54 protein-coding genes and 1 other RNA gene (2 of these 55 only partly in view) are annotated in these 57,671 nt (G+C 49.6%); 25 read left to right on the top strand and 30 right to left on the bottom strand.

All coding sequences use genetic code 11. The annotated features are described in order from the left end of the window. The 3 genes from ACJJIV_RS04820 to ACJJIV_RS04830 all read left to right on the top strand — a co-directional run. Positions 1-153, top strand: partial view of a cupin domain-containing protein gene (locus ACJJIV_RS04820; protein ID WP_444890943.1) — the 3' portion only. Its footprint begins 303 nt before the window's first position; 153 of the gene's 456 nt are visible here — the last part of the coding sequence; its start codon lies off the left edge, out of view; it ends in the stop codon at positions 151-153. Between the two features lie 78 nt (positions 154-231). Continuing rightward, positions 232-525 (top strand): nuclear transport factor 2 family protein, encoded by a 294-nt coding sequence (locus tag ACJJIV_RS04825; RefSeq protein ID WP_444891695.1) that lies wholly within the window; start codon positions 232-234, stop codon positions 523-525. Further along, entirely contained in the window at positions 509-700 is a 192-nt protein-coding gene (locus ACJJIV_RS04830; protein ID WP_444890944.1) for a hypothetical protein, read from the top strand. Before ACJJIV_RS04825 ends, ACJJIV_RS04830 begins: the two co-directional genes overlap by 17 nt. 393 nt (positions 701-1,093) lie before the next feature. Here the strand turns inward: ACJJIV_RS04830 and ACJJIV_RS04835 are convergent, their stop codons facing one another. Together ACJJIV_RS04835 and ACJJIV_RS04840 are read right to left on the bottom strand one after the other, a co-directional pair. Next, positions 1,094-1,738, bottom strand: a complete 645-nt coding sequence (locus tag ACJJIV_RS04835; protein ID WP_252085059.1) for a hypothetical protein — start codon at positions 1,736-1,738, stop codon at positions 1,094-1,096. 244 nt (positions 1,739-1,982) lie between these two features. After that, positions 1,983-2,354 (bottom strand): nuclear transport factor 2 family protein, encoded by a 372-nt coding sequence (locus tag ACJJIV_RS04840; RefSeq protein WP_444890945.1) that lies wholly within the window; start codon positions 2,352-2,354, stop codon positions 1,983-1,985. A 114-nt stretch (positions 2,355-2,468) separates the two neighbouring features. On the opposite strand from ACJJIV_RS04840, the gene ACJJIV_RS04845 reads away from it, so the two are divergent. Next, a complete protein-coding gene (locus tag ACJJIV_RS04845) occupies positions 2,469-3,347 on the top strand; it encodes a LysR family transcriptional regulator (protein WP_444890946.1) in 879 nt (292 codons plus the stop codon). Between the two features lie 107 nt (positions 3,348-3,454). Here ACJJIV_RS04845 and ACJJIV_RS04850 read toward each other — a convergent pair whose 3' ends face one another. Then, positions 3,455-4,495: an AraC family transcriptional regulator gene (locus ACJJIV_RS04850; protein ID WP_444890947.1), complete on the bottom strand. Its 1,041-nt coding sequence runs from the start codon at positions 4,493-4,495 to the stop codon at positions 3,455-3,457. Positions 4,496-4,707: 212 nt separating this feature from the next. On the opposite strand from ACJJIV_RS04850, the gene ACJJIV_RS04855 reads away from it, so the two are divergent. Continuing rightward, positions 4,708-5,214 carry a nuclear transport factor 2 family protein gene (locus tag ACJJIV_RS04855; protein ID WP_444890948.1) on the top strand — a complete coding sequence of 169 codons (507 nt, stop codon included), beginning with the start codon at positions 4,708-4,710 and terminating at the stop codon, positions 5,212-5,214. 61 nt (positions 5,215-5,275) lie between these two features. Here ACJJIV_RS04855 and ACJJIV_RS04860 read toward each other — a convergent pair whose 3' ends face one another. From ACJJIV_RS04860 to ACJJIV_RS04870, 3 genes are all read right to left on the bottom strand, one after another. Further along, the gene (locus ACJJIV_RS04860; RefSeq protein WP_252085055.1) at positions 5,276-5,887 is read right to left on the bottom strand and encodes an NUDIX hydrolase; all 612 of its coding nucleotides are present in this window, start codon (positions 5,885-5,887) and stop codon (positions 5,276-5,278) included. A gap of 110 nt (positions 5,888-5,997) precedes the next feature. Then, the gene (locus ACJJIV_RS04865) at positions 5,998-9,162 is read right to left on the bottom strand and encodes an efflux RND transporter permease subunit (RefSeq protein ID WP_444890949.1); all 3,165 of its coding nucleotides are present in this window, start codon (positions 9,160-9,162) and stop codon (positions 5,998-6,000) included. 32 nt (positions 9,163-9,194) lie between these two features. Then, positions 9,195-10,505 carry an efflux RND transporter periplasmic adaptor subunit gene (locus ACJJIV_RS04870; protein WP_444890950.1) on the bottom strand — a complete coding sequence of 437 codons (1,311 nt, stop codon included), beginning with the start codon at positions 10,503-10,505 and terminating at the stop codon, positions 9,195-9,197. Positions 10,506-10,607: 102 nt separating this feature from the next. On the opposite strand from ACJJIV_RS04870, the gene ACJJIV_RS04875 reads away from it, so the two are divergent. Continuing rightward, positions 10,608-11,147 carry an NUDIX hydrolase gene (locus tag ACJJIV_RS04875; protein ID WP_444890951.1) on the top strand — a complete coding sequence of 180 codons (540 nt, stop codon included), beginning with the start codon at positions 10,608-10,610 and terminating at the stop codon, positions 11,145-11,147. A gap of 102 nt (positions 11,148-11,249) precedes the next feature. Continuing rightward, the gene (locus ACJJIV_RS04880; RefSeq protein ID WP_444890952.1) at positions 11,250-11,777 is read left to right on the top strand and encodes a hypothetical protein; all 528 of its coding nucleotides are present in this window, start codon (positions 11,250-11,252) and stop codon (positions 11,775-11,777) included. A gap of 43 nt (positions 11,778-11,820) precedes the next feature. Here the strand turns inward: ACJJIV_RS04880 and ACJJIV_RS04885 are convergent, their stop codons facing one another. From ACJJIV_RS04885 to nhaA, 5 genes are all read right to left on the bottom strand, one after another. Next, complete coding sequence (locus tag ACJJIV_RS04885) at positions 11,821-12,150, bottom strand: YqfO family protein (RefSeq protein WP_444890953.1); 330 nt, start codon at positions 12,148-12,150, stop codon at positions 11,821-11,823. Positions 12,151-12,229: 79 nt separating this feature from the next. Then, entirely contained in the window at positions 12,230-13,084 is an 855-nt protein-coding gene (gene trxA / locus ACJJIV_RS04890) for a thioredoxin (RefSeq protein ID WP_252085049.1), read from the bottom strand. 39 nt (positions 13,085-13,123) lie between these two features. Then, complete coding sequence (locus ACJJIV_RS04895) at positions 13,124-13,504, bottom strand: MmcQ/YjbR family DNA-binding protein (RefSeq protein ID WP_444885694.1); 381 nt, start codon at positions 13,502-13,504, stop codon at positions 13,124-13,126. 9 nt (positions 13,505-13,513) lie between these two features. After that, positions 13,514-14,884 (bottom strand): hypothetical protein, encoded by a 1,371-nt coding sequence (locus tag ACJJIV_RS04900; protein ID WP_444890954.1) that lies wholly within the window; start codon positions 14,882-14,884, stop codon positions 13,514-13,516. Between the two features lie 97 nt (positions 14,885-14,981). Then, complete coding sequence (gene nhaA, locus ACJJIV_RS04905; protein WP_444890955.1) at positions 14,982-16,475, bottom strand: Na+/H+ antiporter NhaA; 1,494 nt, start codon at positions 16,473-16,475, stop codon at positions 14,982-14,984. A 124-nt stretch (positions 16,476-16,599) separates the two neighbouring features. Between nhaA and ACJJIV_RS04910 the strand changes: the two genes are divergently transcribed. Then, positions 16,600-17,361, top strand: coding sequence for a TlyA family RNA methyltransferase (locus tag ACJJIV_RS04910; RefSeq protein ID WP_444890956.1), 762 nt, complete (start codon positions 16,600-16,602; stop codon positions 17,359-17,361). Between the two features lie 306 nt (positions 17,362-17,667). Further along, entirely contained in the window at positions 17,668-18,171 is a 504-nt protein-coding gene (locus tag ACJJIV_RS04915) for a thermonuclease family protein (protein WP_444890957.1), read from the top strand. Between the two features lie 161 nt (positions 18,172-18,332). On the opposite strand, the gene ACJJIV_RS04920 is transcribed toward ACJJIV_RS04915, so the two are convergent. Then, positions 18,333-19,724, bottom strand: a complete 1,392-nt coding sequence (locus ACJJIV_RS04920; RefSeq protein WP_444890958.1) for an amidohydrolase family protein — start codon at positions 19,722-19,724, stop codon at positions 18,333-18,335. Positions 19,725-20,703: 979 nt separating this feature from the next. On the opposite strand from ACJJIV_RS04920, the gene ACJJIV_RS04925 reads away from it, so the two are divergent. After that, entirely contained in the window at positions 20,704-21,768 is a 1,065-nt protein-coding gene (locus tag ACJJIV_RS04925) for a bile salt hydrolase (RefSeq protein ID WP_444890959.1), read from the top strand. 119 nt (positions 21,769-21,887) lie between these two features. On the opposite strand, the gene ACJJIV_RS04930 is transcribed toward ACJJIV_RS04925, so the two are convergent. The 3 genes from ACJJIV_RS04930 to ACJJIV_RS04940 all read right to left on the bottom strand — a co-directional run bounded on the left by ACJJIV_RS04930 (position 21,888) and on the right by ACJJIV_RS04940 (position 23,341). Further along, the gene (locus tag ACJJIV_RS04930; RefSeq protein ID WP_444890960.1) at positions 21,888-22,283 is read right to left on the bottom strand and encodes a GNAT family N-acetyltransferase; all 396 of its coding nucleotides are present in this window, start codon (positions 22,281-22,283) and stop codon (positions 21,888-21,890) included. Between the two features lie 49 nt (positions 22,284-22,332). Continuing rightward, on the bottom strand, positions 22,333-22,800 hold the full coding sequence (locus ACJJIV_RS04935; protein WP_444890961.1) for an OsmC family protein: 468 nt from the start codon (positions 22,798-22,800) through the stop codon (positions 22,333-22,335). Positions 22,801-22,996: 196 nt separating this feature from the next. Next, positions 22,997-23,341: a 4a-hydroxytetrahydrobiopterin dehydratase gene (locus ACJJIV_RS04940; RefSeq protein ID WP_252085039.1), complete on the bottom strand. Its 345-nt coding sequence runs from the start codon at positions 23,339-23,341 to the stop codon at positions 22,997-22,999. Between the two features lie 264 nt (positions 23,342-23,605). Here ACJJIV_RS04940 and ACJJIV_RS04945 point away from each other — a divergent pair, with 264 nt between their 5' ends. Beyond that, positions 23,606-25,429 carry a DUF885 domain-containing protein gene (locus ACJJIV_RS04945; RefSeq protein WP_444890962.1) on the top strand — a complete coding sequence of 608 codons (1,824 nt, stop codon included), beginning with the start codon at positions 23,606-23,608 and terminating at the stop codon, positions 25,427-25,429. Positions 25,430-25,449: 20 nt separating this feature from the next. Here the strand turns inward: ACJJIV_RS04945 and ACJJIV_RS04950 are convergent, their stop codons facing one another. Next, positions 25,450-26,136, bottom strand: coding sequence for a sterol desaturase family protein (locus ACJJIV_RS04950; RefSeq protein ID WP_444890963.1), 687 nt, complete (start codon positions 26,134-26,136; stop codon positions 25,450-25,452). 212 nt (positions 26,137-26,348) lie between these two features. Between ACJJIV_RS04950 and ACJJIV_RS04955 the strand changes: the two genes are divergently transcribed. Beyond that, positions 26,349-27,266, top strand: coding sequence for a LysR substrate-binding domain-containing protein (locus ACJJIV_RS04955; RefSeq protein WP_252085036.1), 918 nt, complete (start codon positions 26,349-26,351; stop codon positions 27,264-27,266). 185 nt (positions 27,267-27,451) lie between these two features. On the opposite strand, the gene ACJJIV_RS04960 is transcribed toward ACJJIV_RS04955, so the two are convergent. Next, positions 27,452-28,960, bottom strand: a complete 1,509-nt coding sequence (locus tag ACJJIV_RS04960; RefSeq protein WP_444890964.1) for a fumarate hydratase — start codon at positions 28,958-28,960, stop codon at positions 27,452-27,454. Between the two features lie 141 nt (positions 28,961-29,101). Further along, positions 29,102-29,857 carry a Clp protease/crotonase-like domain-containing protein gene (locus ACJJIV_RS04965; RefSeq protein WP_444890965.1) on the bottom strand — a complete coding sequence of 252 codons (756 nt, stop codon included), beginning with the start codon at positions 29,855-29,857 and terminating at the stop codon, positions 29,102-29,104. A 330-nt stretch (positions 29,858-30,187) separates the two neighbouring features. Here ACJJIV_RS04965 and sodB point away from each other — a divergent pair, with 330 nt between their 5' ends. Together sodB and ACJJIV_RS04975 are read left to right on the top strand one after the other, a co-directional pair. Beyond that, positions 30,188-30,769 (top strand): superoxide dismutase [Fe], encoded by a 582-nt coding sequence (gene sodB, locus ACJJIV_RS04970; protein WP_252085033.1) that lies wholly within the window; start codon positions 30,188-30,190, stop codon positions 30,767-30,769. Positions 30,770-31,003: 234 nt separating this feature from the next. Continuing rightward, a complete protein-coding gene (locus ACJJIV_RS04975) occupies positions 31,004-32,881 on the top strand; it encodes a DUF885 domain-containing protein (protein ID WP_444890966.1) in 1,878 nt (625 codons plus the stop codon). 85 nt (positions 32,882-32,966) lie between these two features. Here ACJJIV_RS04975 and ACJJIV_RS04980 read toward each other — a convergent pair whose 3' ends face one another. The 4 genes from ACJJIV_RS04980 to ACJJIV_RS04995 all read right to left on the bottom strand — a co-directional run bounded on the left by ACJJIV_RS04980 (position 32,967) and on the right by ACJJIV_RS04995 (position 37,946). Next, positions 32,967-34,784, bottom strand: a complete 1,818-nt coding sequence (locus ACJJIV_RS04980) for a DUF885 domain-containing protein (RefSeq protein ID WP_252085031.1) — start codon at positions 34,782-34,784, stop codon at positions 32,967-32,969. Positions 34,785-34,919: 135 nt separating this feature from the next. Next, positions 34,920-35,855, bottom strand: a complete 936-nt coding sequence (locus tag ACJJIV_RS04985) for a universal stress protein (protein WP_252085030.1) — start codon at positions 35,853-35,855, stop codon at positions 34,920-34,922. Between the two features lie 278 nt (positions 35,856-36,133). Next, positions 36,134-36,847 carry a DnaA regulatory inactivator Hda gene (gene hda, locus ACJJIV_RS04990; protein ID WP_252085029.1) on the bottom strand — a complete coding sequence of 238 codons (714 nt, stop codon included), beginning with the start codon at positions 36,845-36,847 and terminating at the stop codon, positions 36,134-36,136. Between the two features lies 1 nt (position 36,848). Then, positions 36,849-37,946 carry a DUF2066 domain-containing protein gene (locus ACJJIV_RS04995; RefSeq protein WP_444890967.1) on the bottom strand — a complete coding sequence of 366 codons (1,098 nt, stop codon included), beginning with the start codon at positions 37,944-37,946 and terminating at the stop codon, positions 36,849-36,851. Between the two features lie 276 nt (positions 37,947-38,222). Here ACJJIV_RS04995 and purM point away from each other — a divergent pair, with 276 nt between their 5' ends. From purM to ACJJIV_RS05025, 6 genes are all read left to right on the top strand, one after another. After that, the gene (gene purM, locus ACJJIV_RS05000; protein ID WP_444890968.1) at positions 38,223-39,284 is read left to right on the top strand and encodes a phosphoribosylformylglycinamidine cyclo-ligase; all 1,062 of its coding nucleotides are present in this window, start codon (positions 38,223-38,225) and stop codon (positions 39,282-39,284) included. Next, the gene (gene purN, locus ACJJIV_RS05005) at positions 39,284-39,937 is read left to right on the top strand and encodes a phosphoribosylglycinamide formyltransferase (RefSeq protein WP_444890969.1); all 654 of its coding nucleotides are present in this window, start codon (positions 39,284-39,286) and stop codon (positions 39,935-39,937) included. Before purM ends, purN begins: the two co-directional genes overlap by 1 nt. A gap of 93 nt (positions 39,938-40,030) precedes the next feature. Beyond that, a complete protein-coding gene (locus ACJJIV_RS05010; RefSeq protein ID WP_444890970.1) occupies positions 40,031-40,735 on the top strand; it encodes a DUF3108 domain-containing protein in 705 nt (234 codons plus the stop codon). Positions 40,736-40,982: 247 nt separating this feature from the next. Then, positions 40,983-42,359 (top strand): OmpP1/FadL family transporter, encoded by a 1,377-nt coding sequence (locus tag ACJJIV_RS05015; protein ID WP_444890971.1) that lies wholly within the window; start codon positions 40,983-40,985, stop codon positions 42,357-42,359. A 462-nt stretch (positions 42,360-42,821) separates the two neighbouring features. Further along, positions 42,822-43,595 (top strand): type IV pili methyl-accepting chemotaxis transducer N-terminal domain-containing protein, encoded by a 774-nt coding sequence (locus ACJJIV_RS05020; RefSeq protein ID WP_444890972.1) that lies wholly within the window; start codon positions 42,822-42,824, stop codon positions 43,593-43,595. Positions 43,596-43,597: 2 nt separating this feature from the next. Then, positions 43,598-44,917, top strand: a complete 1,320-nt coding sequence (locus ACJJIV_RS05025) for a YlbE family protein (protein WP_444890973.1) — start codon at positions 43,598-43,600, stop codon at positions 44,915-44,917. 67 nt (positions 44,918-44,984) lie between these two features. On the opposite strand, the gene ACJJIV_RS05030 is transcribed toward ACJJIV_RS05025, so the two are convergent. Beyond that, positions 44,985-46,847, bottom strand: coding sequence for a M2 family metallopeptidase (locus ACJJIV_RS05030; RefSeq protein ID WP_444888339.1), 1,863 nt, complete (start codon positions 46,845-46,847; stop codon positions 44,985-44,987). A gap of 254 nt (positions 46,848-47,101) precedes the next feature. Further along, an RNA gene (ffs, locus tag ACJJIV_RS05035) (signal recognition particle sRNA small type) lies at positions 47,102-47,199 on the bottom strand. 129 nt (positions 47,200-47,328) lie between these two features. Here ffs and ACJJIV_RS05040 point away from each other — a divergent pair. The 3 genes from ACJJIV_RS05040 to ACJJIV_RS05050 all read left to right on the top strand — a co-directional run bounded on the left by ACJJIV_RS05040 (position 47,329) and on the right by ACJJIV_RS05050 (position 50,571). Further along, positions 47,329-48,180, top strand: a complete 852-nt coding sequence (locus ACJJIV_RS05040) for a 6-carboxytetrahydropterin synthase (RefSeq protein WP_444890974.1) — start codon at positions 47,329-47,331, stop codon at positions 48,178-48,180. A 55-nt stretch (positions 48,181-48,235) separates the two neighbouring features. After that, positions 48,236-48,952, top strand: a complete 717-nt coding sequence (locus tag ACJJIV_RS05045; RefSeq protein ID WP_444890975.1) for a 16S rRNA (uracil(1498)-N(3))-methyltransferase — start codon at positions 48,236-48,238, stop codon at positions 48,950-48,952. Positions 48,953-49,209: 257 nt separating this feature from the next. After that, positions 49,210-50,571, top strand: coding sequence for a substrate-binding domain-containing protein (locus tag ACJJIV_RS05050; protein WP_444890976.1), 1,362 nt, complete (start codon positions 49,210-49,212; stop codon positions 50,569-50,571). Between the two features lie 354 nt (positions 50,572-50,925). Here ACJJIV_RS05050 and ald read toward each other — a convergent pair whose 3' ends face one another. After that, complete coding sequence (ald, locus tag ACJJIV_RS05055) at positions 50,926-52,071, bottom strand: alanine dehydrogenase (protein WP_444890977.1); 1,146 nt, start codon at positions 52,069-52,071, stop codon at positions 50,926-50,928. Between the two features lie 198 nt (positions 52,072-52,269). Here ald and ACJJIV_RS05060 point away from each other — a divergent pair, with 198 nt between their 5' ends. Continuing rightward, positions 52,270-52,755 carry an Lrp/AsnC ligand binding domain-containing protein gene (locus ACJJIV_RS05060; RefSeq protein WP_152452263.1) on the top strand — a complete coding sequence of 162 codons (486 nt, stop codon included), beginning with the start codon at positions 52,270-52,272 and terminating at the stop codon, positions 52,753-52,755. A gap of 75 nt (positions 52,756-52,830) precedes the next feature. On the opposite strand, the gene ACJJIV_RS05065 is transcribed toward ACJJIV_RS05060, so the two are convergent. From ACJJIV_RS05065 to putP, 3 genes are all read right to left on the bottom strand, one after another. Continuing rightward, positions 52,831-53,295, bottom strand: a complete 465-nt coding sequence (locus ACJJIV_RS05065) for an Mpo1 family 2-hydroxy fatty acid dioxygenase (RefSeq protein WP_444890978.1) — start codon at positions 53,293-53,295, stop codon at positions 52,831-52,833. A 104-nt stretch (positions 53,296-53,399) separates the two neighbouring features. After that, positions 53,400-53,912, bottom strand: coding sequence for an O-acetyl-ADP-ribose deacetylase (locus tag ACJJIV_RS05070; protein ID WP_444890979.1), 513 nt, complete (start codon positions 53,910-53,912; stop codon positions 53,400-53,402). Between the two features lie 145 nt (positions 53,913-54,057). Then, positions 54,058-55,524 carry a sodium/proline symporter PutP gene (gene putP / locus ACJJIV_RS05075; RefSeq protein WP_444890980.1) on the bottom strand — a complete coding sequence of 489 codons (1,467 nt, stop codon included), beginning with the start codon at positions 55,522-55,524 and terminating at the stop codon, positions 54,058-54,060. A 205-nt stretch (positions 55,525-55,729) separates the two neighbouring features. Here putP and ACJJIV_RS05080 point away from each other — a divergent pair, with 205 nt between their 5' ends. Beyond that, positions 55,730-56,335, top strand: coding sequence for a hypothetical protein (locus tag ACJJIV_RS05080; protein WP_444890981.1), 606 nt, complete (start codon positions 55,730-55,732; stop codon positions 56,333-56,335). Here ACJJIV_RS05080 and ttcA read toward each other — a convergent pair. Further along, a complete protein-coding gene (gene ttcA, locus ACJJIV_RS05085; RefSeq protein ID WP_252085012.1) occupies positions 56,220-57,137 on the bottom strand; it encodes a tRNA 2-thiocytidine(32) synthetase TtcA in 918 nt (305 codons plus the stop codon). The genes ACJJIV_RS05080 and ttcA overlap by 116 nt on opposite strands. 115 nt (positions 57,138-57,252) lie before the next feature. Next, positions 57,253-57,671: the 3' portion of an arylesterase gene (locus ACJJIV_RS05090; protein WP_444890982.1), read on the bottom strand. It continues 250 nt past the right edge of the window; only the last 419 of its 669 coding nucleotides appear in the window; its start codon lies beyond the right edge, outside the window; it ends in the stop codon at positions 57,253-57,255.

Genomic DNA, 57,671 nt, shown 5'->3' on the forward strand with positions numbered 1-57,671 from the left:
GGTGATGTGCACTTTGGTGGAGATTTACCGCTGAAGGGAGTGCCGTTAAATCAACAGGGTCACAAAGCGCTTAACCCATCCTCCAAAGAATCGACAAAGGTACTGATACTTTCTGTCAACACCCCTATTTCAACTCCTGAAAGCCAGTTCTGAGCCTAAATACCATAGCTATATAGAAAGAACATATAAATTATTATAGAGGATGAGAATATTATTTTTGAACAGCTGGCAATTTTCGATTTGCTGTCAAAGTTTATTCTCACTATAGATAATCAAGACGCCAAGGTCTGTGCCTCGCTATTTACCGAAAATGGTCGCTTTGAAAACGGTAGTTTGATGATTAAAGGGCGGCAAAAACTTTATGAATACCTGCTTGTCCACAGCCGTTTGGGTACCCGACATATCACGTCTTCATATCTTTATGTTATTTCTCTCGATAGGGCGACCGATAAGGGAAAATCAACCATAGTAGTTTTTTGCAGCAACTCGCGCGGGTTATCGCGTGGTAATGGCGGGCCAGTATGACGATGAACTTGTGAAGGTTAATGGTGAGCGGCTATTCCTGCGCCGAAGTGCCATCGCTTCTGGCTTACCTGAAGATCCAGAATTTTCATTACTCAATGCAGATCAGCAAACTGCACATATAATAAAATCCTTATTAGATGCATGGCAGCAACTGGGCGAACCCATCAGGCATTGATGGCACCAATTGTCGAAGCCCCTATGACAGTTACACGAGCACCAGCCATACTGCAAGAATATGGAAAATCAACAAGAAAAAAACGATTCAGCACCTGACCAAAACATAAATAAGATTTGCTGTATTCTATGTTTGCCCTGTGGAGAGATAATCACTTCAATCAGTATCTATCCAGGCTTAACGCAATTGGCTCTGATATTGTAATCTGCCTAAATTCAGGGAATGTAATAAATAAAGCCTCCCACTCCAGCCTCAGAGGGCTAATCATTGACTAGAAATAGGGCTTCAATTGCGCATCCGTCAGGACACTTAGTGCAGCGAGTAGAAACACATTGATGATCTGCCCCCACTCACTACGCTAAGCCGCAATGTCTCGATAACGAAATAATAGAATTAATATGCTTTAGCCCCAGCTCTGGCTATCCATGCCTTACATGCACCACAAGGAGGCCTTCTATCCGATTTCCCTTTGTGCTTATTGGGCTGACGAGCCGCAAAAATACTATTTTTGATAGATTGACTGTTTTCTCCTGATTTACGCCGCTGACTGAATGCCCTTCTCAGGCAGTCTACCTCAGCACAGGTTCGACCAAAGATATATCGGTCTACATCCAATTCTGCCGGAATAGTGTTCCAAATCGTATTCGGGATATATCCTCGACTGGTTCCATTCCCTGTTGATCCTTCAAACCACTGTTCTAATACACTATCGTACATAACTGCTACCATACTCGGTGTGTTCGAACCATTTCCGCCACGATCCCTGGCTAGTGTTCTAACTTTATTGACGGCCTGATTCCCCAAATTTTGGGCAGACCCAGCCTTAGGTACCGTCTGAATATATTTGACATATTTTTGGCAGTGCAACATTGGCCGGCGCTTAGGGGCTATCCCCTTATAGATAGGACCAAACTGACTGATAACATTATGGGCATGGTAATAGGCATGTTCCATCACCGGAGGAGGCAACGGAGAACCGTTTTCAACCACAAAAATACCACACTTATTACACTGAAACTTATGATGATATTCTGGCATCTTGTATATCCCTTACTTTAACCCAATTTAATTAAAATATTAATAACTGCTTTTTTAATTCTCAGAGAAATCTACACACCCTTTAATTGAAAAGGCACCTCTTAGTCGAGGGTGGATCTGTTTTTGTTACATTAAATATCTATAAAATAACTATTCATTAAAACTGGCCAAAAATTCTTGACCAGCGAGCGTTGGCAATACTGCTAGTTAGCAGCGAAAATCAGAAGTATTTATACTGTTACCTTCAGCTTGGTTCTATAGCTTCAAAGTCATCCTCGCGCAGGCGCATGGTTCCATCCTCTTGCAGGACCCATAGTTCCCGAGTGATAACTCCTTGCGCATTGTTCATCTTCCACTTACTGGTAAGAACTGTTGAGGAACCATCAACTACCTCAATCTCGGTATCCTGATAAGCCACATCAGAGAATCCCTGAGCCACTAGGTTTTGCCAGAAAGCTTTTATCTGCTCCCGACCATGAAATACACCAAACGGCCTGGCATTCATTTGAGCATTCTGTTCATACATTGAAGCGCAGCCCTCAGCATTCCCGTGATTAAAAAATGACTTCCAATGTTCGCTGGCCACAATAGTTTTCTCAATAAGTAGCTTGTTCATATCCGACTCCTCTTGATAAAGGCTTGGTCTTTAACTTCCATAAGCATATTGCCCTAACGCACCGCCTGTGATAAACACACATTCAATCAAATTAGTGTTTAGCGAAATTAAACTATGAAACCCAGTCTAGAGGACATGCAGATATTTTTAGCCGTAGTTGAGGCCCGCAGCTTTACTGCCGCAGCAGACAAGCTGGTACGTACCAAGTCGGCAATTAGCCAGGCAGTGACTAGATTGGAAGAAGATCTCGGTACAAGGTTGCTTTACCGGAGCACCCGCTCGCTTTCACTGACGGAGACAGGAACCCAATTCTACGCCCACTGTCGCGAGATCCGGGATATCTACAACAACGCCCTGGCCGATTTAAAAAGTAATAACAAGGAACTCTCGGGCATACTGACAATCACGGCTCCCCACGCGCTCTGCGAGCCGGTTATAGTTCCTGCAATTAGGCAGCTTAGCGAGCAGCATCCACAGCTGGGGGTTCGATTACTGGCGGATGATGCCCCAATGAATTTGATTGATTCCCAAGTAGACCTGGCAATTCGTGTAGGCAGCCTGGATATGCAATCCGCCAAAGTGTCAAAGCTGGGAATACTCCGGGAAAGCCTCTATGCGAGTAGAGGATATATAGAGCAACAGGGAGGAATACCTGACGATCTTACCGAATTACGCAACTGGCAACATATCATCAATGATTGGCAAGGCACCCCGGTGAACTATCAGCTGGGTAGTAAAAAAGAGATTCGAGTTATTCCCAAGATACGCTGCAACTCTCTACATAACATTTTACAAATGACAACAATGAGTTTAGGGGTTGCAAGACTACCAGACATTGTTGCAGAAAAATTAGTTAGAGAAGATTCTTTAAGGCATCTAGCCACAGTAGCTTCAACTCCCGTTCATTATATGCACCTTTTTTCTAAAAGGCCTCCGCCAAAGGTTCAACACTTCACCAAGATTTTGAGAACATTAATGTCATCTTATCACTAGCCTCCGAGTTATCTTCGACTGAGGGGCTATTGAACACAGGTAGGACCTTAGCCTTAGTATCCGATAAAATTCACTATAAATGAAAAGAAAAATCCCTAAAGATAGGGTCAATTTTCAAGTGCCAGAGTTCTTTCCCGCTCCACAAAAGAGCGCTTTACAAACTCAGAAGCGCTAAGACCCAGCTCCTCTTTGAATGCCCGGGAAAACTGGCTGGTGCCGTTAAATCCACAATTGAACGCCACCTGTAAAATACTCGCATTTTTCCCGACTGCCAATAACTGTGCGGATGCGGCCTCCACCCTGGCACGTCTCACCAAGTTAATATAAGAGGTATTATGAAAACGCAGCGCTCTATGTAAATAGGAGGTTGAGATATCCAATGACGCTGCCAGCTGTGGCGCGGACAAATCCGAGTCACAACAGTGTTTTTGAATCAGCCTGCAAGCCTGTTGAAAAATAGACTTTAAGCGACTCGGAGTTTCCGACTCCGCTTGCAAATTGCCACGACTCTCCTGGATACAGGCAATAATTAATTCGGCTATCGGATTAAAGAGAAAGCTGGAAGAAGCAAAGGTGCACCTTTGTTTGGCCTGGGGAAACAGCAAAAGATAATTACGTAATAAGAGACCGGGACCACTGCTACCATCTATGGTCAGAGGACAGTTATCCTTGGGACCTGAACGAAACCCCTCGAGCTTCTCACGGGGAATGCGACACAATAGCGAGCGACTTTCATGAACCAAATCATGAGTAATTGTCTGCGCCAGATCAACCAAGTAGAGTCCACCGGGATTCATCGGGGTAAAATAACTCCCACGCTGTATAGCACCACGGCCAGATAAAAGATATACCAATGTATAATTGGCATACCCATCACTCAAGTGATTACTTGCTCGATGAAAAGAATTCCCAGAGAAACAGGCTCGAGCAAATGAATCTCCCGTTTCAGGATTCGAAGATACTGCAAATTCCCCATAATACGCGCTGTTATGATGAGACTTGAGCAACAATTCACAGCGGTAAGGTAGACCAGCCTCCATCAGCTCCTTCCAGCGGCGCCAGCGTTCATTAACTACAAAATCATCTGTCCTGGCCACCCAGTCAAAAAACGGAGTCTTATCGCGATCCATCGAAACATCAGTCTGCATGACATGCTTATCCTTAAGCTGCCCATTTATGGTATTAAGCAAGAATAATAGATTTTTGAAAGCCTCTTTGTACCCAAAAGTTATTTCGGCGGCATCCTAATTTTTTCTACACCAGGGTACAGGCTGGAGAAGCTGCACCTGTAAGTGATCTCCAGAAACACGGCTTAGGAGCTATTTTCATAAATAGTGAAACGAAATAATCAGTGGATAAAATGATGAGTGAACTTCAGCTATTCAGAGACCGATTCGCAATTAGCGACCTACTTGCTCGCTACACTTTAACTATCGATAACTGTGATGCCCGAGGTTGGGCGTCACTTTTTACACTTGACGGTCGCTTCGAGCATGGCAATCGAGTAATCCGAGGAAGAGAAAAACTAGAGCGCTATGCAGTCATCCACAACAAACTGGGTAGCCGGCATATTACCTGTTCGCCATTACATCATATTTCAGAAGATGGGCAATCTGCCTCAGGCAAAGCAACTACAGTATTTATTTTAGTGACTCGCTCTGGTTATCGCGTTGCCGTAGCCGCAGAATACCATGATGAATTAGTCAAGGTAGACGGCAGCTGGCTATTTCAATGCCGCCGTGGCGTTATTGCTAAGCTACCGAATGATCCTGATTTTCCCATACTTACTGCTGATCCCAATACTCGTGACCAGTTAAGTCTTTTAGAGGATGCCTGGAAAGACTTGGGTGAACTGATATTAGATTAAAGCTACCAATATAACGAGTATCAAAAAATCCGAATCCGTGAAATATTCTTCTAGAGCAGGGCTAATTCAATGTACGTAATGGCACATCATCCCTGCGCCCAATAGAAGCGCCCAGTATTCTTACCAGGAACTCGGTTAATACTCCGGCAGTAAAGCCCCAGATTTCATAGTCGCCAAACTGGTAGGCGGGTAGATAAATAGCTTGATTATCGATAGTGATTCGGTCAGTGCGGATACGGGGATCGTCAAGAAAAAACGACAAAGGCACACGAAAAATCGCATCCAGCTCACCAGGGTTGGGCCTGAGATGGGTATCCGGTGAGATCACCCCCACCCAGGGAGTGACATGTACCTGCCAGCGAGTAGTGCGCGGCCACAGAGGGCCGAGCATCCGCACCTGATTCATAGGCAGGTCCACTTCCTCTTGAGCTTCGCGCAGGGCGGTATATTGCAGGGAGGGGTCGGTAGCATCCCAGCGTCCGCCCGGTAGGGAAACTTCTCCGGAATGGGTAGATAGTGTATCGGCGCGCTTAGTCAGCACTACATGGGGATCTGGCTCTTCGGTAAGAGCAATCAACACTGCGGCATGGCCATACAATTCTGGCCCTGTTGGTACGCCAGCCTCCAGCTCTTCTATTTGCTGGGAAATTTTCTTTTCGATAATCGATAACATATCCACTTATCCCGCCTCATACAACAAAGGCTCCCTAACGTTCATCATACCGATTCCCGGTGATAACACCGAGCTGTATACCGCAATCTCCATTTGCGGCTCCCAGCCAGTTACTGCCGCTCAGCCGAAGCTGCATCCAGCTGGGACTGGGGCGTATAGCCCCCTTTGAGCTTCTCACGAATCGCCTGCACCAACGCGTAGTACACAGGCACCAATAAAGTGGCAAACAGGCTGGCTGCGAGCATACCGCCAAACACGACCAATCCCAGGGAAATACGGCTTACGGCACCCGCGCCTGTGGCTACCAGCAACGGTATCACTCCGAGAATAAACGACATAGCCGTCATCAATACTGCCCGGAAACGCAGGCGGGTGGCTGAAATCGCAGACTCGGCAATAGACTTGCCTTTATCCCGTTCCACACAGGCGAACTCAACAATCAAAATCGCGCTCTTCGCCGCCATACCAATTAACAATACCAAACCGATCTGGGTATAGAGATTATTGATAGATCCGGCCATCCACACCACCAACATGGCACCGCAAATCGCAATAGGCACGCACAAGAGCACCGCAATAGGAATACTCCAGCTCTCATACTGGGCCACCAAAAACAGGTACACAAATATTATGGCCAAACTGAACAGGATGGGAGCCAGATTGCCCGAGGTAACCTCCTGTAAACTGATCCCGGTCCATTCATAGCCGTAGCCTTCCGGCAGCCTGGAGGCCAGCTCCTCCATGGCATCCATGGCCTGACCACTGGAGTAACCCGGCGCTGGAGCGCCATTAATCGTCACGCTGTTATAGAGGTTGTAGCGGGTGATAGTTTGTGGTGCCACAACCGGCTCAATAGTGGAGACCGAGGTAATCGGCACCAGACCACCACTGTTGGCGCGCACATAGAAGCCCGCCAGATTTTGTTCGTCATCGCGAAACTGCGCATCTGCCTGGGCGATCACTCGGAATACTTTGCCATATAAATTAAAGTCGTTTATGTAATATCCGCCAAGAAAAGTCTGCAGTGTCGAATAAACCTCTGGCAACGGCACACCAAGTACGTGCGCTTTTTCTTTATCGATCTTTAATTCCAACTGGGGGGTAGCCGCCTGGAAACTGGTGAAGGCCTGGGAAATTTCCGATCGCTGATTGGCCGCGCCCAGCAGATCAATCATTACTTGTGATAATTCCGTAATACTGCGCCCCTGTAAATCCTCCAACACAAATTCAAACCCTCCCACGGTACCGATACCCGGCAGGGGTGGTATGACAAAAGGCATAATCTGTGCGTTGGGTATCTGCGCCAGTTTTTTCTGTGCCCGCTGCATAATGGCGAACTGGTGATCCTCTTCACTGGTGCGGTCATCCCAGGGTTTTAACACCGCAAACATCATTGCGGTATTAGATGAGACACTGTTGGTAAGCAGGTTATAGCCGGGCACACCCACCACATGGGCCATACCAGGTTCTTCCAATAATATGTCTGTAACCTGATTCACCACCGGGCCCGTGCGCTCCAGGGAGGAACCATCCGGCAGTTGCACGTGTAGCATAAACGTGCCCTGGTCCTCGTCCGGGATAAAGCCAGTGGGGATACTACTAAATAACCAAAAGGCCAGCAGGAAAATACCGATAACGGAGATAATTCCGATTAGCGGAATCTTTACGCAGGCTTTTACCATACCCACATAAAAATTGGTGGAGCGATGTAGCCCTCGGTTGAAAAAACCAAATACCCCGGTCTCTTTCACTCCGGCAACTTCGCCTTCCTTACCCACTTTTAAAATACTGGCGCAAAGTGCCGGGCTCAGGGTAAGCGCATTAAGGGAGGAAATCGCGACCGACATAGAAATAGTAACCGCAAATTGCTGATACATTTTTCCGGTGATACCCGGCATCAACATGACCGGTACAAACACCGCAAACAACACCAGCGTAGTGGCAATGACCGGCCCAGTAACCTCACGCATAGACTGCAACGCAGCCTTTTTTGGCGTTAGGCCGTCACTCATCAGTCGCTGGGTGTTTTCCACCACAATAATCGCATCATCAACCACTATGCCAATCGCTAGAATCAGCGCAAACAAGGTGATGGTATTAATAGTCATACCAAACGCCAGCATCAATGCAAAAGTGCCCACCAGTGAAACAGGGATGGCAATAGCGGGGATCAGGGTGGAGCGCCAATCCTGTAAAAACAGGAAGACCACCGCGATCACCAAAATCAGGGCAATAAATAGTGTCTGCACCACCTCTTTGATAGAGGCCTGCACAAACAGAGTGGTGTCGTAGAGGATCTCTGCCTTTAGGCCATCTGGAAAACGCTGGGAAAGCTCTTTGACCTTGGCCTTGATGCCGTCAGCCACTTCAATGGCATTGGCTTCCGGCAACTGATAAACACCGATCACTGCCGAAGCCTGGTTATCCAATTGCCCATAGGAGGAATAGGACTCACTGCCTAATTCCACCCGCGCCACATCTTTCACTTTTACCATGGCGCCATCGGGTTTGGCGCGAATAGTAATTTCCTCAAATTCCTTGGGATTCACCAGGCGCCCCTGCACCAGGATGTTGTATTGAAATTGCTGGTCCTTGCGAATGGGCGGCGAGCCAATCTGCCCAGCCGCTACCTGCACATTTTGTGCCCGTACCGCGCTGATAACATCCTCGGTGGTAACGTCCAGGGACGCCATCCTATTCGGGTCCAGCCACAGGCGCATGGCGTAATTGCGCGAGCCAAAAATAACTACGCTGCTCACACCCAATACGCGCGCCAGCTCATCCTTCAAATAAATTTCTGCGTAATTGGCTAGGAAAAGTTCATCGAATTTCTGCTCAGGAGAAAATAAGTTCACGACCAATAGCAAAGTGGTGCTTTGCTTGGAAACCACCACACCATCGCGCTTTACATCCTCAGGCAATTGCGGCGTGGCCTGCTCCACACGGTTCTGTACATTGACCTGAGCGATATCATCGTCATAACCAGATTTAAACGTTACCGTGAGACTGTAAGAGCCATCGTTGCCACTGGTGGAGGACATATAATCCATGCCTTCCACGCCATTCACTTGGGATTCGATGGGCACGGCAACACTATCGCGCACAACTTCAGCACTGGCCCCGGCGTAATTGGCTGCGACGTTTATTGTGGCTGGAGTAATTTCTGGAAATTGCGCCACCGGCAATAATGGCAACGAGAGAATACCCGCAAGAGAGATCAGTATGGAGATGACAAAGGCGAAACGGGGCCGCCGTATGCAAAAGGCACTGATCATAAATTCGCTAAGCCCCCCCCATTTCAGGCGGGCTATTTATAATCATGCTCTTGTCCCTCGTATCGGTGGCGTTCGCCCTCCTCCACACCTTCAGGAAGTTCCATGTCATCGGGGAGCAGTGTCCCCTGCCCGAAGCCTATAGGCTGTTTGGTACTTTGCTTACCTACGGGAGAAGCGCCACCGCTTGCGGGCTCTGCCGGCTTTTCTGATGCGTCGTAGGGGTTCCGCGGCGTGTTTTGAGGGGTCACTGGCTTGCCCGCAACAACCCGCTGCAAGCCGTTAACGATGACCGACTCCCCAGCAACTAAACCATGATTAACCGCCCAGAGCTCCCCCTCCCGCTGCCCCAGAGTGACATAACGTTTTTCAGCAATATTTTTCTTACCCAGCACAAAGAGGTAACGCCCCTGCATGTCCTCCAGCACTGCAGATTGCGGCACCAGCGGTTTAAGTGCCTCACTGCCGGTATACAAACGGATTGAGACCCGAGCAAATTGTCCTTGCACCAGTAGGCTGCCCGGATTGGGAAAGAGTGCGCGTACCGCTACGGAGCCGGTGTTGGGGTCTATCTGGTTATCGATAAATACAATCCGACCCTGATAGGGGTAAAAATTACCATCCGGCAGCTCTATACGCACATCCAGCCTCGTTGGCGGCAACCCCTCCCGGCGGCGGCGCTCGGCATCCACCTGTACGGCATAGAGTTGGTTTTCAGGAACCTCAAACAACACATAGATTGGGTCCATCTTGACGATGGTAGTGAGTGGGTCCGAATCGGGCCCCACCAGGGACCCCTCAGTAAACTGGGTACGACCAATGCGGCCGGTAAGTGGCGCGTAAATCTTTGTGTAGGAGAGGTCTAGGCGAGCACTTTCCACTTTGGCCCGATCTGCATCGACCTGTGACTTGGCCTCCTCAAAAGTGCCCAGTAATTCATCCATCTGAACCTGGCTGATAGCACCTGTAGCGACCAACTTGCGACCACGTCGATAATTGCGTTCGGCGATCCGCAGAGTTGCCTCGGCGCGCTCCAAATTGGCGCTTTGGTTATCCAATTCAGCGATAAATGGGCGCGGATCTATTTCAAATAGCAGGCGCCCTTTCTTAACCGTTTCCCCCTCTCTAAAATCGCGGCTCTGGATATAACCTTGCACGCGCGGGCGCACCTTATACTCATCGGTGGCCTCCACCCGGCCGACAAATTCAAAGCGCGGAATCACTGGCTGTTCTCGCACCACCAGCACCTCTACAGGAGGCGGTGGCGGTGCCTTTTGCTTATCGTCTTTGCCGCCACAGGCTGTCAAGGCGATCAGCACAAGCCAAAAAAATAAAATACGCGCCATAGTAAAGCTGGCACCGCCCTATGAACTTCAACACCTTTAACAACTATAGGCGTCAAAAAGCTGGAAGCTGGCGCTGGAATCTTGCATGGGTATACTGACGCCATGAAATTTTGTAGCCAATGCGGCAGTAATGCCGTCACATTTTCCATCCCCCAAGGCGATGACCGCCCTCGCCACCTCTGTGGCAATTGCGGCACCATCCACTACATCAACCCGCGTGTGATTGTCGGTGTTTTACCCTACCTGGAAGACCGGGTCTTACTGTGTAAACGCGCCATTGAGCCACGCCTGGGACTCTGGACCCTGCCCGCCGGCTTTATGGAAAACGGTGAAACCAGTGAAGAAGGTGCTTTGCGCGAGTCCTGGGAAGAAGCACGTGCCAGCATTCGTGTGGACGAGCTTTATTCAATTTATGACATTCCGCATATCAATCAGGTTTACCTGATGTATCGCGGAGAGCTCACCGATACGAATTTTGGCCCCGGGCCGGAGTCACTAGAAGTGTCACTATTTCGCCAGGAAGAAATCCCCTGGGCTGAAATTGCCTTCCCGATCATGCATAAAACTCTCAAGCACTATTTCAACGACACAGAACAGGGGCAATACCAGCTGCACCGGGGCGTTATTTCGCGGAAGCTATAGTGGTAGCTGCAGCGCGAGCCAAGCTGAAGATAGTGCACTGGAAGAGGACTCTGGGTGGGAGAAGCACTCACCCACCTGGGTACATTTAAAAAGGATGTTCCAATGAAATACGCCTATATGCTTGCGGTACTGTTATTAGTAGGCGTGGGCTTACCCATGTTGATTCCCGGTACCGATGGCAAACCGATTATGTCTCCCCAAGACTGGCTTCCCGATCAGCAGACTCTGGACACAGTTCGCCAGCAAGGCCAACGCGCCATTCAAGCGGTGAGCGACAGTACTCAGAAATCTGCCGAGCAACTGGAAACCCTGGTGGAATCCAGTGGCCTTTTGCCAGAAGAGCAACATAAACAGACCAGGGAGGTATTTAGCTGGCGGGACAGTGAGGGCAATTGGCACTTCTCTGATTCGATACCCGAGGGCCTGGATACTCATGTACGTATACATCGGATAAAACCCATCAATACCCTGCCCGCCACACCCAGCAACGATGCTCAGCCACAAGGCCCCCAGGCACAGCTATTGCAGGAGAACCGTGAGGGCGATAGCCGGATTTCACAGATTTTGAAAGAGGTTCAAGCGCTAAAAGAAAACAGTCAGCAGCGCCAGCAGGCACTGGATAACCTTTAAAGCCCTCTCTCGCGAATGGCAGGATACTGTTTATATCCTGTCACTAGCGAATTTTGCCGCCACAACGCTCATCCAGGCGCCAAAGGTCAAAGGCCGGCTCCTCGTAAGGATGTGCCTGGTAGAGGGCTTCAAGTGCTGCATCCACAGACTCATCGGCACACGCCATCTCAACCCGATATTCCTCTACCTGCTCTATCTGCCCGGACTCACCAATAAACGGCTGACTGCCCGCTAGTGGCCGGAACTGACCGACACCCAATACCTGCCAGCAACAACTGTCGTAGTCGCCGATTCTGCCAGCTCCGGCGTTAAACAGAGCTTGTTTGACAACTTCCAGATGACTTGAGGGTATATAGATACAGAGCTTATGCATTCTGCTGATTCACTATTCAACGGTGTATAAAGTAAAGGGGCCTTCAAGGCCCCTTTACAGTGCAATACGATTGAAACGTCTAGAACATCAACGTCATCAGCTTACGCTGATATTGGGTGGCGATGGGGTCGCCGGCACCCAAGCTTTTCACCATATCGAGAAATGCCTGCTTGGCCGCGCCATCGGCAAAATTCATATCCTTGCGCAGGATATCCAACAACAGCTCCAGGGCTTCCTCGTGACGATTGGCCTGACTGTACTGTACCGCCAGCTTATAGGCGGAATCATAATCCTGCGGGTTCTGCTCCAGGGCCTTCTGCAGCGCCTGAATCTCGGGGGTATCCGCCGCCTGTTGTTTTAGCTCCAACTGGGCCATCAGGCGCTGGTATTCCGCATCCTGATCCGCCAGCAGAATTTTGCTGAGCACGGTTTCTGCTTCCGCAGCGCGGTTTTGATCAAGCAGCAACGCCGCCAGGTGTTTGGCAATATCCACCCGCTCGGAGGATTCAGCGTAAGCCTGGCGCAGCAACGGCAGGGCTTCATCCACCTTGCCCTCACCAATCAGCGCCTGGGCCTGCTGCAATTTGATGTCCCAGGGTTTGGGCAGATATTTGTCGAGCATTTCACGAATCTGGCTTTCCGGCTGCACCCCGGCAAAGCCATCTACCGGCTGCCCCTCTTTGAGCAGCATAACTGTAGGTAAGCTGCGTACCCCCAGCTGGCCGGCGATCATCTGCTCGGTGTCGGCATTCACTTTTGCCAGGAGGAACTGGCCCGCATATTCATTCGCGAGCTTTTCCAAAACCGGCATCAGCTGTTTGCACGGCTCGCACCAATCGGCCCAGAAATCCACCAGAACCGGGCGATTCATGGATTCTTCAATGAGTACCTGCTGGGCGTTTTCTGCCGTTACATCGACAATAAAATCGTTCACAAACTCTCCTGAGTAATGTCTTGCTAATCTGCTGAGGTTCTAGCGGTAGAGGGTATCCGTGCCATAAGCCAGCTCAAGGGATTGCCGCTCAATTTTACGCAGCCCCTTAACCACAAGGCCATAGGAGCGATCCGCCATCCGCTCAATTTCATAATCCGGCACTGTGCCATCGAGCAATACAGTATTCCAGTGCTTCTTGTTCATATGGTAACCCGGCAGCACGCCAGGGAAGATATCCCGCAGGGCCTGAGCCTCGTCGGGATCACACTTTAAATTGGTCGCATCTACCTCGCGGTAGCGGCTGAGAGTCGCGAACATACGCCCCTTAATCTTGTACACCGCAACATCGGGACCAAAGGGGAAGTCCTCAATCGCCTCTGGTCGCGCAAGTAAATAACTCCGCAGTTCCGCCTTGTGCATTGTTAGCGCCTACCAGTCTAGCGAAGAGGGTAAGCGTGGCGACGACAACAGCTTGGCGAAACGCTGCCAGCGCTCTTGTGCACTGTTTGTATCTCGCTCCACATAATCAGCTACCAGTTTTTTGCCCCAGTTGTAATTAATGACATAGGCACCGTAGGCATCGACAAAATCCTTGCGCTGCTTTGCCTTGGCCGGGCTCATCAGAGTGTATTTCTCAAACAGTACCGCAACTTGCTCTGGGGCAATTTCACCATCGATATACTGCCGAGCAATTTCATTGCCGGCAAAACTGAGCTTATCCACCAGTCCCATCACCCGCTCATACTTTTGTGCACTTTGTGGATCCAACCCGGCGAGGGGATAAAGTACCTCCATCTCGAAGCAGTTTTTTTCCTCCCCAGGAAAGGCCAGGTCGATACCGTAATTGGCACTGCCCTCGGCAATCAGAGATTGGGGACTGAACAGCGGATACACGCTATATTCCACCCAGCCACGGTCTTCCACCAACGTCTGTTCCAACAACGCGTTATAGGTATGATGGCCCGGGTAGCCTTCATGGCAGCCAAGGTCGATCGCGCGATCAATGGTAATCGGCAAGCCACTGTTCACCTGTATCAGGCTATGCGCCCCTCCCTGATACCAGTTGTAACCGCTCCAGGGTTTGTCACTGACATATTCAAGGGCAAAATTTTCATCCTGTGGCAGCGGGATATACTGCTTGGTGCGCTTGCGACACTCCGCAATGGCTGCATCAAAAACCTCTTGGAGCTTGTCCACTGGGATTTCATACTGCTGCCGAAACGCCTGCACTCGCGCACTTAGGGGCTCATTGCCGGGCAACAGCTCATCCAACTCCTGCAAGAGTGGATCGAAACCAGTGAAATTTTGCCTGGGGGGCTCGGTGTCATAAAGCTCGCGCGCTTCTTTGGCAAAGTTGCGCTCGCTTTCGCCAGCAAGGCTGCGGGCGTGAGCCACCAGCGCAGCCAGTTGAGTTCGCAGGTAGTGTAGACGCAGGCCGTCAAGGGAACCATCCACCACGCCATCCCCGGGTAGCTGAGCGATGAGGGCGTTACCGCGTTTGGCAATATCCGCCGGGCTGGCCTGGCTCTGCTCCGCCTGCTCTCGCCACTGCGCCGGGCCATAATAGGCATCGACATAACTCTTGTCGTGATTACCCAATTCCAACACCAGGGCAACATAGTCCCTGGCCACTGTATCCATGGACATATCCCCTTTCCCTTCTATTGCAGTTTTTTGCCCTTTAACCTCTACTGCTTCTCGTAACTTATCCTCTGATCGCGCTTTACCCTCGCAGGCGGCAAGAAATAGAGGTGCAGCCAGAATTGGCAACAGACACACCGCCTTTACTACTTGTTTCATTATTATTTCTCTTGAAATTTATTTCACATCTGGAAGTTTACTCAGCCGGGAAAACCCCAAAACGGCCTGCTATGGCAGGACCAGGCCGGGAAGCCCCTCAACGTTGACGACCGGGATTTTCCTGAGCGGAACTATCTTGCTTCTCTAAGCCTTCTTGCTGAGCTTCACTGCCCCCCGCAGGCTCAGGTTCCCGGCCATCGGTCTGTACATCAAACTCTTCAGTAACTGGCGCAGTGCGCAGTACCAGGAAACCGGCGATACCGGCAATTACAGAAGCCAGTAAGATACCTGCCTTGGCCTGATTCAACAGGTTATTCTGGTAACTGAACGCCAGTTCGGCAATAAAGATCGACATAGTAAAGCCGATACCGCCGAGTAATGCCACGCCAATGATATGCTGAAAATTAGCCAACTTAGGTAAGCTGCCCAAGCCTAATTTCCAACCGATCCAAGTAGCCCCCACAATCCCAATCAGCTTTCCGAATACCAGCCCAGCGATTACCCCCAGGGTTACCGGGTTGAAAACTGCACTTGAGCTAGTAAAGCTATCGAAGGGAATGCCTGCATTAGCGAGCGCAAAGATGGGAATCACCAGAAAGCCAACCGGAGTGTGCAGGCGGGTTTCCATACGCTGCAGAGGAGACTGCGCCAGGTTAACGCCACTGCCTAGGGCCATAACCCGTGCGCGTAAGGCATCATTGGCAATGATTTTATCACCGGGACGGAAACAGCGATCGAAGCTGCGGATAATATCTTTAACAAAGGAACTAAACGCCACTGGATCGTACTTGGGCTTCGCCGGCAGCGCCATTGCAGTTATGACCCCCGCAATGGTGGCGTGAACTCCGGCCAGATAAAATTCATACCACAGCAGAATGCCCACAAATACATAGGGGGGGGAGTTACGCACGCCAGCCGCCTTCAGCAACCACATGATCACAACCAGGCAACCCGCAGCGATCAGCGCGGTCATATTTACCTGCTCTGTATACCAGATAGCGATCACCAGAATGGCGCCCAAGTCATCAACAATAGCCAGAGCCACTAAGAAAGTCACAACCGCGCGAGGCACACGATTACCCAATAAGGCAATACAGCCCACGGCAAAAGCAATGTCCGTGGCCATGGGGATGCCCCAACCGCGCTCCGCCTCACCGCCAGCATTGAATGCTGCATAAATCAATGCCGGCACCACCATACCACCGATTGCCGCCATCACAGGTAGTACCGCATGGCGTAAATCGGACAGCTCCCCTACCATAAATTCCCGCTTGAGCTCCAAGCCCACTAAAAAAAAGAAGATCGTCATTAGACCTTCATTAATCCAGTGGTGTAGCGATAAAGAAAACTCCCAATTTCCCACAGTGAAACTGATGGGCATATGCAAAAGGGTTATGTAGACATCTTCCAGGGGGGAGTTTGCGATAATGAGCGCCGCCAGCGCAGAAAGCATCAGTAAAATACCACTGCTGCTCTGCCGGTGGATAAACTCTTCAAAAGGTGTCACCAGGCGCCCAAAAGCCTGTTCTAAAGGCGCCTCAAAAACCTTTCCTTTGCGGATCTTGAACTTATTCAGAACGCTTTTTGCCATCGACATCCCCCTCTTTAGTAAAGAGTAGCCCGACTAGAAACGGAGCCGCACTTCTACCTATGGGAGCCAGAGGTTAGCATGGCCACACTATTCTTAACCATTTGACAGGACCCAGTAGCAAAACATGACCCGCTTGGACCAACTGCTAGTACAGAGAAAACTCGCCAATTCCCGCACCCACGCCAAAAAACTGGTCGCAGCCGGCAGGGTCACGCTATCCGAGGGCGGCCCCATGGAGCTGGCGCGCAAAGCTGGGCAATCCGTCAGTGAGAACTGCGCCTTAGAAGTCACTGCACTACCCGAAGATCAATATGTTTCCCGCGCCGGCCTAAAACTTGCCGCGATACTCGATCACACAGGATTAAACCCTATGGGCTGGCACGCCCTGGATGTAGGCTGCTCTACTGGAGGCTTTAGTGACTGCCTGTTACAGAGAGGCGCCACTTCCGTAGTAGGGGTAGATGTAGGACGAGATCAGCTAGCACAAAAATTAATAGATGATCCACGTATGCACCTCTTCGAAGGAATTAATGCCCGTTATTTAGAGGCATCACAACTTTCTCCTTACGCAGATACTGGCTTTGATGCCATCGTGATGGATGTATCCTTTATTTCCCAAACGTTGATACTGCCGCAGCTGCCTTCTTTACTAAAACCCGAAGGCCAGCTGTTGACTCTGGTAAAGCCACAATTCGAGGTGGGACCTGAGGGCATTGGTAAAGGGGGGGTGGTGCGTGATGCAAATCTCTTTCCACAAGTACGCCAGAAAATTGCATATTTATGTGATGAACTAGGACTTGAGATTAAAGAATATATTAACAGCCCAATTAAAGGTGGCGATGGCAACCGGGAATTCTTACTCTGGGCTGCACATAAAGAAGCATGAGCTAAGAGAACAAAAAAAGTTTAATATTACACTACTGAATCCACTTGAACGCTCTATCCTGACATAATTTTAATTTACGCTAGGGTCATCATATTTCGAGGGCCCTATCGATTACGTTTCAAAATAAAAATTTCCAGACAGATCTTAGATACCTACCGCTTAGAATTAAGAAACATCCTCATTTTCGCCTATCAAAACACTCTCACCCTTTAACAAAAACTATTTATTACTATCACAATCTATAAATAAACACGTAATAAATACCCCCTATCCTGCGCACATAAAACAACGACGCAGATAATCCCAATGAAAAGATTAATTTTGCTGTGTACGCTCTCCACTTCATTACAAGCGGCTCCACTGACTAACTATAGGATAATAGACGGTGACACAGTTCACGGATATGTTTCTGGTGAATATGTTGAAATACGCCTTCAGTGCATTGATGCACCAGAAACCTATCCCAGCACGCAAATATATGGCCCAGAGGCTACTCAAACCCTGAATCATTTATTGTCATTTGGCACTGTGGATTTCCAATCGACAGGAAGGGATCAATACGGCAGAGAAACTGGTTATCTATTTGCAAATGGATACAACATCAATCAAGAAATGGTTGCAAGAGGAGCCGCTTGGAATTACGCCTACTATTGCAGAGATAAATTCAAGATTGAGCAAGACTTTGCATACTACTCCAATCTAGGATTATGGGGCGAAATGGAAGCAAAAGACCCCTACTGCTTTCGCAAGAACCTAGATCACGATTTTTGCTATTACAATCCGGAAAACAACTTCTTTTTAGATGATTAAAAACTAAATTTTCTGAACATGAATTTTACCCACTAAGCAAACAGTTCCCATAAAGCTCAAAATAAAAATATCATTAGAGCTACCAAACTGGCCTATAACTTACACTATACGGGAGTATATGGGACTGTTTTCTGATATTTTAAGAGGAGATTCCTTCGGTTTTACCTTTGGGAGGTTGGGTAAGATTCTATTGCCTGTCCACCCTTTTTATAGAGCACTCCTCCTTTCATAACCAATGAGATATTAGATAGAAGGTTAATATGCCTCAGCACATCCCCTCTTACTGCGATGATATCGGCAAATTTTCCTTTAGATACAGTCCCTGATTGGTCCGAAACCCCCATCATTACTGCGGGCCAGTAGGTAGCTGCTCGAATTGCATCCATAGCGGAAAAATTCATCTCTTCAACCAAAACGGCCAATTCGTTCCAAGTGCTTTGGCAATGAAATTTAGTTGGGATACCACTATCTGTCCCCACAAGAAACACCACACCAGTATCTTTAAGCTGGGAGATTTTCTTTTTCAAAGTTGGTTTACGTAAGGGAGTTAACTGCATGTACTGCAATTGCCCAGGGTTTCTCAATGACTGTTTAATATCGTCAATAGTGTCTGGTTTTAGTCCTTTGTGCCAGCATGTATCATCCAGCCTTTCCGGGTTATCCACAGTGTTACTATAGTTCCAGAGACCTTCTACGGTTGGAGTCCAGAAAAGCGGGCCTCCAGCAACGCGGCCCTTAGCAGTGCGCTCTTTTAATAACTGGATGATATCTTCAGGGTACTCAGGTGCTGTTGTCAGCCCTGTATGTTCAAAGTTATCGACACCTATGGCCAGCCCTCTGCGGATCTCATCTGGGCGGTGCGAATGAGCTACAACTTTTAAAGCATGCTTATGGGCCTCATCCACGACCGTTTGAGCAACTTCTATAGTCATCTTGTCATGGTCAATCAGCTTAATTATATCGACACCAGCTGTTGCCAGTAAGTTTACTTTCTTTTTTGCTTCAGGGGCACTAGAGACTGACCAACGAAAAGCTTCAGTGCCAGGATAAACTTCATGTTGGATAAATGGTCCGGAAACAAATAGCCTTGGCCCGGCAATTTCACCAGAAATGATTTTGCGCTTTATCTCTAAAGATGCTTCTAGCGGAGCACCCAAATCACGAACACTAGTAACCCCGGCTAGCAGTAATTGTATTGCACTAGCAGGCATTATTTCATTGGTCAGGCGATGTAGGTAGTGTTTATCCCAATGCACATAGTCCGAGTGTCCACTGAGCATTAGGTGAGCATGATTTTCCCAAAGTCCAGGTAAGACATCCATCCCCTCAGTAGAAATAATTTGATACCCGTCGGGGACGGGAAGCGTTTCAACCGTGCCAACTTCCTCAATTTTGTCGCCCCGAATTAAAATCACACTATTTGCGATTGGCCGATTACCAAAACCATCGATCAGCCGTCCCCCCACAAGCGCACTTCTCGTCTCCGCCTGAGTTGACAAGCTGAACAGCAACATAATACCAAGAGATAATGCCTTAATTATTTTTTTTATCATTAAAATTTCCTTCTATTAGCTGGTGATAAATTCAAATCGACAAAACAGGATAAAAAGCCCCCCTCTCAACTAAAAGCGCTTAACATGCATTATCTAAATAGACATACCCAATAGCGCTTCATAGCTTTTCAACCAACATCGAATCGCATAGCTAGTTTTGACCTATATACACCCTACTAACTTAACGAGTAACACTGCAAAGACCATAAATCAGACAATACATTCATCTCTCACATAGTCTAAACAGTTATCTTATCTCTGAGTGTAAACATATTGCAGCATCGCTCACCATCAAGCCCATATTTCATAACGCATGATCAAATCCGGACATAATAGAGACAACATTAATTTTTCACGACAAACTATCATTATATATCGCACTGAACAACAAAATATACAGACCAAAATACAATCAAGAACACATAATGAGAAGATAAAAATATTCCAGCCAAAGAACTGGGGCTGTAACATTAATTTTTTATGGATTTATAATTCAGTGGCTATCCTACCCACACGCAGTCGTTCATCTCCATTAATAAAGCATTAGAAAGAATAAAAATTAGACAAGTCAAAAAAATAAGCATCTAGAGAACTTACCGCAGCATCTTTTGAAATTCTTGCAATCCACTTAATACAATTAACAAATAAACAACTTAGAATAAAACCCCTAAGAAGGAAATGATGACTACACCTAAAGACGACGTAATATCAACTTGCCAACCCTACAACAAATTGCTCAAAACCATAAGCTCTCACGTACCTACATAAATTCCTAGCACATTGCTCAGAAACTTTTATCTTTCGGCAGAGATAGATAAGACCGACCTCACGAAACCCAAGAGAACCCCTTAAAAATTTGGAATCTACAAGCTTATCATGTATTAAATATTGGCTCTCTTAAAGCCAAGACAGACAGATATTCTTAGAAAAGACAACTAAACTGCATGCTTTTAATCACCCTAAATATACAGGTCAAGAAGTGATCAAAACAGCTACAAATAAAGTGCCGTTGATTATAACGTTGCTCCTATTTTCCTGGCCATCGATACTCTATGCATGCTCCCGGGTTACCTGGAATACTGAGCAAGGTGTTTTTGCCGCCAGATCAATGGATTGGGGACATTCTTTTGAGGATATTCTTTTTATAAATCCTCGAGGTATGAAGATGGTTGGTGAGGATGGCCATAACCCCGCCAAATGGACTTCAAAATATGGAAGTGTTGTACAAAGTATTATTCCTTATGCCCGCCAATATGGCTTCTCAAATAATGGCGGTGCTACCGACGGAATTAACGAGAAAGGTCTAACAGCACATATTTTATATCTTGGAGCAACCCGCTACGCCAAACCAAATAATACGCCAGGAGTATCCTATATGCGCTGGCTGCGTTTTATTCTCGATAACCATGCTACAGTCGCAGATGCCGTCATTGGGATGAAAAATATACGCATATCGCCAGTGAAAGTTGGTGGCGAAGTACTTGGTGCACATATGGCAATAGAGGACCCAAGTGGTGATTCAGCTATCTTCGAAATAATCGATGGTAAATTAGTTGTACATCACGGTAAGAAATTTTCGGTCATGACAAATGACCCACCATATGGATGGCAGCTCCAAAACCTGCCTTTTTACCAAGGCTTTGGAGGGCTTAAATCTGTTCCTGGAGGGATTGATGGCGCTGACCGTTTTGTTAGATTATCTTACTATCAACACAATCTACCAAAACCTGCCAATGCTATTCAGGCAGTCTCTTACCTCCTAAGTGCAATCCGCACTGTGGCCGTTCCTTTTGGCGCACCTTATAGCCGTCCCAGCCAGGAAGAAGGAACTAAAGAACCAGCTACTTATCCCACTTGGTGGCTTTCGGTGATTGATTTAAACCGCCGAATTTACTATTTCAACTGGGTTAAAAATCCAAATATTGTTTGGGTAGATTTACATGGAATCGATTTTTCAAAGGGCACAGGAAAGCGGGTTGCCGACCCAAAGAACCCCAAATTGGTTGGAGATATCACGGATGTATTTAAGCCACTAAAAAAATGAACAGAAAGAAACACAAGGTGTACAAATTACTCTAAAAGCATCGCTGAATATAAAACACTCTGCCCGATACCCAATATGGCCTTAATCACAGCCAAGAATTTACATACTTTGAAATAGATCTACTTCAACATGTACATCCCTTCACTTTCAGGGCTGCTTAACTTAAAGCCAAACTTCTCGTACAGTTCCGGTACATCCGCCATAAGGGTTATATAAGCAGAAGGAAGCGCTTCACGATCCAAATAAGACATAATGTGTTCCATCACAACCCTTCCCAACCCTCGACCTTGAAAAATTGGGGCGACAGCGACATCCACAATCTCAAAATTTAAGGCTCCATCACCAACCACCCGCCCCATGGCAATGGTGGTTGAACGAGTTTGAATGTGAATGCCATAGAGACTATTTGGCAACCCCTTTTCTGCAGCCTCCCGACTTCTTGGGGATAGCCCACTAATCTGCCTGAGGCGCAGAAAATCCTCAACTGAAGCCACAGTTTCAATAACTTTAAACATACTGCCGTCTACATCAGTATTTATGAAACCTACTCACTTCAATGAGTAGTTATACCTCCCGAATCTCAGTAACCACTTCCGTTTTTACGGAGTTAGCAATAAAGCACTGCTTGTGGGAAATATGGTGGATTTTTTCCAATTGCTCGCGACTAGGTTTCTTTTCGCCAGAAAAGCGGATCAAAGGCCTCAGGGTGACCTTAGTCATGGCCAACTTACCCCCCTCTATTGTATCCATCACGCCTATCGCTTCATCGCGATACTCATCAATGACGAACCCCCTTTTTGCGGCAATTGCAAGGAAAAACAACATATGACAACTAGATAGCGACGCCACGAAAGCTTCTTCTGGGTCGACATTTTCCGGGTGTGAGTAGGGGATTGGGACAATATGGGGAGATGAAGAGGCAGGAACTGACAAACCGCCATCAAACTGCCAAGTATGAGCACGGCTGTATTGATTGTCGGTAAAAATCTGGTCATCACGTTGCCAGACCACTGTAGAAGTATACTCAGACAAAATCTCTCTCCTTCTATCCAGGGCACACACTTTCAACTATTGATTTACAGGGGCTACCGAGCGACTCCACGACTCCGGAACCAGGAGGTATTTAGCGGAGTGAATAGAGCCGAAGGGTTCCTTCTAGGGCAACCTCAGTTTAGAAATGACGCGGGATGGCAGAAAATTGGGCGCTAGATGCGCCCTTGGGAGATGCTTAGTCTGCATCTACTTGCTGGTCGGTGCGCGCAGCCATAATAAAATCATTCTTGTGCAACCCCTTGGCCTCATGGCTCCACCAGGTCACTGTTACCTTACCCCACTCGGTAAGCAGTGCCGGGTGGTGGCCCACTTCTTCTGCGATGGCACCTACACGGTTAGTAAACGCCAAGGCCTGCTTGAAATTCCGAAACTTGAACACGCGCTCCAGCTGCATAATGCCGTCGCGGGTCATTGGCGTCCAATCGGGAATTTGGCGCAGCAATCCTGGCAGCTCGTCATCGCTGACGAGAGGGGCATCGGCGCGGCAGGCTTCACACTGTTGTTGGGCTAGCTCAGTCATGAATAAATCCTCAAAACCTTGTTTATTATCGGTTATTTCACGTGGGGCTCACTCTAACCGGGGCTCTTCCACGACACAAGCGCAGACGTTAAAAACGCATTATCTACGGTTTTCACTCGCCAATATGGGACAGTGTGCTAAATGCTTGGATATCAATTCACGGTGTAAACAACCATTGTCAGGCTGATCAAGGGTCTCCGGCCGATATGATAATTTTTAAGCAGATATACAAGCGTTTATAAACCCCTTTTGGCAAGGATCGCCATGAAAGCCCCTCTTAAACTGTTGATTTTGACGTCGCTCACCCTTGTTTGTGCCTGTGGCCCCCAAGGTACCGATAGGAAGCGCATAGTGCCCCCTCAAGTTGAAACGATGATTGAAATGCGTGCCGAGATGGAACTGGCCTTTCAGCAGCTGAGCCAACAGTTCGTTAACGGTCTGTGGAAACTGTTTCCTTCCTGGGCAGTCCGCGAAGGCTATTATGAGGCTGCCATACATTTACAAGTGCCTGACAAGGCCTTCCGCGCCTATCTACTGGACTTCGCTCAAACTTATGAACGCAAGTTCGCCGCTCTGGATAGTGAATTACTCAGTATTTCTTCCCTCACCGATATGGCGCTTATTATGAATTTCCTACAGCGCCTGCAGTGGGAATATACCACCTTCAAATCCTACCAGTGGGACCCTTCCATATATAACGTATCCCATCCTTTTGCCCTGATTTTAAATACCGAGTACGCCCCCCTCAAGAACCGACTGCGCACCTTCAATACGCGTATGCGCTTGGTTCCCGATTACTACCAAGCCGCAAAACAGGCTATCCGTAGGCCCGCCGCGCCACAATTAATGTTGGCTATTCAACAGAACGAAGGTGCCCTGGAAGTTTTTGGAACTAGGGTAGAAAACCTGGTAGAAAGCAGCCAGATGTTTGATGATGAAAAAGAAGTATTCAGGCAACGTCTGCACGCCTCCCGTGAAGCGATAAAAGACTATGTAAACTTTTTAAAAAATTTACAAACCAGCCTGGAAAAATCTGCAAGGTTTCGTGATTTCCGTATTGGAGAAAAACTATATGAAGAAAAATTCCGCTTTGATATTCAGATTGATACCAGCGCCAGCGCCCTTTACCTGCGTGCTTTGGAAGAAAAAAAACAGGTCCACAGTAAAATGGCGGCGCTCACCGAGCAACTTTGGCCGAAACATTTTCCCGATACCCAGTCACCATCAAATCAAATGGAAAAGGTCCGGCGCCTACTCGAAAAACTATCCCTTAATCATGCCAGTAAAGATACATTCAAAGAGGTGATAGAAAAGCAAATACCACAGCTGGCAAACTTTGTCATACAGCACAATCTACTCGACCTGGACAAAGAAAAGCCACTAATAGTACGCACTACCCCCCCCTATCTACGCGGCTTTGCTGTTGCCTCTATCAATGCGCCTGGTCCCTACGATAAGGATGCCAATACCTATTACAATGTGTTGCCCATAGAGAATTACAGTGACGAGCAAGCGAATAGCCTGCTGCGGGAATATAACCATTACACTTTGCAAATATTGAACATTCACGAAGCCATCCCCGGTCACTATACCCAGTTGGTTTATGCCAACCAGTCTCCGAGCATTATTAAAACCATCTTTGGTAACAGCGCCATGATTGAAGGCTGGGCGGTCTATGCCGAACGTATGATGCTGGAGGCTGGATACGGTGATTTTTCGCCGGAACTCTGGCTGATGTACTACAAGTGGAATTTACGCGTGATTACCAACACCATTTTGGATTACGGTGTACAAGTCAAGGGGATGACAGAAGCCGAAGCAATGAATTTAATGGTTGATGGGGCTTTTCAACAACGGGCTGAGGCGGAGGGGAAGTGGCGTAGAGCAACTCTCAGCCAGGTTCAACTCACCAGCTATTTTGCCGGATTTACAGAAATCCTTGCCTTACGCGAAGAAGTAAAGAATAAGCTCGGAGATAAATTCGACTTAAAGAAATTCCATGAAAGCTTTCTAAGCTTTGGCAGTGCGCCAGTGCCGATTATTCGAGAACTAATGTTGACCCAGCTGGAGAAGACGGGTTCTATTTGAACCAAGCATTCTGTAGAGCTCTAACTCCCACTCTTCTGACAAGATCCAATAGATTTCCAGTGAAAAGTGCCCAGCAAAAGATCAAACAGAGGGATAGTCAAATTAAAATTACATTTATTCATCCACTTACGTTGATGATGTATGCGATGCAATTGAGCCAACTCACGCAAAACGGGAACTCGATGGAACCAATGATCTAGAGGCTGGTGGTATCCCAAGTGCAACAATTCATAACCCAAATGATTTCCCACCATAGTCACAATCAAGAGGTAACCAGCATTCATCGAAAAAAGTATGGAGAAAAAGTATCCTAAAATTGGCGCAATCACTAAAGCAAGAGTCGCAGTTAAATAAGTGGGGAAAAGTACTATTCTCCAGTCTCTGGTAGAGTCAATAGAAAATAGGGGTGGAGAGAAAAAACTGTGATGATCCCCGGTATGTCTGCGATAAAACAGCCCTGCAATCCGAATCTTTTTATGACCAGCCCAACGGTGACTAGCGTATTCAGAAAAATTATATATAACAGTCCCTGCGGGGATCACTAACAGTTCCCAAGTTTTTAACAAATCCAATTGAAACATGCAGAAGATACAAACTCCGGCACCAATAGCTAGAATACCCATTAGATGAAGCCATCCATGGTAACGGCCTTTCACTCGCGCCCTGTATCCAGCCCTGAAAGGGGCCGCATCGTGATTGATCGACATATTTGCTCCTTTTTATTAGCGTTGGAATTCCGTAAAACTATATAAACAATCAAAACCCGGCAGTTTGATTACATCCATCTAATAGCGATGTACAGAGTGTCCCTCATCATTTGCACTAGAAAATTTAAGAATTTGATTGACCAGAAATATAATCAGGCGGATGATTGAATTCTAATAAATAATAATTAACAGCATTATTTGTGAGATTGATAATGTCGAATCATCTCAGATCAATGGACTTGAATTTACTGCCTGTATTTGATGCCCTGATGGTCGAACGCAACCTGACTAGGGCTGCAGTAAAGCTACACATGAGCCAACCTGCAGTAAGTGCTGCCTTAAAGCGTTTGAGATCCACCTATAACGATGCACTTTTTATCCGCACCGCAAAAGGCCTACGCCCTACCGAGCGTGCGCTGGCACTACACCCTTCCATTCACACGGCTCTTGGGGCAGTGAGATCAAGCTTCCGGCAGCTCGACTTTGAACATCGCGAGGCAGAACGGGATTTTTCGATTGTTCTACCAGATGTGGTGGAAACCCTTATGATTCCAGGACTCAGCGCCTGGCTACGAGAGTATGCACCAGGGATAAAGCTCACAATATTACCTGACGAATCAGAGATGACTTCCAGAATGGTAAGCAATGGTGAAGTCGACTTAATTATCGATTATTTACCATTAGAATCTCCCAATTACAGCAGCCTGATTATTGCCGAAGAAGAATTGGTGGTGATCGCAGGGGAGCATAATGAGAAGGTAGGAAAATCCATCTCTGAGGCGGATTTTCAATCAATACCACAAATATCATTGCTGAGAGGAAACCCCGTAGGCTCACCGATGGAGAGGCTGGCCAGACCGAATAAATTGCAGCGCAATATTTGCCTGCGTGTCCCTCACCTTTCCTCCTTTCCTCATATAGTCGCCACCACCGATTTAATTGCCGTTGTACCCGCAAGGATGATGAAGTCCTCTCATTACCGAGCACTACCTGTTCGTACAATTGAGCTGCCTATGGATTTCCCCAAGGTCAGCCTGCAGCTGATTTGGCATAAGTCACAAACCAACAACCCCGCCCATCGCTGGTTAAGAGAAACCATTTTGCAGCTTTACCCAGAGCTGGGGATGTAGAGGCTTTTGGAGTGGGCTGTACCAGAATGAATCTAATTGAGGCATCAGGTTAGGCTTTTACTATGCCTGTTTTACCGTGACTAGCTGAGAAGACAACCTAGTCCCGCCAAACTTCACCCCGAAAAGCTTGAAGACAAAAAAGCCGGGAACCTCGCGGACCCGGCTTATTTAAATTGGGGCAGCCCTTAGGCGATACCCTCCTCAATTTTCGCTTTCCAGATCAATGGTCCCGTGGTATGCACAGACTCACCTTGGCTATCGACTGCTACGGTTACTGGCATGTCCTCCACCTCAAACTCGTAGATGGCTTCCATACCCAGCTCCGGAAAGGCAATTACCTTGGAGGCTTTAATCGCCTGAGCCACCAAGTACGCAGCGCCACCCACAGCCATTAGGTACACCGCTTTATTGTCACGAATCGCTTCAATTGCCATTGGGCCACGCTCTGCCTTACCGATCATCCCTTGCAGGCCGGTCTCTTCGAGCATGGTGCGCGTAAATTTATCCATACGGGTGGCGGTAGTTGGGCCTGCGGGGCCAACTACTTCATCGCGCACAGGATCTACTGGCCCTACGTAATAGATAAAGCGGCCAGTCAGGTCCACTGGCAGCTTCTCCCCTTTCGCTAGGATATCCACCATTTTCTTGTGAGCGGCGTCGCGACCAGTAAGCATCTTGCCATTCAGCAGCAAGGTTTCACCAGGCTGCCAGCTCTGTACATCCTCTGCAGTAACGGCATCCAGGTTGACACGGCGAGTATTGCTGCCAGCTTCTCGAGTAATTTCCGGCCAGTCTTCCAGCTTCGGCGGAGTCTGGCGCGCGGGGCCAGAGCCATCAAGAGTGAAGTGGGTATGACGAGTGGCGGCACAGTTGGGAATAATTGCTACGGCCTTATTTGCTGCGTGAGTGGGATAATCCTTCACTTTCACGTCCAAGACAGTGGTCAAGCCACCCAGGCCCTGGGCACCAATACCCAGCTTGTTGACGGAATCGTATAGTTCCAGGCGCAACTCTTCGGCACGGTTGGAAGCACCGCGCTCCTGCAACTCCTGGATATCGATAGGGTCGAGCAGGGATTCTTTGGCCAGCAACATAGCTTTCTCAGCAGTACCGCCAATGCCAATACCCAGCATGCCCGGCGGACACCAGCCCGCCCCCATCTGAGGCACCATCTTCAGAACCCAATCCACTACAGAATCAGAGGGGTTGAGCATGGCAAATTTGGTTTTGGCTTCACTGCCACCACCTTTGGCTGCCACATACACTTCCACAGTTTCACCAGGAACGATTTCATAATGAATCACTGCCGGAGTGTTATCGCCGGTATTCTTACGGGCGCCATCTGGGTCGGCAAGAATAGAGGCGCGCAACACGTTGCTGGCATTTTGATAAGCGCGGCGCACACCTTCGTTGACCATGTCGGTAACGCTCATGTCCGCTTCCCAACGCACATTCATACCCACTTTCAACTTCACGGTGACAATGCCGGTATCCTGGCAGATAGGGCGGTGGCCCTCGGCACACATCCGTGAATTGATCAGGATCTGAGCCATGGCGTCTTTGGCCGCCGGGTTGACCTCTTTCTCATAAGCCTTGTTCAGGGCCTGAATGAAGTCCTGTGGGTGGTAGTAAGAGATAAATTGCAGCGCATCAGCAACGCTGTCGATCAGATCATCCTGGCGGATAGTGGTCATGCCCAACTCCGATTAACGTCTCAAGGCCGGCGATTCTACACGAAATGTAGGGTTATTGGCCTGTTATTAAAATGGCGATAAATTTTCCACAGGCAATAAAAAAGGCGAACCCAAGGTTCGCCTTTTCTAGCCCCTGAAAAACTACATTGAGGAGGCTGTAGGCTCACTGGACTGCAGAGAGCGAATCGCATCGCGCAGTTGTACCAGATCTTTGTTCACCGAGCGACGGTAGGCATCAATAGACTCCACTGCCTCTTCATTGGCTCCGACACGCATAGTCAGATCACTGCGCACAGAGGCCAGCTGACGCTCCAGGCGTGAAATTTTGTCGGTCATCTCACGCTTGCTCTCGATACTGCCTTTACGCAATTCCGCCAGGGCAGATTCAACCGCAGCAATCTTTTTCACACTGGCATCGAGACTACCGAGCTTACTGTTGAGTGAAGCAACTTGTTTCTTGTTAGCTTCGTTTGCGGCCTTATTGGCTGCAATACTCTTGCGGTTGGTATCGTAAGCCACCCCCCAAAGCTTGCGGATCTCGGAGGAGTTCTCCTTGGCCTTGGCGCTCAGCACCTCAACGGAAGCTGTAGACTCCTCATCGGAGAGACTAAAGCGCTTCTCCAGCTCAGCAATCCGGTTCTCGGCATCGGCTATGCGATGCTCCGCGTTGACCAGCTGGGTACGGCTTTCCTGCCACTGCTGGTAGAGGAAACCAGAAGCAGCAAGTCCCCCCATGGCTAAGACCAAGGCACAGAGGCCTAGGAAGGAGAAGCCACCGCGGCGCTCCTCAACGATCACTTGTGGTTCCTGGGCCTGCTCGCTGCGCTCAGGAGAGCTGGGCTCCAGTGCGGGTTCGATGGCGGCGCTGCCGTCCAGTGTGGGCTCTCTACGTTGCATGTATCAATACACCCGGTAACTAATCTGGTGGGTTCGGTACTGGTCAGTTCGGGATTGTCCCGCCCGGCACCGCTAAATTCATTACTTAGAGACAATCAAGCCGGGACAGATTCGTCGAATTATGCGGCAGTTATACCAAAAATTGACGAAAAAGTAATCGGCCACAAGTAAGAATAGACGACAGCAAAACATTGGTGTCATCAAACACCACCCCTTGAGTTCGAGGAAAACGTCCCAAAATCCCCTATTCTACTGCGCCGGCTTAATTCTGGCATACGGCGCGTGTAGAATGCTCTCACCAATAACCCTAAACAAAGGAAGGAAGACACCATGGCTTTCGAATTGCCCGAACTCCCCTACGCGATGAATGCCCTGGCCCCCCATATCTCTGAAGAGACTCTGGAGTACCACTACGGTAAACACCACAAGACTTACGTTGACAAGCTGAATGGTCTGCTGGAAGGCACTGCTGACGCCGATAAATCCCTGGAAGAAGTGATCAAATCCTCTTCCGGTGGCGTATTTAACAATGCCGCACAAGTATGGAACCACACTTTCTACTGGAACTGCCTGAGCCCCAACGGCGGCGGCGAAGCCACTGGCGCTGTTGCAGAAGCTATCACCGCAGCATTCGGCAGCTTTGACAAGTTCAAGGAAGAGTTCACCACCAGCGCGGTAAACAACTTTGGCTCTGGCTGGACCTGGCTGGTGAAAAAAGCCGATGGTTCAGTGGCTATCGTAAACACTTCCAACGCAGCCACTCCGTTGACTGATGAAGGCGTTACCCCACTGCTGACCTGCGACGTATGGGAACACGCTTACTACATCGATTACCGCAACCTGCGTCCTAAGTACATGGAAGCTTTCTGGGCGCTGGTGAACTGGGAATTTGTAAACCAGAATTTCGCCTAATCGCGGAATTACCTAAAAAGCGGGCACTGCCCGCTTTTTTTATGGGAGGAAATCACTCCGGACATGGCTCCAGAATACTGCCCCTAGTCAAAGACCCATCTAGTGCGCACAATACCCTCTGGAGTGCGCTGTTCTCGCCACGTTAAGCGCGGCCAGAATTAGCTCAAAAACCTAAAGAATGCCACCCAAGTGGCACAATATAGCAATGATTATCCGAACACTGGGAATATGCTTATGAAGTTGAAACCAACCCTGATCGCAGCTGCCATTAGCGCGCTGGTTATCAGTGGCTGTGACCGCGGCGCCCCCGAAGCTACACAGCAGAATGCTGCCTCCGTCACCGCGGAAAGCAAGTCCATTCAAGACAGCACTGCCAAGGTGAGCCAAGAGGCCATCAAGCAGGTAAACCAGATGTTCGAGGACTTCTTCCAGGAGCATCTGTCTCGCAGTCCGGAGTTCAAAACCTTCCTGGGCAAAAAAGAAGATTACGATAAGTGGGATAATCTCTCCCCAGAATTCGCCAAAGAAACACTGGAAATTAACAAGCGCCAGCTCGCCGAGCTTAATAAGGTTGACCCCAATACTTTGGATGAAGCCACTCGCCTGAGCCTGCGTCTTGCCAAGCGCAATCTTGAGCAAGACATTGAAGGCTACAAGTGGCGTAACCACTACTACCCGGTTAACCAGATGTATGCCACCCATACCAGTGCGGCATCCCTGCTGATCAGCCAGCATCGTATCGATGCAGTGAGTGATGCCGAGGCTTACATCGCCCGACTGAACGGCATGCCCCAATACTTTGCCCAACTGGAAGAGAACCTGAAAGCCAACGCCAAGGCCGGTACTATTGTGCCGAAGTTTGTCTTCCCCTATGTGATCAGCGACTCACAAAACCTGATCAGCGGCGCACCTTTTGAAGGTGAGAAAGACAGTCCGCTTTTTGCTGACTTCAAAGGTAAAGTCGAAAAGCTGGAAATCAGCGCCGAACAGAAAAAAGCGCTGATCGATAAAGCCAGCACCGCCCTGCAAGAGAGCGCTGGCCCAGCGTACAAAAAACTGATCAGCTACTTACAGGAACTGGAAAAGAAAGCCACTACCGATGACGGCGCCTGGAAGCTGGCCAACGGTGATGACTTCTACAAGTTCCGCCTCGGTGTATACACCACCACCGATATGACAGCCGATGAGATCCACCAGACTGGCCTCAAGGAAGTTGCGCGGATTCACGATGAAATGCGCGAGATTATGCGCAAAGTGAAGTTTGAGGGTAACCTGCAAGAATTCTTCGAGTTCATGCGTACCGACAAGCAGTTCTACTACCCCACTTCTGAGGAAGGTAAAGCGGAATACCTGGAGAAGGCTACCGCCATTATCGACACTATGAAGGGCCGCCTGGACGAGCTGTTTATCACTAAGCCCAAAGCCGACCTGGATGTACGAGCTGTGGAACCTTTCCGCGAAAAATCCGCAGGTAAAGCTTTCTATCAGCGCCCGGCGCCCGATGGCTCGCGCCCAGGTATTTACTACGCCAACCTGTATAACATGGAAGATATGCCCACTTACCAAATGGAAGCACTGGCTTACCACGAGGGCATCCCCGGTCACCATATGCAGCTCTCTATCGCACAAGAGCTTCAGGATATCCCCAAATTCCGTAAGTACGGCGGTTACACCGCCTACACCGAAGGCTGGGGCCTCTATTCAGAGTTAGTACCGAAAGAGCTGGGCTTCTATGAAGACCCCTACTCAGACTTTGGCCGCCTGGCAATGGAGCTGTGGCGTGCAGGTCGCCTGGTAGTAGACACCGGACTTCATGCCAAAAAGTGGACTCGCGAACAGGCTATCGATTATCTGGTTGAAAATACACCAAACCCGAAAGGCGATGTGGTTAAAGCCATCGAGCGTTACATTGTGTTGCCTGGTCAGGCGACGGCTTACAAAATCGGTATGCTGAAAATTATTGAGCTGCGAGAGAAAGCCAAAGCCGAGCTGGGTGATAAATTTGATGTGCGCGGCTTCCACGACACCATTTTAGCTAACGGTGCGGTACCTCTAAATGTTCTCGAAGAACTGGTAGACGGCTGGGTTGCAAGCGTTAAAGCTAAGAGCTAACTTCACCGGGTAAATAGCACCCAATAAAAAAGGCCACTCTCAGAGTGGCCTTTTTTGCAACTATCTAAAGGAGTTAAAAACTACCTTATCCTTTTTTAATTGCAATCCAGTCATCCACTTGGCGCTCCAAGATTGCCAATGGCAAGGCCCCATTGGTCAGCACCACATTGTGGAACTGGCGAATATCAAACGCCTCGCCCAGCTCCGCCTGGGCCCGATCACGCAACTGCAGAATTTTTAACATTCCAGCCTTGTAGGCCAGTGCCTGCCCAGGCATTACCAGATAACGCTCGATTTCTGTGGTCACTTCGGTTTCGGTCATGCCAGTTTTTTCCACCATATATTCGATGGCTTCTTCGCGACTCCAGCGCTTGTAGTGCATACCAGTATCCACCACCAAACGCACCGCACGGAACATCTCGGCCTGCAAACGGCCAAGATCATCGTAGGGGTTTTCCTGAAAGCCCGCTTCCTTGGCAACCTGCTCAGAATAAAGTGCCCACCCCTCAGCGTAAGCCGTAAACAAACCCAATTTGCGGAAAGTGGGCACACCCTCTAGCTCCTGAGCAATCGCCAACTGGAAGTGGTGGCCGGGAACCGCTTCGTGATAGGCCAGCGTGCGCATACCAAATTTCTTGGTTTCATGAACATCACGCAGGTTTGCATAGAAAACCCCCGGACGGGAGCCATCCATAGCCGGAGGGTTGTAGTAAGCCCCCGGTGCGCCCTGCTCTTTAAATTCTGGTACCCGCCGTACTTCAACCCCCATCGCCGGCTTCACATCGAAATAATCTCCTAGCCCAGCATTAATCTCATCGATCATCGCTTGGTAGTCGGCAACTATGCGCTCGCGCCCTTCATCCGAATCTTCGTATAAAAACTGGGGATCATTGTTAATCACAGAAAAGCGGGCGCTGATACTGCCGCTATCTTGCCCAACTGAAGAGAAAATACGATTCATCTCCCCCTCTATTCTTGCCACCTCTTCAATACCAACTTGGTGCAACTCCTCGGGGGACAAATTCGTTGTGGTGTGGCTACGAACCTGGTACGCGTAAAACGCCTCCCCATCAGGAAGCGCCCAAACACCATTATTTTCGAAAACCTTGGGCTGTAACTCACGATAGTAAGCAATCAGATTCTTATATGCAGGATATACTTCTGCATCAATCAAGGCCTCTCCCTGAGCGAGGATACGCACCCGCTCCCCATCTGCCAGACCTTCAACTTTATTTAGGCGTTCTTCAAGGGAGGTATAAAGAATATTCTCATGGGCCGGTACCGCTATAAACTCTTGCATCTCTTCCAGCACGCTGTCGATAACAAAGCGGGGAGGCAGGATGTTTTTTTGCTCACGGATTTTTAGGCCATCAAGCACCTGTGAAAATTTGCGGTCAACCTCACTCAGGCGGGAAAGGTAATAATCTGCTTCTTTGACATTATGAATCTGGTGCACTTCCGCAAGAAACTCCGGCAGGCTGTTTTGCACTCCAAACATTTGGTTAAGCGGATAATTGTGGTGTTTCCAGCGCTCCCCCTCCACCATATTGCCAAGAAAGTAGGCAAATACATCGTAAGAGATCGCTTGCTGGCCATCCATACCTGCACGATCGTACTCCTGCAGAACGGCAAGCTCATCCTTAATCATCTGCATCTGGCGCTGCTGTTCAGCCTCAGAAGCGTCATCAAGATGGGCATTGTGTCCATCGATTCCAAACTGCTCGAGCAATCGCAACTGGGAGAGAATTTCTGGACTGGTACTGCCGAGCTTGAAAAAGGCCCGCTCAAAGTACACATCTATTGACCAGGGTTTAAAATAGATCGCGTTGACCGCAACAACAGAAACCGCCGCAACCCCCAATAACAAAATACCGCCAAGCCATTTGGCCAACGTTTTAATCATTTTTTATTCTCCTAATATAGATATTGCGGTTCTAACTCCTCTCCGCCCCATGACGGCCCTACCCTGAGTGAGCCATGGCCAGCTAGGTCATAGAAAAAACTATACTGCCGACACACCGCATGCCCATATTAAGTGCTATATCTTGATGGGAGAAACAAAATCACTGGGCTTTAACGCAAGCAGAGAGCAACTCACCTTTTGCAGAATATTCTCGGCAGTGTTTCCCATAATAAAACCGGGTATACCCGCACGACCCACAGTACCCATGATGAGGAGATCCAGCCCCTCCTCATCGATCAGCAGGGGAATATAGCTATCTGGGTGAGCAATGACATGGTGAACTTGAATATCCCCGCCGATACCCGCAGCCCGAATAAGTACATCCAATTTTGAGCGGTGTTGAGCTCGAGCCGCTTCTGTAGCCTGGTCCAGCTCCTCTTCAGAGGCGCTGATAGGGAAGTGACGACGCAAGAACTCATCAACGTCATAATCCCAGCAGGAAACAACGTGTAAAATACCGTTACAACTATCCGCCAACACCCGCGCCCAACGTAGTAAGCGGATCGCCAGATCGTAAGTACTCCCCTCATCACACTCGGGATCAATCGCCACGGCCACCCTTATCTCAGTGTGCGCACGCTCTATGGGACGACACAGCCACACTGGGCAGGGGCACTTGCGTAATAACTCCATATCAATGGCTTTGAAGCCCTTGAGCTGGCTCAGCCCCTCCACATTTTTAATTACCAGATCGTAACCTTCGCTAAGTACGCGGCGAATAACTCTCTCTGCAGGGCGTGGACCGCAGTCAGATTCGATCTCTATATTCACCTGCTCTTTCGACAGCTTCATACGCTCTCGAGCTGCGGCAATTCCTTCATTTACACGTTCCAGCATTGCCTTAACACAGAAGCTACTAAAGTCCTCAAACCCCGCCGGTACTGCTGGGCAAACCAACAGCACCTTAATTTCCGCATGATTATTGCGGGCTATGGCAAAAGCCTGTAACAACCCACTGGACTCATCTTCAGCAGCATGGCTCACATAGAGGACTTTATGAATATTCGGCATAACAATTTCCTCAAACTGTGGGCATTGGAGGTAAAAGCAGACGGAGACCACCATGCAGCCCCTGCGGCCACCACCATTTAATATGGTCGATGAAAGCCAATTCACAGAAGAAGAATAGAAGTGCAGCTCTAGTCACCACCAGATTGAATACAAACCTGGGAACAAAAGAGGAAGCAAAAAGGGGGGGATTATAGAAGGGGCGGCGGCAGATGACCCAGAACTCTTTGACAGTCTCCTAGGTCAACTAATGAGTTAGGCTTAGGGGCAAATTGGATACCCTAGATATCCAGCACCTGCTTTACAAAGGGGATGGTAATTTTACGCTGTGCCATCAGGGAGGCCCTATCTAACTGCTCTAACAGCAGGAACAGTGCGCGAGTATCCCTAGGCGCGCGGTGCAAAATGTATTGCGCCACATCTTCAGGCAGATCGAAGCCGCGCAGGCGGCTACGCCTGCGCAAGGCAGCCACTTTGTCGCGATCATTCATTGGCTGTAACTGGAATACCAGCGACCACTGCAGGCGCGACAACAAATCAGCCAAGGAGATATCCATCCCCCGCGGAGATTTTCGCGCCCCTAATAATAACTGCCTACCGCTGTCTCTGACCCGGTTGTATAAATGGAACATCGCCGTCTGCCACTCGGGCTGCCCCTCTAACAAGTGCAGGTCATCAATACACACCAGATCCAACTGCTCGAGGCCGTCGAGCAGTACAACCGGGTCCATGGCCATCAATTCAGCCATAGGAATATATTGGAAACTACGACCATTGGCCTCGGCACTCTGACAAGCAGATTGCAGCAAGTGGCTAACACCACTTCCTGCATCCCCCCAGATGTAAATCACCGCTTCGGGATTTTGCCCACTGGCAAATGACTGCAGCAGAGCTACAACTTGGCGGTTGGGGTCCGACTCCGACAGATAAAAGTTATCGAAGGTAGCATCGTCTCGCAGGGATACTCCCAGCGGCAACTGTTGCGGAATACTCATCTCAATCCCAACGATAGCGCAACGGATTATCAGCGCTGCCCAAAGGTGCACGGTGCCCATTCAACTCAATGGCATCCTCGTCCCCATGTGCTCGCAACTTATGATTTAACGCCAGGGTATCGCGCAAATTGCGTAGGCCTACGGTGGCACTCAATGCCAAGCGCATCCGATCTCCCTCCACAGAAAGGAGATTTGCACTGCTCACCTGCGCCAGTCCCTGTAAATAGGCCGAGGCCTCTGCGTAATCGGCAAAGCTATCCACGCCAGATAACTCCACAAAAATTGAGCCCTGTTGGGCATCCTCAATACCGGGGCGCACTGCATAGCGTTGGGCAAGCAAGTTAGCCATCTGATTAACACCGCGCAGTGCAACCTCTTCCAAAGAGCCACCATTGCTATCAAAGGCATAACTGCGACCACCGTGCAGTAATAACCAATCAGCCTGCCAGCGGCGTCCCGACGCCTGAAGCAAGCGCCCCATCAAAGTGGCATCCGGCCTGTAGCGTAAACCAGCGCGCTCTGCGGCCTGTTCACTCTGAGCCCAAAGGTCACCAAGAGGCATATTGTGCTGATCATTGAGGTCCATCACCGGGAAATCCAATGGCACACCGCGCTCCACAGCCATAGCGTCCAATACCGAAAAGAGCTCCGGGGCATCTTCTTCCCTGAGGATACTGCGCCCTTCCTTTAGGGTATCCACAGCCAGCCACACCAGAGTGCCGGGGCGATTATTGGGCCACATCGGCAAACCCAACTGATGGACTTGCCTGGAAATAGCTTGGGGATCAAAAGAGAGATGAAGGTAGAGCTGGTTATCTTCGCTGGTGTAGCGGTAACCTTCTAGGAAATGCTGGGCTTTCTTCAGGATAGGCTGCAAATTTGGATTACTGCCAATTGCTGCGTCTCCGGTGACACGCATAAATATCCGCTCCAGCCCCCGGCTGCCAGCACTTGCGCGGTCAGTAGCCCCACGGCTCGGTACAGCCTCGACCACTTCATACAGGTCCGAGATAACTCGAGCCTGGACTGGCAGAATTAGGGCACCGAACAACAGGACCAAAAACTGCAACACCAATCCCTGCCGGAGCAGCTTGTGCATAGGATTCTTCTCCAAACCTCATTCCAACCCGTGAGCTTGCACGAAATCGTTGTTATTGCGCAAGACGCCAAAATCCACGGCTGGGATAAAAATTGGGGCTATTGTATCAGCGTCAGCGACTTCTCTCAGCCCCGAGTTCTCACTATTAGAGGGTTTCTAGCCGTTTAACTGAAGATAAATACCAGATTCCTTCATTGAGATGCCCACTGGGCGTGGCTACCGGACCAAGACCCGGCTAGAATACGCGCCCTTCGAAGACCCACTGCAGGAAGAATCATGAGCGATTCCAAGCCGCAATCCGCTGAAACATCCCTCTCTTATAAAGACGCCGGTGTCGATATCGACGCAGGTAACGCCCTGGTAGAGCGTATCAAGCATGTCGCCAAGCGCACTTCCCGCCCGGAAGTCATGGGAGGCCTGGGCGGTTTTGGCGCTCTCTGCCAACTCCCCAGCGGCTATAAAGAGCCAGTCTTGGTTTCCGGCACCGATGGCGTGGGTACCAAATTACGCCTGGCGATGGACCTGGGCATCCACGACACCATTGGTATCGACCTGGTTGCTATGTGTGTCAATGACTTGGTGGTAGCAGGTGCCGAACCACTTTTCTTCCTCGACTACTATGCCACTGGCAAGCTGAATGTGGATATCGCCGCTGAGGTTGTCTCCGGTATTGGTAAAGGCTGTGAGTTGGCAGGCTGTGCCCTGGTCGGTGGCGAAACCGCCGAAATGCCCGGCATGTATGAAGGCGACGACTACGATCTGGCCGGTTTCTGCACCGGGGTCGTTGAGAAATCCGAGATTATTGATGGCAAAAAAGTAAAGAGTGGTGATGTGCTCATTGGACTCGCTTCCAGCGGCCCCCATTCCAATGGCTACTCTTTAATCCGAAAGGTACTCGAAGTCAGTGGCGCCGATTTACAACAGGAATGCGGTAGCGAAACGCTGGCCAAGGCATTGATGGCCCCCACCCGCATCTATGTTAAGAATCTGCTTCAACTGATGAAGAGCGTCCAGGTAAATGCCCTCAGCCACATCACCGGCGGCGGCCTTCTGGAAAACCTGCCCCGCGTACTCCCAGAAGGCTGTCTTGCTCGTGTAGACGTCACTAGCTGGGAGATGCCCGAAGTGTTCCGCTGGCTCCAACAGGCAGGCAACATCGACGCCCGCGAAATGTACCGCACCTTCAACTGTGGTGTCGGTATGGTAATTTGCGTACCTGCGGAACAAGCCGACCAAGCACTGCAAACCCTGAAGCAAGCAGGTGAAGACGCCTTCGTCGTGGGCAAAATCGAAGATGCTGTGGCAGGCGCAGATGCCGTAGAGCTGGCGGGCCTGTAATGTCACAGGGAGTATGCAAAGTTGCCGTGCTGATTTCCGGTAGCGGCAGCAACTTGCAGGCGCTCCTGGATGCCTCGGCAAATGCCGGGGCAGACTTTTCCGTCTGCACAGTAATCAGCAATAAGCCCGAGGCCTTCGGCCTCAAGCGCGCCACCGAGGCCGGAGTCCCCACATCAGTGGTCGACCATCGCAACTTCTCCGGCAGAGAAAGCTTCGACCAGGCGCTAATCGCAGAAATCGACAGCCATCAGCCGGATTTGGTTGTCCTGGCCGGGTTTATGCGTATCCTCACTCCCGAGTTTGTTCGCCACTACAGAGGTCGCCTGCTCAATATTCACCCCTCTTTACTGCCAAAATATCAAGGGCTCCATACCCATCAGCGTGCTCTGGAAGCCGGTGATAGTGAGCACGGTGTTACCGTTCATTTTGTCACCGAAGAGCTCGATGGCGGACCACCCATCGTTCAAGCCGCCGTACCTATAAAGGAAGGGGACACTCCCGAATCTTTGGCAAAGCGGGTTCAGGTACAGGAACACGTCATTTACCCCATGGCTGTTACCTGGTTTGCCCAGGGGCGCCTAAAAATGCTGGCGGACCGCTCGCAACTGGACGGCGAGCTTCTACCTCTTAGTGGCGCCAGAATCGATAGTTAAGCAAAGCCAAGCTGGCGGGATCAGCATTGCAATGTACTTTGCGGGTCGCGCCAGCTAGTATTCAAAGAGGTTCAGATTTTGCGAGGCTCTGTCGTGCGCATTTTTATCTCCTCTCTGTTTTTTCTCTTTCTCTCCACTCAATCTCTCGCCAGCCAATTGGAACCCTTTAAGGCGACTTATACCGCAAGGTACAACGGCATTAGTGTTACAGCCACTCGTGAGCTTACTGGGCAAGAAGGGAGTTGGCGGCTGGACTTTAATACCTTTGCGCTTTTTGCCAGTATTAAAGAATATTCCCGCTTTATCAGCCAGGACGGCAATATTACCCCCTACCACTATGAGTATCGCCGCAAAGGACTCGGCCGCGATCGCGGTACAATTCTCAGCTTCGAACCCGACAAAGGCATGGTGTTCAACGTCTCCAACCCAGAACGGGATATGGAAAACGTATCGCCAAACATCCTGGATAAGTTGAGCTATCAAATGCAGCTAACACTGGATGTCGCCGCAGGCAAAGAAAATCTCCAGTATGAGGTCGCCGACGGTAAGAAGATTCGCAAGTACACTTTCGCCAAAGAGGGCTCCGAAGTAATAAAAACACCAATGGGGAAAGTAGAAGCAATAAAGGTACGCCGAGTTAGAGATGCGGACTCAGAAAGAGAGACGACCGTCTGGATTGCGCCTCAATGGAACTACGCCTTGGTGAAGCTGGTGCAGCGCGAAGAGAATGGCAAAAAGTACCAAATAACCTTGAAAAAGCTATCTATCAATGGCAAAAGTGTCGGTGCAGGCCAATAAATTACCATTTTTTTACAGAGGCAAAAAAAAAATTCACATTCGATGGATTTTTGCCTCCTTTCTCTTTATAAAGTGACTCCTTTCCCTTGCACAGGCAATTCCTTGTTGCCTTACCTGTTTAAAAGCGAGGGATTTGCTACGAAAATGGAAGGTATCTATATAAATCTAATTGCCTTCCCTCCATATCTCAGCATTTCCAATGCTACTTATGGTTTTCAGTAATCAGCAGACTTAGAGATGGGCTCTCATGAATAAGAAATACCTGCGACATGCAGTTTTAGCCGCAGCAATCGGCTCCGTTTCCCAAGGCGCTATGGCCGCGGGCTTCTACCTACAAGAAACCAGCGCATCCGGCCTTGGCCGCGCCTTCGCCGCCGAAAACACTATCGGTGATAATGCCTCCATCCTAGCCCGCAACCCGGCTGGTTCTGCACTGTTCGATACTTATACTTTGACTGGCGGTATCACCTACGTTGATCCCGGCATTGATGTAACCGGTGATGTAACCTATTACGCCCAAGTTGCTCCCAACACGTTTATCAATGCGGGAACCGTTATTGCTGACGCCAACGACTACGCAACCAGTGCCTTTATCCCCAATGGCTATTTAGCAGCACCAATCAACGATGATTGGTCCTGGGGCTTGGCCATGTATACAGACTTTGGCTTGGAAACTGACTTTCCCGACGACTTCCCCGGGAGCATTATCGCCAACAAGACCAACTTGCTGACCCTTAATATCCAGCCGTCTGTCGCCTATGATATTAATGATACATTTAGCATTGGCGCATCTATCAACTTCCTCTATGCCGAAGCGGAACTGCGCACAACATTCCCAAGTGATTTTGAGCTAAACCCGACTTTAGCCGGGGCCGAGATTCTTGATGTGAAAGGTGATGGCTGGGATGTGAGCTGGAGCGTTGGTGCCCTGTGGCGCATTGATGATAACACCCATGCGGGTATTTCTTACCATGCCATATACGACCCTAAGCTAAAGGGTGATGTCAATTCAGATGTCACACCTGAAGACGCCCCATTTGACGATGCCAGCGGCAATCTAACTCTGAACCTACCAGATACACTAGAGCTTGGGCTGTACCACCGATTCGAGAATAATTGGGCCATTGCATTCGGCTATATGTGGACCCACTGGAGCCGCTTCGAACGTCTAGAGGCTTTTATCCCTTCTGGCGGAGAAGGTTTCAACCCTCTTCAACTTAAAGAGGAAAACTTCCAAGATGGATCACGCTACAGCCTTGCCGCCGAATACTTCTTTAATGACAGAGTAACTGTACGCTTTGGCTACGCCCATGACGAAGGCGCAGCCCGTGACGGCTTCAACCGCCACGAAGAAGAAACAATCAAAGAAGAAACCGGCCTGGATCTGCCGATCACCTGGCGCACCCTGTCCATTCCCGATACCGACCGCCAATGGCTGACTATAGGTGGCACCTATACACACAATGACCGACTGAGTGTAGATGCCGGCCTCGCCTATCTTTGGGGCGATGATGAGCTTATTCAGGAAGCATCGAACCTTGGGACACTTGTTGCCTACTACGATGGCGGCACCACCAAGACCGAGGCCTGGCTATTCAGTGCAGGTATAAACTACAGCTTTTAAGTAGTTTCGCCTTCTCGGCAAATAAAAGGCTCTACTCCGGTAGGGCCTTTTTTAATTCTCCTATCGACCTCTCACCCTAGCGCCCCCAAACCCACCAACACCTCACCCCCCTCAGTATCAATACCACTTAATAGCAATATTAAGAATTAGTGGTTAGATATCTATCGAAAGTAATTTGTTATATAGCCTCCTCAACAATTAAGAAAAACAACACAACATCGAAAATCGATTCATTTTTGAAAACATACAAATTATTAACACTCACTTAAAAGAAAACAAAATGATTTTATTGCGAACACCAGCTTTCTAGATAATTTTTGTAACATGCCACAGTGAGCAACAACAGTGCCCCTAAAACAGAAAGGTAACCCTCTCACTAATAATTCTGAAATGGGGCAGCAGAAAAACCAGCAGGCAGGCCCAAAACCTCAAACTTAAAAAGTCAAACCAAAAGAGCAAAACATGAAGTTAACCGCGGTATTTATCCTATTAATAGCAAGTCTTGATGTTGCAGCATTATCCATGGGAGAGGCAATTAATATAGCAGGGCGTCAACGAATGCTATCTCAAAGAATCACGCAAGCATTTATCCTAAACGGTATACAACCCGAAGCACAACGCCACCAGAAAGTATTGAAACGGTCAGTGCAGGAATTCGAGCGTAACAATCAGAAACTCAATACGTTCCCAGCTGCAGAAAAAATCAAAGATCAGCTAAAAAAAGTACAGAGCGAATGGCAACCCTTTAAGCAACTCAGTCTGCAACCGGTAACCAGGGAAGGAGCAACCGACTTATTCCTGCGCAGCAATAAACTATTAACAGAAACACACAGCTACGTGGTTAAATTACAGCAGCTCGCCAATCACAACTCTGCCGAACTAATCAATATTGCCGGTCGGCAGCGAATGCTTTCTCAAAGAATTTGCAAGAATTATGCTGCTAAACTTTGGAAAATCTCACCAGCTGAAGCGGATCAAGGGCTACAACAAGACCTTACAGAGTACTCCAGTCGCCTAACCCGCCTTTTGGAGAGCACACTCAACACCCCTGAAATCAGCAGTAACCTTCTCAAAGCCAAAGATCATCTCAACTATGCCAGCCGAGGCTTTGAAGGGGAAATGAAACTATCTGAACAGCGTCAGATTCAAGTAATTACCGGTACTACAGACTTGATGCTGCGCGATATGGATGTCGTTACCAAGCAATATGCCAGCTTGCTGGACTCAAGAGAATAGCCATGAAAACAGATGTTGAATTTAGGCCCAGTATGGAGGAGCTTCTGGAAAAGCTGGCAACGCCAAAATTCCGAGGCCTAAATCAACAAGCTAATGACGAAACTATAAAACGTATGAAGCAGTCCGTGCCGATATTAATCGGGATTGGCAAAGCTGGGGATCATATACCCGGCATGCGCAAAAATCTGATTTTACACGCCGGCCCACCAATCACATGGAACCAGGCCTCTGGCCCTTTAAAGGGGGCAATTATTGCCGGCCTCCTATTTGAAGGGCTCGCAAAAAACAAAGAAGCCGCCATAGAGATGATGAAAAAAGGGGAGGTGGATTTAGAGCCCTGCCATGATCACAATGCCGTAGGACCAATGGCCGGCATTATTACCTCTTCAATGTCAGTGTATATTGTTGAGGACCAACTCTCTGGCTATAGAACTTACTCCAACCTCAGTGATGACAGAGGTGATTTTCGTGGAAGCTCCATTCGCTTTGGCGTTTACGAAAAAAGCGCTATCGATTACCTCCACTGGGTTGAGAACAATGTGGCCCCAGTTCTCAATCAAGCCATTGCCGATGTCGATGGGATTGACTTCCTGCCAATCATCGGCAGAAGCCTACTTATGGGCGATGACTGCCATGTAATGACCAATGCTGCCACTTTAATATTCTCCAGAATTCTCCTCCCTGGTGTTATCAAGGCCAGCCCTAAAAAAGAGTGGATAGAGAAAATTGCCTCACAGATTTACCAAGATGAATCATTTTCCCTGAACGCCATTATGGCCACCTGTAAAGCAATTGCAGATGCGGGTAATGGCATACCACATAGCAGTATTATCACAACCATGGCGCGTAATGGTACCGAGTTCGGCATCAAGATATCAGGACTCGGTGAAAAATGGTTTACCGGCTTGGCCGGTGTTGGACGCGGTTTTTTGATGCCCGGAATTACGCCTGCTGATGTCAACCGCGATATGGGTGACAGCGCAATAACCGAAACCGTAGGGCTTGGTGGTACCGTGAAATCGCTATCCGGTTCAAACCTGGATACGATCGACAACACACTCAAGATGTATAGCATTGCACACTCAGAGAGTGACTCATTCCTAACTCCAGGTATTGATGATCGGGGGCCACCACTCGGGTTCGACCTATTAAAGATCGTCAAGACCAATACAACCCCAACAATCAACTCCGGCCTGGCTCACAAAAATATGAATCGCTATATGGCCGGTACTGGATCACTTCACCCTCCAATGGAGGCTTTTATTAAAGCCGCTGTAGAGTTTTCTGAAATTGAAGTCCCCTTAACTCAAATGCAGTCCTGACATTTTTTAAACAAAAAAAGGGGAGTAACACTCCCCTTTTTTGGCCACTTCTCGCAAAGCTAGCAGATTACCAGCCGCACTGACGACCCTTGTTCTGCTCTTCCAAGTATGCCATCAAAGGCTGGAAGTAATCGATAATTGCAGATGCATCCAGATCGCGCTGGCCTGTCAAAGCTTCCATTGCATCCGGCCAAGGCTTACTGGCACCCATAGCCAACATGGTACGCAATTTCTTGCCCGCTTCATCATTTTGATAAATAGAGCAGCGATGCAGTGGCCCGGTCTCGCCAGCAGCTTCACACAATGCACGGTGGAACTGGAACTGCTGAATGCGAGCGAGGAAATAGCGAGCATAAGGAGTGTTGCCGGGAATGTGGTACTTGGCACCCGGATCGAAGTCCGCTTCGGTGCGCTCTACCGGGGCCTGGATACCCTGATACTCCTCGCGCAGCTTCCACCAAGCCTTATTGTAATCAGCCGGCTGAACCTCACCATTGAAAACCTGCCAGCGCCACTTATCTACCAGCAAACCAAAAGGCAGGAAGGCAATTTTATCCAGCGCCTGCTGCATCAGATAACCGATATCTTTGCTCTCATCCGGCACCTCATCCATCAGGCCAATTTCCTTCAGGTACTTAGGTGTGATAGACAGGGCAATGGTATCGCCGACAGCTTCGTGGAAACCATCGTTGGCCCCCTCTTTATAGAGGAAGGGCTGCTCCTTATAAATGCGCTGATAGAAGTTGTGCCCCAGTTCATGATGGATAGTAACCAGATCTTCTCCGGTCTTGTTAATACACATCTTGATGCGGATATCATCCTGGCCGTCCATATTCCAGGCGCTGGCGTGACAGACAACATCGCGATCACGGGGCTGCGTGAACTGAGAACGCTCCCAGAAGGTTTTGGGCAATGGTTTGAAGCCGAGAGAAGTAAAGAACTTCTCACCCGCCTTGACCATATCCTGCTCGCTCATACCCGAGTCAACAACGAGCTGGGTCAGGTCATAGGGTGCCTGCATGTCATCGTCTTTGACCAGGTCATAGACATTGCCCCACTCCTGAGCCCACATATTACCAAGCAGATGTGCGGGGATTTTACCCTGAGCAGGTACTACCTCATCACCGTAGTGATCATTTAGCTTGGCGCGTACATGGCAATGCAATGCCTCATACAAAGGCTTCACTTTGCCCCACTGAGCATCCATATCGGCAGCGAAGGCATCTGGCTCCATATCGTATTTGGAGCGCCAGAAAACACTCAGGTTATCGTAACCCAGCTCCTCAGTGCCGGCGTTGCCGATCTCCACTTGACGCTCATACAGAGGCTTCATTGGAGGGGAAACTTTACGCCAGCCCACCCACAAATCCTTGAGCAGCTCTGGGTCGCGGTTGGTAGCCATAACCTGACCCATCTCGGTCAGGGTGTAACACTTTTCAGCCCCTTCCTCTTCCCGACAGTACTTACCGGCACCATACATACCCTGCATTTTCGAGCCGATCTGGGCCAGCTCAGCGGTCAAAGCGGGATCTTTCGGCGCCGGGAACACCAAACCCTGCTTCAGCATGGTCAATTGGCGACGGGTATCTGGATCGAGCTCCAAGTCATTAAACTTTGCCGCTTCCGAAGCGAGCTCCACAGCCATCGTTGTATAGCGCTCGGAAGCGAGGGCTTCTACATATTGCGAATCAAGATTGATATAAGTGGATGCCAACCAAGCGGCGTGGCTCATTTCCTGAGCCATTTTCTCCAGGCGGGCCTGGGCATCATTGAGGAATGCCTTGGCATCCTCAGCAGTCAGCGGGCCATTTTTGGCCGCTGGGCTTTCTGCGGTGGCCTGAGCCACCCCCATGGATTTTGGTGACTGCTGATTGCTGTCACAGGCAGACAGCGCTACTGCAGCGGCAATGGCAAGAGCAACTTTCTTCATCTTCCCCTCAAATAATCGTTATTGGGCCTAGCTATAACTGTCGCCGTTTATAGCATAAGCAAGCTGCTAGCAGCGACGGTAAGCTTATGAGTTAGATACAGATCGACACAAAATCTCACGTATTCGGCGGTTTCTGGGGAAAAATACGGCGTGATCGGGTACGGCTGCCAACAGACAGCGGGACGATTAGCCTCGGAGGCCATCTGGCGAAGAATCAAGGAAAGCTTTAAAAAGGAAGGCGTTTAAGGAGGCAGCCCAACCAGCAACACCCTCGGCACATGATACCACTGCTACCGTTGCTCCCTTCCGGGCCTGGCGGGGTTCGCAGCTGCTCATTGCGAGGGGACCGGAAGGGCCACCACAACGATCTTCGGTGCATCCGAAGAGGGCGCGATTATAGAGGGTTAAAGGCGCAAGTTCCAGCCCTATTAACAGGTTATAATAGGCGACTACTACTTTATCCCGTTCTGAAGAGTTAACCATGCATCTGTTTGTCGATAATTTGACCAATGTTGATTTCAGCTACCTGGACCACCAGCGTGGTTTAGTGGGCGAAACCTGGCTAGCGAATGCCGCCCTGGATGGGGCTCTCGATCACCAGGGCATGGTTTGCGATTTTGGTATCGTTAAAAAGACATTGCGCCACTGGCTAGATGATCAGCTGGATCACCGCCTCCTGGTTCCGATCCTCGCCCCTGGCCTGGCGCTAGCCCATCAAGACGGCAATATCTCTCTCAAGTGGCAACTCGCAAGCGGCGAGCAGATTTCAGTATCTGGACCAGAACAGGCATTCGCCCTGGTAGAGAGTGATAGCATCAATGCTGAAAGTGTTGCCCGCTGGAGTGTTCAGCAACTGGCTAACTCCTTCCCTGCCAGTGTTGAGCAGCTCAAGCTATCTTTTGAAGACGAGCAAATTCAGGATGCCTTTTACCATTACAGCCACGGTCTGAAAAAACATCAGGGCAATTGCCAGCGTATTGCCCACGGCCACCGCTCTCGCATCCAAATTTTTGTTAATGGAAAGAGAGACAAATCGCTAGAACAAAAGTGGTCTCAACGTTGGAAAGATATTTACCTGGGTACCCGTGAAGACCTGCGCGAAGAAAATAAAGAGAATGGACATAGCCTGGTCTTCGCCTACAGAGCCCAACAGGGAGATTTCACTTTGCAGTTGCCCGCAAGCGCCTGTGAAATTTTGGATTGCGATACCACTGTTGAGCAGCTGGCTCAATATATCGCCACGACTCTTGCCGAACAGTACCCCGGCAGCGAAGTCAAAGTGCGCGCCTATGAGGGGCTCGGCAAAGGAGCCATTGCCAGTGCTAAGCTCTAGCCCCTGTAAAAGCCACTAAAACCAACAATTCTCCATAGTCTCAAGAGACTTGATTTTGAATCTGATTCTTTTGCAAGAAACGGACTTTATCAGCCCTGATGTCGTCCGCCTCTCTGGCCGTAGGCTAGAGCATATTGTCAGTGTCCACCGGGCCGAGCCCGGTCAGCAACTGCGCGTAGGTCTGCTGGACGGAAATATCGGCTATGGGCAAATCACTACTCTCGCCGATCAGCAAGTAGAGCTCCGGGTGGAGCTAAGTAAAAACGCTCCACCACCTCCTCCAATCACCCTGATCCTGGCGCTGCCACGTCCCAAAATGCTGAAGCGCATTATCCAGCATGTCACCGCACTGGGAGTTAAAAAGCTGGTCTTGATCAATAGCTACCGGGTGGAAAAGTCTTATTGGCAAACCCCATGGCTAGAAGAGAAAAAGCTTTTTGAACAATGCCTGCTTGGGCTCGAGCAAGCCGTCGACACACAAATGCCAGAAATTCTATTGCGCAAACGTTTTAAACCTTTTGTGGAAGATGAGCTACCTGAACTGTGTCAGGGCTCTCAAAAACTGGTTGCTCACCCGGTCGGTGGCACAGCTTGCCCAGTGGATATCGAAGAGGCCTGCACCCTGGCAATTGGTCCTGAAGGGGGGTTTATTGCCTACGAAGTTGAGAAGTTAAAAGAAGCTGGGTTTCACTCTGTACACCTGGGCCCACGAATTCTCCGAGTAGAAACAGCCCTACCAGTTCTGGTAAGCCGACTTTTCCCCTCCTGTTAAGTGTAAGTCTTGAGTCGTGATCACATGCCAATTTTACAGTGCATGTGATCCATACTTCTCATATTTATTTCATAAGCCATTAATATCGCTCGCCCCAAGCTTTCAAAAAGCTACGGCAATATGGTCTTGTTTACCGCAAATTGTCCTGGACTCAAATTTGAGACTTTTGCACGCTTCCTTCATGAATATTTCATCATTTTGTCACAATTAAGACATATTTTGCGGCCTCGTTTTACTTCCCTAGGCTCTGAGATCACATGTACCTTTTTCTTCAACGACTGTGCCGCTCATTAATACTATTAATACTGCTTGCTACTAACCTTCTAAGCCCTTTCGCCACCGCTGAACTTCCTCCTTTTCCTCCAGACAGCAATGGAAAGCTATTTAGTCTACACGGCTCCAATACTATTGGCGCACAACTGGCACCCAACTTGGTTCAAGACTATTTCACTGCGAAAGGGGCGAATGAAATTAGTGTCCAGCCACTAGACGCTCCCAACGAAGTCCGTATTCAGGCAAAAGTTGGCAACAATTCTGTATTTGTCGATATTGCTGCACATGGCTCCAGTACGGGTTTTACTGGGTTAAAACTGGCAAAGGCCGATATCGCCATGGCTTCGCGCCCAATCAAAGACGGTGAATTCACAGAGCTGAGCACGCTGGGCGATATGCGCAGCCGCAATGCGGAGCATGTCATTGCCATAGATGGACTGGCCATAATAGTGCATCCACGCAACCCACTTCACCAACTGACCCTACAGCAAATAAGTGCTATTTTTTCTGGTCAAATTAAAGACTGGTCGGAACTCGGTAAAGGCAAAGGGCGAATTAACGTTTATGCCCGAGACGACCAATCAGGCACCTGGGATACCTTTAAAAGCTTGGTGCTTGGCAAGCGTTACGCTCTCACCAGCAGGGCCAAGCGCTTCGAGTCCAACGATCAACTTTCCGACCGTGTTACCTCTGACCCGCGCGGAATCGGTTTTGTTGGACTAGCATCCATTCGTCAGGCAAAGGCTGTAGCCGTTTCTGACCAAAATACACTGCCGCAGGCTCCAGAGCACCTAACCATTGCTACGGAAGACTACCCACTGTCACGCCGCCTTTTCCTATACACTCCGATTTATTCCTCCAACTCTACAGCGAAAGAATTTCTGCATTTTGTACAGAGTGAGCTGGGACAGGAACAGGTGAAATCCTCTGGATTCGTCGCGCAAACTCCCATCGGCTTTAAACCAGAGGATTCTCGGGAAGGACCAAGCGAATATTTGAAGCTTACCCGAAATGCTGAGCGACTCAGTATCAATTTTCGATTCTCCGAGGGCAGTGCCTCCCTGGATAACAAGGCTCAGCAGGATATTGAAAGACTGGCAAAGTACATGGAAAAGCCACAGAACCAAGGACGAAAACTATTACTTGTCGGGTTTGGCGATGAGAAAGTCAGCCCTGAACGTTCGGTTATCCTATCCAAACTTCGCGCAGTTACCGTACGTTCAGCTCTGCGCGATTATAAAATTAGTACCGCGCCAGTGCAGGGTTTTGGTGCTTACCTCCCAATCGCCTCGAATAACTCCAGCGCAAAAATTAAAAATCGTCGAGTTGAAGTTTGGCTACTCTAGCCATTAAAGTCCGGCCGGACTCAGGGAAGAAGAAACGAAAAAGGCTGGATAAATAGACATCTAAAGGGAGGCCACCGCGGCCTCCTTTTTTTACGACACAAATCATTGTATTTGTTGAGAAATGAAAAATAGTTAAGGAGTAAAATTATTTTTTTAGGGGGAGCGGAGCTATCGTTCAAGGGTAACGATAAATTAGCAATAAAAAAGCCGCGTATAAACGCGGCTACAATGGTGGCATAAGCCACCAGGTCTCACAGAGAGGAACGCCAAAGAGCGCTCCGGGGAAAATTTCCCTTCAAAACAAGCGCGTTACCGCTTTCTTGTTCAAGGTGCGGCTGACGCAGCCGCACCACATTAAGCTACGGCGCCTTCCGCCTCAGCTACTTTTTGCAAAGCCAGCTTCGGATCTACAAACTCATATCCCAGTACATCGGCAACTGCCTTGTAAGTCACCATGCCGGCGTGAACATTCAGACCTTCCAGCAGGTTGGCATCATCCAGCAACGCCTGCTTAGCGCCTTTGTTTGCCAAGGCTACAGCGTAAGGCAGGGTAGCGTTGTTCAGAGCCATGGTGGAGGTACGCGCTACACCACCGGGCATGTTGGCCACACAGTAGTGCACTACACCATCGACAACGTAAGTGGGCTCCTGGTGAGTGGTCGCTTTGGAGGTTTCGAAACAGCCACCTTGGTCGATAGCTACATCCACTACCACTGCACCCTTCTTCATACGGCTGATGATATCGCGGGTCAGCAGCTTGGGAGCTGCGGCGCCAGGAATCAGCACTGCACCTACGACCAGGTCTGCTTCCAGAGCGTGCTTTTCAATCGCATCATTCGTGGAGTACTCGGTGCGTACAGCACCACCAAAAATGTCATCCAGCTGACGCAGACGTGGCAATGAACGATCCAAGATAGTGACGTCGGCACCCATACCCAGCGCCATCTTGGCGGCATTGGTACCAACAACACCACCACCGATAATGAGCACTTTGGCAGGTGCTACACCGGGAACACCACCCAGCAATACACCGAGGCCGCCCTGGGCTTTTTCCAGGTGATGCGCACCACACTGTACAGACATACGGCCGGCAACTTCGGACATGGGGGCCAGCAGAGGCAGGCCGCCAAAGCGGTCGGTCACAGTTTCATAAGCGATGCAGGTTGCACCAGATTTTACCAGCAGCTCGGTTTGCTTGGGGTCTGGAGCAAGGTGGAGGTAAGTGTAGAGAACCTGCCCTGGGCGCAGCATTTCGCACTCATTGGGCTGCGGCTCTTTCACCTTGACGATCATATCGGCAGCAGCAAAGATCTCTTCCGGAGTCTCGATGATTTTGGCTCCGGCCTGCTCGTACATTTCATCAGTAAAACCGATAGCGGCACCGCCATCTTTCTGTACGATTACTTGGTGACCATGGCCGATCAGTTCGCGAACACTAGACGGCGTCAGGCCAATACGGTACTCGTGGTTTTTGATCTCTTTCGGGACGCCAATCAACATTTTCTGCTCCTTAATCTCTGCGTTTGGCGTAGTCTCCGCAAAAAGCTTGGAGCTACACCTACTTTCTGTGTTTTACCCAGTATAGGGCCACTTTAAAAGTGGATTTCTGTAAGAATTTTCAACAAACTAGTGGAATCAACTACTTACAATAGTAATAAGACTATTTATTGATCTGATCGCCCACAAAGGAAACAAGATATGCGCAAGCGCGCGGGAGAGCTGAATACCGTAGACCGCAATATCTTGCGGGTTCTGCAGAAAAATGGCCGTACAAGCTATGCAGAGCTAGCTCGTCAAGTGGGATTGACTGCTACGCCATGTGTCGAGCGGGTGAAACGGCTGGAAAACGATGGGGTTATTCAGGGCTATACCGCGCTGATCAATCCAGAGTTTCTCGACGCAGCCCTGGTGGTTTTTGTGCAGATTCGCCTAAACCGTTCCGCCCAGGACGCCTTCGAAGAGTTCCGCAATGCTGTAGCAGCCCTGCCGGAAGTACAGGAGTGTTACCTGGTATCAGGCAACTTCGATTACCTGATCAAGGCACGAGTTGCCGATATGAGCGCCTACCGTAAGTTTTATGGTGAGACCCTTCTGACCCTACCGGAGGTACAGGAGTGCACCAGCTATGTGGTGATGGAGGAAGTGAAAGAGACTTTAGAGGTGCCGGTCCATTACAACCGCTAGCCCCAATTTGCGGAGTTAGATCACAAGAGAGACGACTGATCCATCGCCTCTCTTGCTTGCTAACAGCACATGAAATCAGTACAGAATTCCGAGCTTTCGATAGATGAAGCCTATCACCCAGGCGGGGCCGATAAGCAGGAATTGAATATCCTTGAAGAAGGAAGGTTTTTTCCCTTCGATATGGTGACCGATAAACTGAAAAATCCACATCAGAACAAACAGTCCCAGCGCGGTTTGCCAGACGGGTATTCCCAGCCGCTCTACCACAGACCAAGCCCACAGGCACACTAGCGTTAGTGCAGTCATCCCCAGGCCAATGGAGAATGACAGGGCGAAATAGAACAACATCACCGGCACTGTGATCACTACGGCCCAATTTAACCAGGGTATTGATGCCATAAATTGCGGCTGGGGTATGGCCCATAAGAGGCCAGCGACGGTGGCGTAAATCACTGGTACCGCAATCCAGTGAATCGATTTATTGACGGGGTTCTGATGGCTTTCACCATATTCGGCAAACCACTGTTGGGCACTGCGCATGACAATCTCCTTTTCTTATTTTTTATTGTCAGACGCTCATCTTGCTAAACAGCTGCAACGCAATCAATGGCCGAATGTATCAGGCAAAAGCGCAAAGTAATCAGCTAACGCCGCACATAGGCATCCAGTTGGGTGTGATAGAGCTCTGCCATTTCCTCGTCGAAACAACAAAAAACAATACTCACTGGCGCCCCTTCCCTCTCCTGGTGTTGCTGTACCTGCTCTACAGCAATTTCCACAGCCTGCCTGGGAGGGTAATCGTAAACACCGCAGCTAATCGCGGGGAAGGCTATAGAGTACATGCTCTCTCGCCGCGCTAAGGCCAGACACTGGCGATAGCAGCTCGATAGCAGCTCTGGCTCACCCAAGCGGCCCCCGCGCCAAACGGGTCCGACCGTGTGATAAATACGTTTAACGGGGATTGAGAAAGCGCTGGTAGCACGGACCTCGCCAACTGGACAGCCGCCGATACTTCGACAAGCTTCCAGTAGCCTAGGACCTGCGGCACGGTGAATGGCCCCGTCCACACCACCACCGCCGAGCAGGCGTGTATTGGCGGCGTTGACGATGACATCGACGTTCAATCGTGTGATATCACCGAGATGAACTTTGATCACTCAGTATCTCCAACCGCTATTTGAATAATCGCTGCGGATGGAAATCCTTTTCGCTTCACAACAGTCGCGCCCATGAGTAGGACGCGTCCTTTGCACTGCAGACAAGTGGCCGGGCCAATGCAACAGGGCCCCGCAGCCCCCGGGCTTATCCCAGCAATTTCTTGTGTTGGGAGGCCACAGTTTCCGGGCATTTCGTCAGCGCGCTAACTATGACGATAGCAGCTGCTGAGAAAATGAAACCTGGCAGCAACTCATAGATATCGAAGATTCCCCCAGACAGCTGCTCCCAAATCACTACGGTAAGCCCACCGACAAGAACCCCGGCAATGGCTCCACTGCCCGTCATACGGGACCAGTAAAGGCTGATCAACAGTGCCGGGCCGAACGCGGCACCGAGTCCTGCCCAGGCATAGCTCACCACATCCAAAACCTTGGAATCCGGGTCCATCGCGATCCACACCGCGATCAGGGAGAGCCCAACAACAGCCCAGCGCCCCACTTTAACCATGGCCTCCGGACTGGTCTTGCGACCAAACCAAACATGATAGATATCTTCCGCCAATGCCGCAGATGACACTAACAGCTGGGAATCTGCCGTACTCATGATGGCTGAGAGGATTGCTGCCAGCAGTACACCGGCAACAATCGGGTGGAACAACACCTGAACCAGCTCCATAAAGACAGTCTCGCCATCGGGCAGCCCTTGCTGCATTTGCAGATGGGCAAAGAGGCCCACCGCCATAGCGCCGAGAAAACCGATCAGGGACCACACCGCGGCAACGGTTGCTGCTGCCGGAACATCATCAGGGCTGCGCACTGCCATAAAGCGCGCCAGGATATGGGGCTGACCAAAGTAACCCAGCCCCCAGGCCAAAGAGCTGAGAATCGCTACTAAGCCCAATGTCTGGCCGCTACCATCTGTGAGCCAGTGTGTTAATTGCGGTTGCTGCGCTTGCAACTGAGCCCAACTGGCGGAGAAACCACCCTGGTCAGAAATCACAACCAGTGGTACGGCAATCAGAGCAGCGCTCATTAATAAGCCCTGAAACACATCAGTCCAGGATACCGCCAGGAACCCACCAAACAGCGTGTAGGAAATGACAGCTATAGCACCAACAATTACCGCCCAGTGGTAATCCCAACCGAATACCGTTTCAAATAGCTTACCGCCGGCAATCAGACCAGAAGCCACATAGAAGAGGAAAAACAGCAGGATAAAGACCGCGCATACCGTGCGCAGGTAGGGGTGCCCCATTTTGAAGCGACGATCCAGGTAAGCGGGAACTGTGAGGGAGTCATCCAACTCATAGGTATAAATACGCAGGCGACGCCCCATGCTAACCCAACTCAACACAATTCCCGAGAACAGGCCTATAGCGATCCAGCCTGCGGAGAGACCGGCAGCATAGGCAGCTCCCGGCAAACCCAGCAGTAACCAACCGCTCATATCCGAAGCGCCAGCCGACAAGGCTGCTACAGCTGGGGGCAGCGAACGGCCACCGAGGAAATAGTCACTGGCATTTTTGGTGCGTAAATAGGCGTAAATACCGATCACCAGAATCAGAGCCAGGTAGGCGATAAAAGTTAGGGCGACGAGCCACTGTGCGGACATGGGAATTCCTTCTGCTCAAAAACGGAATGGCACCAAAAGAAGGCAATGACTGCGACATTTGCTCGCTTTTTGAGCAAAATGCACTACAGAACCGGAGCCACTTCAAAAATAATTATGTTTATTGCGCGTAAATCTACTTAACGGCTGGCGCCAACTCAATCCACAAACTAAATATTCAGAACAACCACAGAAAAAAGACAATACTATGGGCATCTGTCTGGACGAACTGCGCCTCCAGGTTATCCGTCCAACCCTCAAGCACTTGAGAGCCTGGAGCCAGGGCATGGAAAACCTTTTGCTGGGCACCGCTGCACAGGAGTCACAGCTGGGCTTTCATCTCAAGCAGGGACGGCGCCACGGGTTGGGGATCTATCAAATCCAGCCACATACACACCAGGAAATCTGGGATAACTACCTGATTGATCACCCCGCACTGGCCTCAAAAATTCGAGGGCTCGCCAGCCAACGGGACTTTCTCGACCACCCCCACAGCGAACTGACCACCAACCTGCGCTATGCCACCGCTATCGCCTGGCTGGTTTACCGCTCGGCAGAAGTGCACAAAATACCCGAATCAGACACCCACGATGTGGCCAAAATGGCGCGACTGTGGCACCAGCACTTCCATCACGGACCCAGTGCCACTACGCGGGATTTTGAATGCAGCTATGCCCAGCTGGTGAGTGGTGCCGATCCTACAAATTCAGCGCCGAGATATACTGGGGCTCAACCTCCTGGGCATCGTCCGGCTCCCACGAATTCACCTGGCGCTGAATTAAATGGTCAGGGCGCTCGGCAGCCGACGGCTTAGAGCGGTCCAATTCCAGACTTTCAAAATCGTAGAGATCCCTGTCCGCCAATTGCGACGGGGATATACGTGTTAATGCGGCAAAGATATTTTCACTGCGCCCTGGGAATTTATTGTCCCACTCCCGCAACATCTGCTTGATCGCCTGGCGCTGCAAGTTTTCCTGACTACCACACAAGTTACAGGGAATAATGGGGAATTCCTTGAACTCCGCGTAACGGGCAATATCCTCTTCTCGGCAATAAGCCAGCGGGCGAATCACAATATTGCGCCCATCATCCGCACGCAGCTTGGGCGGCATTGCCTTCAGGCGACCACCGTAAAACATATTCAGGAACAAGGTCTCGACAATGTCGTCTTTATGGTGACCAAGGGCCACTTTGGTAGCACCGATTTCCTCGGCAAAGCCGTAAAGGGTACCGCGACGAAGTCGTGAACAAAGGCTACAGGTGGTCTTGCCCTCAGGCACCACTTCCTGCACCACCGAATAGGTATCTTTCTCTACGATATGGTGTGGCACGCCGAGGGAGCGAAGATACTCCGGCAGGATATGTTCAGGGAAACCAGGCTGCTTCTGATCCATATTCACCGCCACCAATTCAAAGTTCACCGGGGCGGTTTTTTGCAGGTTCAGCAGAATATCCAGCATGGCGTAAGAATCCTTACCACCGGATAAGCAAACCATGATTTTGTCGCCCTCTTCAATCATGTTGAAGTCGGCAATAGCGCGACCCACATGGCGGCGTAGGCGTTTCTGCAGTTTATTGAATTCGAGTCGCTCGCGGCGATTTTCCACTTCGGACATGGTGTCTCTCTAACTATTTCGGTACCGGTGACCGGGGCTGGGGGTCACAGCCATCGCCTATCAGTGTGGAGCGAGGCTTTCATATTGCTAGGGGGCGCGATTGTACGCATTTCGATCACGGAGTACACGACTCCCCATCCGACTTATCCGCTAACAAGAACTCAACACAGGGCCAAACATGCTCCAGCAAGGCAGGCTGTGCCTTGGCGGTTGGGTGGATACCATCGGATTGCATGGCGCCGTCTTCAAGAGCGACGGTTTCCAGGAAGAAGGGCACCAACCCGACCTGTTCGGATTTGGCCACCTTGGGGTAAACGGCGGCAAAAGCATTGGTATAGGCACGGCCGTAGTTGGGCGGGATACGCATGCCAAGCAGCAAAACCTCTACACCAGAGTTCTTCGCCAGTTTCACCATCTCCATCAGGTTGCGCTGTAAAGACTGAGGAGGGTATCCCCGCAGACCATCATTGCCGCCCAGCTCTACAATCAGCCAACGTGGATTGTGCTCCTGCATCAGGCGCGGCAGACGCGTCA

The sequence above is a fragment of the Microbulbifer mixtoriginis (SeqCode) genome, assembly GCF_052466765.1.

What these genes read in the sequence shown, in the direction of transcription:
- ACJJIV_RS04830 (WP_444890944.1), top strand. Translation starts at nt 509, where the DNA reads ATGGCGGGCCAGTATGACGATGAACTTGTGAAGGTTAATGGTGAGCGG.
- ACJJIV_RS04835 (WP_252085059.1), bottom strand. Translation starts at nt 1,738, where the DNA reads ATGCCAGAATATCATCATAAGTTTCAGTGTAATAAGTGTGGTATTTTT.
- ACJJIV_RS04840 (WP_444890945.1), bottom strand. Translation starts at nt 2,354, where the DNA reads ATGAACAAGCTACTTATTGAGAAAACTATTGTGGCCAGCGAACATTGG.
- ACJJIV_RS04845 (WP_444890946.1), top strand. Translation starts at nt 2,469, where the DNA reads ATGAAACCCAGTCTAGAGGACATGCAGATATTTTTAGCCGTAGTTGAG.
- ACJJIV_RS04850 (WP_444890947.1), bottom strand. Translation starts at nt 4,495, where the DNA reads ATGCAGACTGATGTTTCGATGGATCGCGATAAGACTCCGTTTTTTGAC.
- ACJJIV_RS04855 (WP_444890948.1), top strand. Translation starts at nt 4,708, where the DNA reads ATGATGAGTGAACTTCAGCTATTCAGAGACCGATTCGCAATTAGCGAC.
- ACJJIV_RS04860 (WP_252085055.1), bottom strand. Translation starts at nt 5,887, where the DNA reads ATGTTATCGATTATCGAAAAGAAAATTTCCCAGCAAATAGAAGAGCTG.
- ACJJIV_RS04865 (WP_444890949.1), bottom strand. Translation starts at nt 9,162, where the DNA reads ATGATCAGTGCCTTTTGCATACGGCGGCCCCGTTTCGCCTTTGTCATC.
- ACJJIV_RS04870 (WP_444890950.1), bottom strand. Translation starts at nt 10,505, where the DNA reads ATGGCGCGTATTTTATTTTTTTGGCTTGTGCTGATCGCCTTGACAGCC.
- ACJJIV_RS04875 (WP_444890951.1), top strand. Translation starts at nt 10,608, where the DNA reads ATGAAATTTTGTAGCCAATGCGGCAGTAATGCCGTCACATTTTCCATC.
- ACJJIV_RS04880 (WP_444890952.1), top strand. Translation starts at nt 11,250, where the DNA reads ATGAAATACGCCTATATGCTTGCGGTACTGTTATTAGTAGGCGTGGGC.
- ACJJIV_RS04885 (WP_444890953.1), bottom strand. Translation starts at nt 12,150, where the DNA reads ATGCATAAGCTCTGTATCTATATACCCTCAAGTCATCTGGAAGTTGTC.
- ACJJIV_RS04895 (WP_444885694.1), bottom strand. Translation starts at nt 13,504, where the DNA reads ATGCACAAGGCGGAACTGCGGAGTTATTTACTTGCGCGACCAGAGGCG.
- ACJJIV_RS04900 (WP_444890954.1), bottom strand. Translation starts at nt 14,884, where the DNA reads ATGAAACAAGTAGTAAAGGCGGTGTGTCTGTTGCCAATTCTGGCTGCA.
- nhaA (WP_444890955.1), bottom strand. Translation starts at nt 16,475, where the DNA reads ATGGCAAAAAGCGTTCTGAATAAGTTCAAGATCCGCAAAGGAAAGGTT.
- ACJJIV_RS04910 (WP_444890956.1), top strand. Translation starts at nt 16,600, where the DNA reads ATGACCCGCTTGGACCAACTGCTAGTACAGAGAAAACTCGCCAATTCC.
- ACJJIV_RS04915 (WP_444890957.1), top strand. Translation starts at nt 17,668, where the DNA reads ATGAAAAGATTAATTTTGCTGTGTACGCTCTCCACTTCATTACAAGCG.
- ACJJIV_RS04920 (WP_444890958.1), bottom strand. Translation starts at nt 19,724, where the DNA reads ATGATAAAAAAAATAATTAAGGCATTATCTCTTGGTATTATGTTGCTG.
- ACJJIV_RS04930 (WP_444890960.1), bottom strand. Translation starts at nt 22,283, where the DNA reads ATGTTTAAAGTTATTGAAACTGTGGCTTCAGTTGAGGATTTTCTGCGC.
- ACJJIV_RS04940 (WP_252085039.1), bottom strand. Translation starts at nt 23,341, where the DNA reads ATGACTGAGCTAGCCCAACAACAGTGTGAAGCCTGCCGCGCCGATGCC.
- ACJJIV_RS04945 (WP_444890962.1), top strand. Translation starts at nt 23,606, where the DNA reads ATGAAAGCCCCTCTTAAACTGTTGATTTTGACGTCGCTCACCCTTGTT.
- ACJJIV_RS04950 (WP_444890963.1), bottom strand. Translation starts at nt 26,136, where the DNA reads ATGTCGATCAATCACGATGCGGCCCCTTTCAGGGCTGGATACAGGGCG.
- ACJJIV_RS04955 (WP_252085036.1), top strand. Translation starts at nt 26,349, where the DNA reads ATGTCGAATCATCTCAGATCAATGGACTTGAATTTACTGCCTGTATTT.
- ACJJIV_RS04960 (WP_444890964.1), bottom strand. Translation starts at nt 28,960, where the DNA reads ATGACCACTATCCGCCAGGATGATCTGATCGACAGCGTTGCTGATGCG.
- ACJJIV_RS04965 (WP_444890965.1), bottom strand. Translation starts at nt 29,857, where the DNA reads ATGCAACGTAGAGAGCCCACACTGGACGGCAGCGCCGCCATCGAACCC.
- sodB (WP_252085033.1), top strand. Translation starts at nt 30,188, where the DNA reads ATGGCTTTCGAATTGCCCGAACTCCCCTACGCGATGAATGCCCTGGCC.
- ACJJIV_RS04975 (WP_444890966.1), top strand. Translation starts at nt 31,004, where the DNA reads ATGAAGTTGAAACCAACCCTGATCGCAGCTGCCATTAGCGCGCTGGTT.
- ACJJIV_RS04980 (WP_252085031.1), bottom strand. Translation starts at nt 34,784, where the DNA reads ATGATTAAAACGTTGGCCAAATGGCTTGGCGGTATTTTGTTATTGGGG.
- ACJJIV_RS04985 (WP_252085030.1), bottom strand. Translation starts at nt 35,855, where the DNA reads ATGCCGAATATTCATAAAGTCCTCTATGTGAGCCATGCTGCTGAAGAT.
- hda (WP_252085029.1), bottom strand. Translation starts at nt 36,847, where the DNA reads ATGAGTATTCCGCAACAGTTGCCGCTGGGAGTATCCCTGCGAGACGAT.
- ACJJIV_RS04995 (WP_444890967.1), bottom strand. Translation starts at nt 37,946, where the DNA reads ATGCACAAGCTGCTCCGGCAGGGATTGGTGTTGCAGTTTTTGGTCCTG.
- purM (WP_444890968.1), top strand. Translation starts at nt 38,223, where the DNA reads ATGAGCGATTCCAAGCCGCAATCCGCTGAAACATCCCTCTCTTATAAA.
- purN (WP_444890969.1), top strand. Translation starts at nt 39,284, where the DNA reads ATGTCACAGGGAGTATGCAAAGTTGCCGTGCTGATTTCCGGTAGCGGC.
- ACJJIV_RS05015 (WP_444890971.1), top strand. Translation starts at nt 40,983, where the DNA reads ATGAATAAGAAATACCTGCGACATGCAGTTTTAGCCGCAGCAATCGGC.
- ACJJIV_RS05020 (WP_444890972.1), top strand. Translation starts at nt 42,822, where the DNA reads ATGAAGTTAACCGCGGTATTTATCCTATTAATAGCAAGTCTTGATGTT.
- ACJJIV_RS05025 (WP_444890973.1), top strand. Translation starts at nt 43,598, where the DNA reads ATGAAAACAGATGTTGAATTTAGGCCCAGTATGGAGGAGCTTCTGGAA.
- ACJJIV_RS05030 (WP_444888339.1), bottom strand. Translation starts at nt 46,847, where the DNA reads ATGAAGAAAGTTGCTCTTGCCATTGCCGCTGCAGTAGCGCTGTCTGCC.
- ACJJIV_RS05040 (WP_444890974.1), top strand. Translation starts at nt 47,329, where the DNA reads ATGCATCTGTTTGTCGATAATTTGACCAATGTTGATTTCAGCTACCTG.
- ACJJIV_RS05050 (WP_444890976.1), top strand. Translation starts at nt 49,210, where the DNA reads ATGTACCTTTTTCTTCAACGACTGTGCCGCTCATTAATACTATTAATA.
- ald (WP_444890977.1), bottom strand. Translation starts at nt 52,071, where the DNA reads ATGTTGATTGGCGTCCCGAAAGAGATCAAAAACCACGAGTACCGTATT.
- ACJJIV_RS05060 (WP_152452263.1), top strand. Translation starts at nt 52,270, where the DNA reads ATGCGCAAGCGCGCGGGAGAGCTGAATACCGTAGACCGCAATATCTTG.
- ACJJIV_RS05065 (WP_444890978.1), bottom strand. Translation starts at nt 53,295, where the DNA reads ATGCGCAGTGCCCAACAGTGGTTTGCCGAATATGGTGAAAGCCATCAG.
- putP (WP_444890980.1), bottom strand. Translation starts at nt 55,524, where the DNA reads ATGTCCGCACAGTGGCTCGTCGCCCTAACTTTTATCGCCTACCTGGCT.
- ACJJIV_RS05080 (WP_444890981.1), top strand. Translation starts at nt 55,730, where the DNA reads ATGGGCATCTGTCTGGACGAACTGCGCCTCCAGGTTATCCGTCCAACC.
- ttcA (WP_252085012.1), bottom strand. Translation starts at nt 57,137, where the DNA reads ATGTCCGAAGTGGAAAATCGCCGCGAGCGACTCGAATTCAATAAACTG.